Genomic DNA, 57671 nt, shown 5'->3' with positions numbered 1-57671 from the left:
CGAACATCTGCAGGCCGTTGATCACGCTGAGCACCGAGACGAAGAAGACGCTCGGCGACAGCAGCGGCAGCGTGACCTTGAAGAACTGCCTGACGCGTCCGGCGCCGTCGATGGAGGCGGCCTCGTACAGGTGGCTCGGGATCGACTGGAGGCCGGCCATGAAGATGACGGCGTTGTAGCCGATCTGCGTCCAGACGCCGACGAGGACGAGGGCGTACAGGGCGGTGGACGGGTTCGCGATCCAGGACGTGCCCTCGATCCCGACGAGGGAGAGCGCGTAGTTGATCAGGCCGTAGTCGCCGTTGTAGAGCCAGGTCCAGATCATGGCGACGGCCGTCGGCATCGTGACCACCGGGAGGAAGTACAGCGTCCGGTAGAACGACACCAGCTTGAGCCCCTTGGTGTTGAGCAGGGCCGCCACGGCGATGGAGATCGGGATGCCCAGCAGGCTCAGGCCGCCGTACAGGAAGGTGTTGCGCAGCGCCTTGCCGTAGGCCGCGTCGGTGAACAGCTTCTCGTAGTTGCTCAGCCCCACCCACGACGAGTCGCCGAACAGCGTCCACTCGGTGAAGCTGTAGTAGACGGACTGGACGACCGGCCACAGGTAGAAGACGCCGAGCCCGAGCACCAGCGGCGCGATCATCGCGTAGCCCCAGACCCACTCGCGGTCGCGCAGCCTGCGGCGGGTGGCGGGGTGGGCGGCCGCCCGTGCGGGGGCCGCCCTCTCGACCGTGCTCATCTGCCCTGAGCTCACTTCTCCTGCGACAGGGCCGCGTTCATGGTCGCCGCGAACTGCTTGGCGACCGTCTCGACGTCCTGCCCGTCGGAGAACGCCTTGGTGATGGCGTCGGTCTCGGCGGCGGACCAGCCCGCGGTGTTCTTCGACACCGGATACGGCTTGGCGTCGGGGAGCTGGTCGATGAACGCCTGCAGGTGGACGTTCGGCATCGACTTCACCCAGGTCTCCTGCAGGCCCTCGTAGGCGGGGATCACCGCGCCGCTCTCGGCCTGGATCTTGTTGGCCTGCTCGGAGCCGAGGAACTTGAGGAACTCCCACGCCTCCTTGGGGTGCTTGGTCTTGGCGTACACGACGTTGGCCAGGCCGTGGATGACGGTGGCCTTGCCCTTCGGCCCGGCGGGCAGCGGCGCGACGTCGGCGGCGAGCCCCTCGGTCTTGGCGTACTGCGGGGCGTCGTACGAGCCGTCGTACCACATCGCGAGCTTGCCGCTCTTGAACATCTCGATGGGGTCGTTGTCGGTCATCTGCTGGATCGACGGCGACAGCTTCTGGTCGAGGAACTCCTTCCAGAACTTCAGCCCCTCGATCGTGGCGGGGTCGTCGTAACCGGACTTCTTCTTGTCGTCGGAGACGACGTAGCCGCCCGCCTGGAAGATGGTGTTGTAGTACACCTCCTGCGGCCAGGCCATCGCGCCGATGCCGTACACGCCCTTGCCGGGGTCGGTCAGCTTCTTGGCGGCGGCGCGGACGTCGTCCCAGGTCCAGGAGGCGTCGGGGTAGGCGACCTTGGCGGCGTCGAACAGGGCCTTGTTGTACCAGAGGCCGATCGTGTCGAAGTCCTTGGGGATGCCGTACTGCTTGCCGTCGATCGTGTAGAGGTCGACGAGCGACTTGGGGAACTTGCCCATGTCGACCTTGTCCTGAGCGATCTGGTCGGAGATCGGCATGAGCGCGCCTTGTGAGGCGTACAGGCCGATGCGGGGACCGTTCATCCAGAACACGTCGGGCGCGCTGCCGCCGGCGGCGGCCGTCTGCAGCTTGGTCCAGTACTCCTTGTTGGGGGTGAACTGGAGCTTGACCTCGATGGAGGGGTGGGTCCTGGTGAACTCCTCGATGATCTTCTTCATCGCCGCGCCCTGGTTCTTCTCGTCCCAGTACGCGTAGGTCAGCGTCACCTTGCCGTCGGAATCGCCCCCGCCAGACGAGGAGCATCCCGCGAGTCCTGCCACGAGCGCACCGGCGCACACCAGCGCCCACGTCTTACCTGTCATGTCGTCCCCATCTGTCGGGTCTGTGCAGTGACTGGAAGATAGCGCGCATTTATGAATGCAACTAGAGAAAATCGAGCATGATCTTGCAGAAGATGCACGCAAGCGACGGAACCGTGACCGCTCCGTAACAGATTTATCTAAGCCGACTACGAAAAGAGCAGGTGATCGGCATGATCCAGCGCCCACCTGACGGCGCCCAGCGCGATGCAGTCGCTGCCCAGCCCGGAGGCCACCACCTTCGGCGGGTACAGGCAGCACTCGTCCAGGTGCGCCTGGATGGGCCCGACCAGCAGGTCACCGGCCCTCGCCAGGCTGCCGCCGATCACCACCATCTCCGGGTCCAGCGGGTTCACCAGCGTCACCAGGCCCTCGCCCAGGTTCCTGGCGAAGTCACGCACCGCCCGCACCGCCCGCCCGTCGCCCGCCCGCGCCCGCTCCACCGCGAACTCGGCCGCCTGCTGGTGCGAGCGCAGCTCGCCCGGCTCGACCTCCATCGCGTACCCCACGAGGTGCCTGAAGACCTGCCAGTGCTCGCCCGACTGCCGCCCGATCTCCCCGGACGCCGCGTGCGCGCCCCGATGCGGCCGCCCGCCGACGAGCAGGCCCAGCCCCAGCCGGTGACCGGTGAACAGGTACACGACGTCGTCGTGCCCCTGCGCCGCGCCCCGCCAGTGCTCGGCCAGCACCGCGAGGCGCATGTCGTTCTCCACGAGCACCGGCGCCGGCAGCCGGCCGGCCAGCTCGCCCTGCAGGTCGAGGCCCGTCCAGCCGGGCAGGATCACGCTCTTGACGACCCGGCCCGCGCCGTCGACCACGCCCGTGGTGCCCACGCCCACCGCGGCCAGCCGGTCCACGGCGAGCCCCGCGTCGGCCGCGGTCCCGCGGACCAGGGCGGCGACGGCGTCCAGCCGCTCCGGCACCGTCATCGCCTCGTACGCCGGGGCCTCCGCCGCCGCCACGATCGTCCCGTTGAGGTCGGCGACCATCGCGCGCAGCGTGCCCGCGCCGATGCCGACGCCGGCGACGTGCCCCGCCGACGCCCTGAACCTGAACCGCTTCGCCGGACGCCCGCGCTGCCTGTCGCCCTGCTCCTCGTCGCACTCCTCGGCCCAGCCCTCGGCCACCAGCTCGTCCACGATGACCTCGGCCGTCGGCCGCGACACGCGCGCCGCCCTCGCCAGCTCCGACAGGGTGGCGACGCCGGCCTCGCGCAGGATGCGCAGGATGGCCGCCGAGTTGAGCCTGCGCAGGAGGGAGGCGTCGCCGCTCTGCTGTCGCACCGAAACCTCCACCTGGACCGTCTGCCCCTCCATCGTACTTAACAAAGCTTCTTGTGTAATTGGAGCCCGTCGAGCTGCCGCGTGAAGCGGAGCTGTGGGGGCACTTAAGAACTCCTCGATGGACAGTCCCGGAGGCGGGCGGGCACAGTGCGTTAGGTTCGGGTTAGGGGGAAAGGGAGCCATGAAAGCGCTGGTCAAAGAGCGGGCCGAGCCAGGCCTGTGGCTGGTGGACGTGCCGGAGCCCACAGTCGGTCCGGGCGAGGTGCTGATCAAGGTGCTGCGCACCGGCATCTGCGGCACGGACCTGCACATCCGCGCGTACGACGACTGGGCGCGCCACACGCTGCGGCTCCCGCTCATCGTCGGCCACGAGTTCTGCGGCGAGGTCGTCGAGGTCGCGCCCGGCGTCGAGGACGTCTCCGTCGGCGACTTCGTCAGCGGCGAGGGCCACATCGTGTGCGGCAAGTGCCGCAACTGCATGGCGGGCCGCCGCCACCTGTGCCGCAACACCATCGGGCTCGGCGTCAACAGGGACGGCGCGTTCGCCGAGTACGTCACGCTGCCCGCCGCCAACGTCTGGGTGCACCGCGTCCCCGTCCCGCCCGACGTGGCCGCCATCTTCGACCCGTTCGGCAACGCCGTCCACACCGCCCTGTCCTTCCCCCTCGTCGGCGAGGACGTCCTGATCACCGGGGCCGGCCCCATCGGCCTCATGGCCGCCGCCGTCGCCACGCACGTCGGCGCCCGCAACGTCGTCATCACCGACGTCAGCGACGAGCGCCTCGACCTGGCCGGCAAGCTCGGCGTCTCCCTCGCGCTCAACGTCTCCAGGGGCTCGCTCGCCGAGGGCATGCGGCAGCTCGGCATGCGCGAGGGCTTCGACGTCGGCCTGGAGATGTCCGGCAACCCCGCCGCCATGCGGGAGATGATCGCGAACATGACGCACGGCGGGAAGATCGCCATGCTGGGCCTGCCCGCCGAGGAGTTCGCCGTCGACTGGTCCACGGTCGTGACGTCCATGCTGACCATCAAGGGCATCTACGGCAGGGAGATGTTCGAGACCTGGTACAACATGTCCGTCCTGCTGGAGAAGGGCCTCGACCTCACCCCGGTGATCACCGACCGGTTCTCGTACCTCGACTTCGACGCCGCCTTCGACACGGCCGCGAGCGGCCGCACCGGCAAGGTCATCCTGGACTGGAGCGGAGGAGCTCGGCCGGAGAGAGCGAGGAACGAGCCAACGGAGGCCGAAGCGGCCGCGACCATGAACACGGGCGGAGGAGCTCGGCCGGGCAGCGCGAGGAACGAGCCGACGGAGGCCGAAGCGGCCGCGACCATGAACACGGGCGGAGGAGCTCGGCCGGGCAGCGCGAGGAACGAGCCGACGCAGGCCGAAGCGGCCGCGACCATGAACAGGAGCGCTTGATGTTCACCGACATGCGCGAGCAGCTGCGTGCGACGCTCGACGAGATCACCGAGGCCGGCCTGCTGAAGCCGGAACGCGTGATCACCACCCCGCAGGGGTCCCAGGTGAGCGTGGCCGGGCGCGAGGTGCTGAACTTCTGCGCCAACAACTACCTCGGCCTGGCCGACGACCCGCGCGTGGTCGAGGCCGCCAAGGAGGCGCTGGACCGGTGGGGGTTCGGCATGGCCTCCGTCCGGTTCATCTGCGGCACCCAGGAAGTGCACAAGGAGCTGGAGTCGCGCCTGTCCGGCTTCCTCGGCATGGAGGACACCGTCCTCTACAGCTCCTGCTTCGACGCGAACGGCGGCGTCTTCGAGACCCTGCTCGACGCCCAGGACGCGGTGATCTCCGACGCGCTCAACCACGCCAGCATCATCGACGGCATCAGGCTCTCCAAGGCCCAGCGCTTCCGCTACGCCAACCGGGACATGGCCGAGCTGGAGGCCAGGCTCAAGGAGGCGTCCGAGGCCCGGCGCAAGCTGATCGTCACCGACGGCGTGTTCTCCATGGACGGCTACCTCGCGCCGCTGCCCGAGATCTGCGACCTCGCCGACCGGTACGGCGCGATGGTCATGGTGGACGACTCCCACGCCGTCGGCTTCGTCGGCCCCACCGGGCGCGGCACGCCCGAGCTGCACGGGGTCACCGACCGCGTGGACATCATCACGGGCACCCTCGGCAAGGCGCTCGGCGGCGCAAGCGGCGGCTACGTCTCCGCCCGCAAGGAGATCTGCGAGCTGCTGCGCCAGCGCTCCCGCCCCTACCTGTTCTCCAACTCGCTCGCCCCCGTCATCGCGTCCGCCTCGCTGCGCATCCTCGACCTGCTGGAGACGTCCGGCGACGCCCGCGAGCGGCTGCGCGCCAACACCGCCCGCTTCCGTTCGGCGATGACGAAGGCCGGGTTCGACATCCTGCCCGGCGACCACCCGATCGTCCCCGTGATGATCGGCGACGCCGGCGAGGCCGCCGCCATGGCCGAGCGCCTGCTCGACCTCGGCGTCTACGTCATCGGCTTCTCGTACCCGGTCGTGCCGCACGGCCAGGCGAGGATCCGGGTGCAGCTCTCCGCCGCCCACACCACGGAGGACGTCGACCACGCGGTGGCCGCCTTCACCCAGGCCCGCACCGCCACCCCCTGACCGGACGCTCTCGGGCCCGCCCCGGCGGGCCCAAGAGCCCTGCCCCCGTCTCCCCCAAGGACGCCCGCCCGCAACGACGGGCACGGCTCCCTTCCCTCCCCCGAAGGACGCCCGCCCGCGACGGCGGGCACGGCTCGCCGGGTTGAGTATTCTCGCCTGCGTGATAGACACGCGGCGGCTGCGCACGCTGCGCGCGGTGGCCGACCACGGCACGGTCACCGCGGCCGCGGCCGCGCTGCACCTCACCCCGTCGGCCGTGTCCCAGCAGCTCGTCGCTCTGGAGCACGAGGTGGGGCACCGGCTGTTCACGCGCGACGGCCGCGGCGTCAGGCTGACGGCCGTCGGCCGGATCATGCTGGGGCACGCGAACGAGGTGCTGGCCCAGCTCGAACGGGCCGCCGCCGAGGTGGCCGCGTACGCCGACGGCGAGGCGGGCGAGGTGACGGTCGCCTGCTTCTCCACCGCCATCAGCGCCGTGCTGTCCCCCACCATCGCCGCGCTGCGCCGCACCCACCCGGGCCTGCGCGTCCGGGTCCGCGACGCCGAGGGCGACGAGGGCCTCGCCATGCTGCTCGACGGCGAGGCCGACCTGACCGTCGCCGTGGAGTACCGTGGCGCGCCCGACGCCGCCGACCGCCGCCTGTCGCGGCTGCCGCTGTACGCCGAACCGTTCGACCTGGTGCTGCCGCGCGACCATCCTGAGGCGGCCTCGGCGTCGCTGGTGTCGGTCGCCTCCGACACCTGGATCGGCCCCTACCCGGGCAACCCGGTGCACGACGTCATCACGTTCGCCTGCCAGCAGGCGGGCTTCACGCCGGACTTCGCGCACTCGTCCGACGACTTCCGCGCCGTGGTGGCGCTGGTGGCGGCGGGCGCGGGCGTCGCGCTGGTGCCCCGGCTGGCGCTGCGCGACATGACGCTCACGGACGTCGTCGTCCACGAGACGCCCGGTCCCGAACGCCGGGTGTTCGCGGCGGTGCGCCGCGGCGCCGGCGCCCACCCCCTCCTGCGTCCCCTCCTGGCCGGCCTGCGCGCCGCCTCCCCCACGCTCACCACCTCCCCGGAGCAGCCCGCCCACCCCGTGACCACGTAGTCGATCTTGCGGTTAGGTGGACGCATGGGTCAGACACCGCCGTACCGCTCCCTGCTCGGGCTTCCGGGGGTTCCCGCACAGGCGGTGCTCGGTTTCCTCTCGCAGCTCACGCAGCAGGTCGCGCCCGTCGGCATGGTGCTCGTCCTGCAGTCGGCGACGGGGTCGCTGGCGGTGGCGGGGCTCGGCGCGGCGGCGTTCTCGGTCGGCATGGGCATGGGCAGGCCCGTGCAGGGCCGGGTGATCGACCGGCGCGGACCGCGCCCGGTGCTGGCCCTCACGGCGCTCCTGCACGTCGCGGCGCTGGCCGGGCTGATCGCGGGCGCTGCGGCGGCCTGGCCGGTCTGGGTGCTCGTGACGCTCGCGTGGGCGGCGGGGGCGGGGCTGCCGCCGGTGTCGGTGAGCATGCGCCTGGCCTGGGGCCGCAGGACGGACGCCGCGAGCCGCACCGCGGCCTACAGCCTGGTCTACCTGGTGCAGGAGCTGGCCATGCTGGTCGGCCCGCTGCTGTTCGGGCTGGTGATCGCCGTGGCGTCGCCGCCCGCCGCGCTGGGGCTCGTGACGGCCGCCGCCGGAGCCGGGACGCTGGCGTTCTCGCGCGTCCTCAGCGGGGGCGGCGGCCCCGCGACGAGGGACCGCGGCCGCGTCTTCGAGGACCGCGGCATGATCGTGCTGCTGCTGGTCGTGACGCTGCTCGGCGGCACGACGGGGGCGCTGCAGGTGGGCCTGCCCGCGCTCGCCGCCTCGCTGGACGCGCCCGCCGCCACCGGGCCGCTCGTGGCGGGGCTGTCGCTGGGCGGCGTCGCCGGGGCGCTGCTGTACAGCGCGCGCTCCTGGGGGTCGCGTCCCGCGCCCCGGCTGGTGGCGCTGCTGCTCGTGCTCGGCCTGCTGCTGGCCCCGCTCGCGCTGATCGAGGCGCTGCCGCCGTTCTGGGCGGTGCTGTTCGCCGGCGGGGTGCTGCTCAACCCGGCGATGACGACGTCCTCGCTGCTCGTGGACGAGCTGGCCCCGGCGGCGCAGGGCGAGGCGTTCGGGTGGATGTCCACGGCGCTGGGCGTCGGCGCGGCGGCGGGGGCGGGTGCGGCCGGGGTGGCGGGCCAGTGGTACGGGGCGCAGGTGCCCTTCCTGGTGTCGGCCGCCTTCGCCCTGCTCGCGGCGGCCCTCGCCACCGTCCTGCTCGCAAGGAGCAGATGAGCGCGGCCTGGTGACCGTCAGGCGCGGGCGCGGGTGACCGCCTCGGTGAGCGTCAGGCGCGGGCGCGGGTGACCGCCTCGGTGAACCTGGCGTACCTGTCGCGTTCGGCCGCCACCGGGGCGAGGACGTACTCGTCGGCCACCTCGGCGATGGCGGCGCGCAGCGCCCGGCCCGTACGGCGGGCCCTGCGCCTGCCGCCCGCCCAGGCGGCCAGCCGCGACAGCAGGGCGACCAGCACGCCCGCGAGCGCGCCGCCCAGCAGCAGCGCGGTGGGCCAGGGCACGGGGCCGGCCGTGGGCGGCGGCGGCGCGGGCAGCCGCAGGTAGTCCATGGCGAACAGCGCGGCCAGCCACAGCCCGCCCGCCACGGTGACCGCGAACACCAGCCACTGCAGCACGCCCACGGCCCGCCACCAGCGGGGACGCCGCGTCGCGGCGGTCGAGGTCCTCGCGACGGCGCGGTCCACGGCGTCGGCCAGGTCGTCGGCGCCCGCCCTGGCGGCCTGCCGCACGGCCGCCGCCCAGGGCGCGGGCAGCCCGGCGGCCGCGGCCTCGGCGACGTCCCTGACGGCCGTCTCGACCTGTGCCCGCTGCCCGGCGGTGGCGGCCGGCACGGACGTGCGCCCGGTGATCTCGCCGGTGCCGCGCGTGCCGATCCTGAGCCGGCCGAGCGGGTCGGGCCGCAGTTTCCTGACCCATCGGGTGGGAGGCCATCCGGTGGCGGCGACGGCCCGGTGCCTGTGCCCTTTCGCCACGGCCTCGACGACCAGCGGCACCCCGCCGGCCTCGCCGAGCGCCCTGGTGAGCCGCCGCTCGGGCCCGCTTCCCGCGCCAGCGGCCACGTCGAACCTGGTGACCGCGCCCACCGGCCCCCGCACGTCGCCCGCCCCGGTCACGGGCGGGCGGGGCGCCTCGCCCGCGGCGAGACGGTCGGCGGCGGCGGCGACGTCGGCGGACAGCCGCGCCGACCACGCGCGCCGCTCGGCCACCCGGCGGCCCAGCGCCACGCGCAGCTCCTCCATGCCCTCCCCCGTACGCGCCGAAACGGGCAGCACGGGGACGCCCGCGAGACCGTCCTCGGCGAGGAGCCTGCCGAGGTCGTCCAGGCAGCGGCCGACCGTGGAAGGCGGGAGGCGGTCCACCTGGTTGAGCACCACGAGCGTCACGTCGCGGTGCCCGGCCAGGCGGCGCAGGTAGCGCTCGTGCAGCGCCGCGTCGGCGTACTTCTGCGGATCGACCACCCACACCAGCAGGTCGACCAGCTCGACGAGGCGGTCCACCTCCAGCCGGTGGGTGAGCCTGATGGAGTCGTGGTCGGGCAGGTCGAGCAGGACGAGCCCGGACAGCGCGGGGTCGCCGGCGGCGGGGTGGCGCAGCGGGACGTCCAGCCAGTCGAGCAGCGGCCCCGCCGGCTCGCCGGCCCGGCCGGAGCCGTCCCAGACGGCGGCCTGGGCGGTGGAGGTGGTGGGCCTGGTGACGCCGACGGCGGCCAGCTCGCTGCCCGCCAGCGCGTTGTACAGGGACGACTTGCCGCTGCCCGTCGCCCCGGCGAGGGCGGCGACGGTGTGGTCGAGCGAGAGCCCGCGCCTGGCGCCCGCCCGCTCGGCGACGGCCAGCGCGGCCGACACCGCCGGCTCGGGCAGCCGTCCCTCGCCCAGGTCGGCGGCCTCGACCAGGGCGGCGAGCCGGGCGTCGAGCGACGGCCCCTCCTTGCGGCGCAGCAGCTTCACGGGCCCTCCACCGGTGTGTCGCCGGGCGGCGGCCCGCCTTCCCCGGGCAGCCCGGCGCCACCCTCCTGAGACCTCCCGGCGGACGGCGCGGCGCCGCCCTCCCCGGGTCTCGCCGCGGGCAGTTCGGCGCGGTGGGCCGCGACGGAGCGCAGCGCCTCGCGCAGCGCGGCGGCGGTGCCGGGGGGCGGTTCGACGGCCTCCAGGCGGCCGGTGAAGCGGGCCGACTCGTCGTCGAGCAGCGCCCGCACCCGTACGCGCAGGTCCTCGCGGGCCCGTACGGTCAGCGAGCGCACGGCCTGGTCGCCGAAGACGGCTTCGAGCAGCTTCTGCGACAGCACGCTCGTGCCGCCAGCGATGCCCACCTCGATGCCGGTCAGCCCTCCGGTGGAGGCGAACACGCCGAGCATGAGCAGCAGCCCGGCGCCGTTCACGCCGAAGGAGGCCAGCCTGGCGGTGGTGCGCCGCTCGGCGCCCTCCTCGCGTACCAGGTCGAGGACGAACTCCTGCCAGCTGCGCACGGCCGCCTCGGCGCGCCTGCCGACGTCGGGCGAGGCGCGGCCGAGCCGCGCCGCCTCCATCGGGCCGATGCGGTCGAGCAGGTCGGGGCCTCCGGGCGCGGCGCCCCAGCCTTCGAGCGCGCGTTCGGCGGCGCCGTCGGCCGCGCCCCTGATGAGGGACTCCACGCCGCTCTCCAGCGCGTCCCTGAGCTCGGCGGAGGGGACGCGCCCCGTGAAGAAGCCGACCAGGCGGTCGCGCAGCCGGCCGACGCGGCTCTCCAGCGAGCGCATGAGATCGCCGGTGCCGATGAAGTCCTGCCAGCGGGCCAGCACCTCGCCGCGCAGCAGCGAGCCGTCGCGCATGCCCTCGTCGAAGTCGGCCATGCCGCTCGCGTACGCGGCGGTGACGATGGCGCGCAGGCCGTCGAAGGCGGACTGCTGGCGTTCGACGGCGGACGCGAGCGCGGGCACCCGGGTGGCGAGGCTGTCGAGCGCGCCCGACAGCGTCTGGCGCACGACGCGTGACCGTTCGGCGGCGTCGGCGGCCAGCGCGGCGAGCCAGTCGGCGACGGGCCGCACCGACTCGGCGGGCAGCCGCGCCTTCTCGTCAGGCAGCGCGGCCTCGGTGACGGTGAACAGGCGGGTGCCGTCGAGCCCGTTGGCGACGAGGAGGCGTTCCAGGTCGCGGGTGACCGGCTCGACGGCCTCGGACGGCACGCGGTCGAGGACGACGGCCAGCGCGGTGCTGCGTTCGCGCGCCGAGCGCAGGAAGCTCCAGGGCACCTCGTCGGCGTACCTGGCGGCGGTGGTGACGAACAGCCACAGGTCGGCGGCGGCGAGGAGCTGCGCGGCCAGCTCGCGGTTGGAGGTCACCACGGAGTCGATGTCGGGCGCGTCGAGCAGCGCCAGCCCGGCCCCGACCGTCTCGCAGGCGACGACGCGCAGCGCGCCAGGGCCCTCCCCGGTGGCGCGCGAGAGCCCGGGGAGGACGTTCTGCCCCATGAACCAGTCGCGGTCGGCCGGGTTCACGACGAGCGTGGGCACCAGCGTCGTGGGCCGCAGCACGCCGGGTTCGGCCACGTCGGCCCCGACGAGCGAGTTGACCAGCGTGGACTTGCCCGCTCCCGTGGACCCGCCGACGACGGCGAGCAGCGGCGCGTCGATGGCGCGCAGCCGCGGCAGCAGGTAGTCGTCGAGCTGCCCGGCCAGCTCGCGCAGCGCGCGCCGGTCGGCCGCGGTCTCCCCCACCACGAGCGGGAACAGGTCGCGGTCCAGCGGGCGGCGCAGCGACTCCAGCGCGCCGAGCAGGTCCATACCGCCACGCTAGCCCGCCGGCGGCTCCCTGAGCACGTATCCGACGCTGCGCAGGGTGTGGATGAGGCGCGGCTCGACGTCGTCCACCTTGCGCCGCAGGTACGACACGTACGACTCGACCACTCCGGCGTCGCCGCCGAAGTCGTAGTTCCAGACGTGGTCGAGGATCTGCGCCTTCGACAGCGCCCGGCCGGCGTTGACCATGAAGTAGTGCAGCAGCTTGAACTCGGTCGGCGACAGCCGTACCTGCCGGCCCGCCCGCCACACCTCGCGGGCGTCCTCGTCCAGTTCGAGGTCGGCCACCTTCAGCCGGGTCGCGGGCGAGCCCTCACCCCTGGTACGCCGCAGCACGGCCCGGATCCTGGCCTGGACCTCCTCCAGGCTGAACGGCTTGGTCACGTAGTCGTCGCCCACGCGCAGCCCGGCGATCTTGTCCTCGGTGGCGTCGCGCGCGGTCAGGAACAGCACGGGGGCGTCGATGCGCCTGGCCACCTCGAACCCGTCGAGGTCGGGCAGCATCACGTCGAGCACCACGAGGTCCGGCGAGGCGCGGCCGGCCACCTCGACGGCCTCCTCGCCGTCGGCCGCGGTCAGCACGTCGAAGCCGGAGAAACGCAGGCTCGCCGAGAGCAGGTCCCTGATGCTGGGCTCGTCGTCCACCACCATGATCAGCGCCTCGGGATTCGTCACCTTCCCAGACTGGCGCAGCGACCTGAGCGTTGCCTGAACGCCGACTCCAAGCTCACTCCAAGCTCAGTCCAGGGCCGGCGGGAGCTCCACGCGGAACGTGGCGCCGTCGCCCGGCGCGCTGGTGACGGTCACCGTCCCGCCGTGGGCCTGGACGAGCGCCTGCACGATGGCCAGGCCGAGCCCGCTGCCCCTGTCGTCGCCCGACCTGCGGCGCGACCTGGCGGAGTCGGCGCGGTAGAAGCGTTCGAAGACGTGCTCGACCTGTTCCGGAGTGAGCCCGGGGCCCTTGTCGGCGACCTCCACGTACACGACGCCGCCCCCCGCGCCCGCCCTGACGGTGACGGGCGTGCCTGGGTCGGTGTGGACGAGCGCGTTCGACATGAGGTTCGAGACGACCTGGCGCAGCCGCACCTCGTCGCCCGACACGATGAGGGCGGCCCCGCCCGACACCTCCAGCGCGATCGTCCGGTCAGGGGCGAGGATCTTCGCGTCCTGCACGGCGTCGGCGGCCAGCGCCAGCATGTCCACGGGCCGCATCTGCAGCGGCCGCTGCTGGTCCACCCTGGCGAGCAGCAGCAGGTCGTCCACGAGCAGGCTCATCCGGCCCGCCGCCTGCTCGACGCGGCCCATCAGCTCGGCCGGGTCCGCGGACGGGTTCTGCCTGGCGTACTCGGCGAAGCCGCGGATGGACGTGAGCGGGGTGCGCAGCTCGTGCGAGGCGTCGCCGACGAACTGCCGCATGCGGTCCTCGGAGCGCCTGGCCGCCTCCTCCGACGCCGACCGCGCGGCGAAGGCGGCCTCGATCTGGGCGAGCATGCCGTTCAGCGCGGTGGCGAGGCGGCCGACCTCGGTGCGCGGGTCGCCGTCCGGGACGCGCCGGCCCAGCTCGCCGGCGGCGATGGTCTCGGCCGTGCGCTCGATCTCGGCGAGCGGGCGCATGCTGCGCCGGACGATCTGGATGCCGACGACGGCGAGGATCAGCAGGATGCCGCCGCCGCCCAGCAGCTCGATGAGGACCAGCCGCCGGGTGATGGCGTCGACCTCCTCCAGGTCCACGGCCACGACGAGCAGCCGGTCGCGTACGGTCGCCTCCAGCACCCGCCACTCGCCGTCGCCGGAGACCGCGGGCGCGGTGTAGGGGTCGCCGCCGGGCGCCGCCGCCAGCACCGGCCTGGGCTTGGCGTCGACGTCGCGGTCGTTCAGCATCGCGGTGAACCCGCCGTCGGGCTCCTTGACCAGCACGATCGCGTCGGACTCGATGAGCAGCGGCCGGTCGGCGGCCGCCCTGTCCCTCCTGGAGTCGTTCAGCAGCTTCTTGTGCATGCGTACGGACAGCAGGGCGAGCTGGCTGTCGACGCGGTCCATCAGGTAGCCGTGCAGGACCGACACGCTCACCAGGCCCACGAACGTCATGCCGAACCCGAGCAGGGCCAGCATGGAGGCGATGAGCTTGATCCTCAGCGGCATGCCGCGCATCAGGGGCTCGGCGGCTGGCGCAGAACGTACCCGACACCGCGCAGGGTGTGGATGAGCCTCGGGCTGCGGTTGTCGATCTTGCGGCGGAGCACGGACACGTACGACTCGACGATGCCGACCTCGCCGCGGAAGTCGTAGTCCCAGACGTGGTCGAGGATCTGCGGCTTGGACAGCACCCGGCCGGCGTTCGTCATGAAGTAGCGCAGCAGCTTGAACTCGGTGGGCGACAGCGGGACCGCCGTGCCGCCGCGCCACACCTCGTGGCTCTCCTCGTCCAGCTCGATGTCGGCGAACGTCAGCCTGGGCGGCGGCGCCTGCGACTCGCCCGCGGTGCGGCGCAGCACCGCGTGGATCCTGGCGATCACCTCCTCCAGGCTGAACGGCTTGGTCACGTAGTCGTCGCCGCCGAGGGTGAGGCCGCGGATCTTGTCCTCGGTCTCGTCGCGGGCGGTGAGGAACACGACGGGCGTGTGGACGCCGCCGCCGCGCAGCCGCTGGACGATCTCGAACCCGTCGAGGTCGGGCAGCATGACGTCGAGCACGACGAGGTCGGGCCGGTGCCGCTGGACGGCGGCGACCGCGTCGAGCCCGCTCTTCGCGGTGGTCACGTCGAAACCCGCGAACCTGAGGCTCGCGGCGAGGAGTTCGAGGATGTTGGGGTCGTCCTCGACGATCAGCAGGCGTGCTTCCATCACGTCCTAGGATGCCCTCATCGGACGAGTGCTGGGACAATTCCGGCAATATGCCGGGCGATGGCGAGGCTGGAGGTGGCGGCCGGCGAGGGCGCGTTGCGCACCAGCACCACCCGGCCGTGCACGTCCACCACGAAGTCGTCGACCAGCGCGCCGTCACGCGCCACCGCCTGCGCGCGCACCCCGCTCTCGGCGCGTACGAGGTCGCCGGCCGCCAGCTCGGGGACGTACCGGCGGGCCGCCTTGACGAAGGCGCTCCTGGCCAGCGAGCCGTACACCTCCTTGACGCCGGTGCGCCAGTGGGCGCGGGCCATGCGCAGCGTACCGGGCCAGCCGAGGACGCGGGCGGCGTCGCGCACATCGGTGCGGGTGTACCCCTCGTAGGCGAGCGCGAGCACGGCGTTGGGCCCCACCAGCACCTCGCCGTCGACGCGCCTGGTCAGGTGCACGCCGAGGAACGGGTAGCGCGGGTCGGGCACCGGGTAGACGAGACCGCGCACCAGCTCCCTGGCCGATCCGGCCAGCGCGTAGTACTCGCCGCGGAACGGGACGATCCGTACGTCGCCCGGGTGCCCGGCCATCCGGGCGACCGTGTCGGTGCCGAGGCCCGCGCACACCACGAGCCGGTCGAAGACGAACCTCCGCCCGCCCGCCATGACCTCGACGCCCGCCGCGGTCTCCCTGATCGCCCGCACCGGGTGGCCGAGCCGTACGGAGCCGCCCAGTTCGTCCAGGTCGAGCGCGAGCCTGCGGGCGACGGCGGGGAAGTCGGCGATGGCGGTGCGCGGCGAGTGGATCGCGGCCACGCCGACGGCGTGCGGCTCGACCTCGCGCAGCCCGAGGGCGTCCAGCTCGGCGACGTCCGGCACGCCGTTGGCGCGCGCCCGCTCGGCGAGCGCCTTGAGCAGCGGCCGCTCGGCCCTGGTGCTCGCCACGACGAGCTTGCCCACCTCCTGGTACGGCAGCCCGTGCCCGGCGCAGTACTCCTTGAGCAGCGCCACGCCCTCCCGGCAGAGCCTGGCCTTGAGCGAGCCGGGCGGGTAGTAGATCCCGGCGTGGACGACGCCGCTGTTGTGCCCCGTCTGGTGGGCGCCCGCGCGGTCCTCCTTCTCCAGCACGGTCACCTCGGCGCCCCGCGTGACGGCCAGCTCGCGGGCCACCGCCAGGCCGACGATGCCCGCCCCCACGACCCCGATCTTCTCCGTCTTGTCGGTCACGACTTAAGTGTGCCTACTTTGCTGCGAACCATCCGGCGACCTGAACAATGTGGCCAAACCGCCGCCTAAGCCCAGAATCGAACATGAGTACGATGGGAGGCATGTACGTCCCGCCGGAGTGGCCCGCCGAGGTCCGCCCGCCGAGCGTCCCCGACTGGGAGACGTCCGCCGTGGCCTGGCTGCTCGACGCCGTGCCGCCCGACTACCGCGCCTACGAGGTGCTGCGGCGGCATCCCGTCGCGCTGGCCAGGATGGCCCGCCAGCACGTCCAGTCGGCCGTGGAGGCCGCCCGCGCCGGCTACCGGGGCGCCGCGGTCGAGCTCAAGGGCCACCTGCCGCCGCACGCCGTCGAGGCCGTGCTCGACGCCTACCGGCAGGAGGGGCCGCGCCTGGTGCGGCTCTCCCGCGCCATCGCCGTGGTGGAACGGGCGCTGCGCGGCGACATGTTCACCATGCGGATGTGAGCGGGCCCGGCTCAGCGGGTGCGGCGCGCGAGAAAGGTGATCATGCCGGTCGCGCCCGCCGCCGCGGCCAGCCAGACCAGCACGTCCCTGCCCGACAGCCCCTCCCTGGGCGTCTGCTTCGCGACCGGCCGCGTGGACGGCGTCGCCGTCACGGTGCGCACCGCCTTCGCCTGGCGGTCGCGCGCCGGGATCGGCACCCGGTAGACCGGGCTGTTCGCGCCTTCAGAACCGGTCAGCAGGTAGCGGCCGTCCCGCGTGTACGCGATCGACTCCGCCTGCTTCAACTCCGGCATCGACACCCTGGCGATCATCTCGCCGGACGGCCGGTACAGCGTGGCCGAGATGTACGTCCGCACCACGTACGACGACCCGTCGGGGGCGTAGGCGGCGTCGGTGGCCATGATGGGCGCGGCGGCCACGCGGCGCAGCACGTTCGTGCGGTCCGCGCGCAGCTTCTTCGGCGCCGCGTACACCGACCCCGCGAACTGCTTCGACACCACGTACAGGCGGCCGGTGCCGGGGTGCACCATGATGCCCTCCGCGTTGCGCGGGCCGTCGGCGTAGCGCAGCCGGTAGCGCGTGGCCGTCAGGGTGGCGTCGCGCAGCGTCTCCGGCTCGTCCACCCGGTACACCGAGACGTCGGGCCAGGAGTCCTGGTTGTCGCCGATGTCGGCGAACCACAGCACGCCGCGTCCCGTGGCAGGGTCCTTCACGGCCGCCATGGCCTCCCAGTCGCGCGCCTCGGCCCCGCGCAGGCGGAACGTCGCCTTCGTCCGGCCGTCGGAGCCGACCGCGTAGAAGACGGGCGCGGCCGAGCTGTCGTTGTGGGTGTAGTAGACGCCGTCACGCGTCGGCGACGGCGCGAGCCCGCTGGACTCGGTGATGCGCGGATCCTTGAACGTGAACACCTTCTGCGGGCCCTCGTCGGCCAGCGCGGGCGCCGCGGGCAGCGCGCACCCCAGCGCCAGCCCGCCCATCACACGAAGCAGCACATCCCCCACTCCGCCATCATGCCCCACCGGCGGCCCCCTCTCCCCTCCATCGCGCATGTGAGGAAGAAGGGGACCGCGGCGCGCAGGAGGGCGGCGGAGATCATGAAGCCACCGTCTGGCCTGGAGTGCGCTCCAGGTCCTTAGGGTTGAGTCATGGACTACGTCAACCTCGGACGCAGCGGGCTCCAGGTGAGCCCGCTCTGCCTCGGCACCATGAACTTCGGTCCGGTGACCTCGGAGGAAGACTCCTTCGCGATCATGGACAGGGCTCACGAGCTGGGCATCAACTTCTTCGACACGGCGAACGTCTACGGCTGGAAGAAGGGCGAAGGCGTCACCGAGCAGATCCTCGGCCGCTGGTTCGCCCAGGGCGGCGGCCGCCGGGAGAAGACCGTCGTCGCGACCAAGCTGTACGGCTCCATGGGCGACTGGCCGAACGAGGACAAGCTGTCGGCGCTGAACATCCGGCGCGCCTGCGACGCGTCGCTCAAGCGCCTGCAGACCGACTACATCGACATCTACCAGGCGCACCACATCGACAGGAACACCCCGTTCGACGAGTTCTGGGAGGCGATGGAGGTCCTGCGCGCGCAGGGCAAGATCCTCTACGTCGGCTCGTCGAACTTCGCCGGCTGGCACATCGCCAAGGCGCAGGAGACCGCCGCGCGCCGGGGCACGTTCGGCCTGGTCAGCGAGCAGAGCCACTACAACCTGCTCACCCGCGCGGTGGAGCTGGAGGTGCTGCCCGCCTGCGAGGACTACGGCCTCGGCGTCATCCCGTGGAGCCCGCTCGCCGGCGGCCTGCTCGGCGGCGTGCTGCGCAAGATGGACAAGGGCCGCTCCGCCGCCGACCACATGGTCAAGGAGCTGGAGAAGCACCGCGACAAGATCGAGCGGTACGAGAAGTTCTGCGACGAACTGGGCGAGGACCCCGCCTACGTGGCCCTGGCCTGGCTGCTCAGGCGGCCCGCCGTCACCGCGCCGATCATCGGCCCGCGTACGGTCGAGCAGCTCGAAGGCAGCATGCGCACCCTGGAGATCGACCTCGACGAGCAGGCGCTCGCCACTCTCGACGAGATCTTCCCCGGGCACCGCACCGCGCCGGAGGACTACGCCTGGTGAACCGGCCGTCGGCCAACCGGCCGGCGCGCGGGTGAACCGGCCGACGGCCAACCGGCCAGCGCGCGGGTGAACCGGCCGACGGTCAGCTGACCAGCGCGCCCACCACGACGATGAGCAGCAGCAGGCCGAGCACCACGGGCAGGAGCCAAGAGCGAGGACGGTCCACGACCTGGAGCCTAACCCCGCTCGGCGGGTGCGAGCGCCCATTCGGCCAGTGACTCGTACCTCACCCGGGGCCCCGGGTGGCTGCGCACGAGCCGTACCGTCTCCGCCCGCCAGGGCGAGCCGCTGAAGCCCGACAGCGACTCGGCCAGCGGGCGGAGGTCGGTCTCCGTCTTGGCGCGGGCCAGCGTCAGGTGCGGGTGGAAGCGCTTCTCGTCGGTCTGGTCGGCGCCGGCGCGGCGCGCCCCGGCCCGTACGGAGCCGGCGAGGGGCGTGATGGTGTCGCCGGCGACGCCGGCCCAGAAGACCTTGGCCCGTCGCAGCGACGAGAACGCGCCGAACCCGCTGAAGGCGAGGTCGAGCGCGGTGTGGCGGCGGACGGCCCTGGCCAGCCTGGTCTCCAGCTCCGGCAGCACCCCTTCTGGCACCTCACCGAAGAAGCCGAGCGTGATGTGCCAGGTGGACCGGTCGGGCCAGCGCAGCCCCGGCACCTGCCCGACGTGCGGCGCGATCGCGCGTTCGATCTCGTCCAGCACCTCGTCGGGCGGCACCAGGGCCGCGAAGAGCCTCATGTCATCTCATTGTGCCCCGCCCGGGGCGCGGCGTCTCAGGCCATCGCCGGGACGGCGCGGTGGACGCGGGCGCTGATCACCCTGGTCACGAGCACCGCGAGCCCCGTGCCGACCAGCACGAGCGCGCCCGACAGCACCACGCCGGCCCGCGGACCGCCGAGGTCGGACAGCCAGCCGATCAGCGGGGCTCCGATGGGCGCGCCGCCGGTGAAGACCAGCATGTAGATGCCCATGACCCGGCCGCGCATGTCGGGGGACGTGGCCAGCTGCACGCTGGCGTTCGCCGCCGTGTTGATCGTGATCAGCGCGATGCCCGTGGGGACGAGCAGCAGCAGGTACACCGGGTAGAACGGCGCCAGCCCCGTCGCGATCTGGAAGAGCCCGAACCCGATCGCCCCGGCGAACAGCACCTTACGCGTCAGCCTGGCCCGCCGCGCGGCCAGCAGCGCCCCGCCGAGCGCGCCGACGGCGAACATGCTGGACGCCAGCCCGAACGACGACGCCCCCGCGCCGAACACCTGCCGGGCCATGAGCGCGATCGACATCGAGAACGACTGCGAGAACATCGACACGAACGCGATCAGCAGCACCGGCATCAGCAGTTCCTCGCGGCTGAGCACGTACCGCAGGCCCTCGCGGAGCTGGCCCTTCGCCCTGGGCACCGGCTCCGACAGGTTGAGCTCCGACGCGCGCATGCACACCAGGCTGGAGATCACGGCGCCGAAGGTGAGCGCGTTGATGAGGAAGAGGGGGCCCGTGCCGCCCAGCACGTAGATCAGCACACCGGCCAGGGCCGGGCCGACCACGCGGGCGAGGTTGAAGATCGAGCTGTTCAGCGCGATGGCGTTCGGCAGGTCGCGGCGGCCGACCATCTCGACGACGAACGCCTGCCGGGTCGGCACCTCGACGCACGAGATGACGCCGAGCAGGAACGCCATGACGTACACGTGCCAGACCTGCGCCTGGCCGGTCATCGTGAGCAGGCCGATCGTCAGCGCCAGCAGGGCCATCAGCGACTGCGCCGTGACGAGGATGGGCCGCTTGGGGTAGCGGTCGGCGAGCACGCCGCCGAACATCCCGAACAGCAGCATCGGCAGGAACTGCAGCGCGGTGGCCGTGCCGAGCGCCCCCGCGCTGCCGTGGGTCAGGTCGAGCACCAGCCAGTCCTGGGCGGTGCGCTGCAACCAGGTGCCGACGTTCGAGACCGCCCCGCCGGCGGCGAACATGCGGTAGTTGCGGATACGGAGCGACCGGAACATTCCGGTCCTGGGTTGCTCCGGCTCTATATCCTGCTGAGCTTCTCCAAGATCGGAGCCGCCTGCCGGAGTATCGACCGTTCCTCGGGTGAGAGCTCCTTCAGCCGCTGCGTCAGCCACGCCTCCTTGCGGCGTCGCTCCTCCTTCAGCAACTTCTGGGCGGCCTCGGTCACGGTCACGGTCACCTGCCGCCTGTCGGTCGGGTGCGGGGTGCGGGCGACCAGACCGCGTTCCTCCAGCGCGGCGATCACGCGCGTCATCGAGGGCGGTTGCACCTTCTCGAGCTCGGCCAGCTCGCCTGGGGTTATCCCGGCATGCCGCTCCACCGCGGCGAGCGTCGCGAACTGGGTGGGCGTCAGCGAGTGCGCCGCCGCCTGTCGTCGTAGTCGCCTGGTCAGCCGCGCCAGCGACACGCGCAGGGCTGAAGCCAGGCCTGCGTCGGAGCGCAGATCCATCTTGGGCTGAGTGTTGGTTAGCATGAGTCATTACCTTTGCTAACTATAAGGGACGGCGCGGTATTTCCCAACCGCACGGGGTTTCCGTACGCGCGAGGCCGTCCCGCCGGGGTGCGGAACGGCCTCGGACGGGGGAGCTCAGAGCCCGAAGACGATCTTGATCGGGCCGAGCGCGAAGTACACGACGAACAGCAGCGACACCAGCCACAGCAGCGGGTGCACGTCCTTGGCCCGGCCGCGCACCACCTTGATGAGCACGTAGCTGATGAAACCGGCGCCGATGCCGTTGGAGACCGAGTACGTGAACGGCATGACCACGATGGTGAGGAACGCGGGGATCGCCGCCTCGTAGTCGCTGAAGTCGATGTCACGCACCGACGTCATCATGAGGAAGCCCACCACGACCAGCGCGGGCGCCGCCGCCTCGTACGGCACCACCTTCACGAGCGGCGTGAACACGATCGCGACCAGGAAGAGCAGACCGGTGACCACGCTGGCCAGACCCGTCCGCGCGCCCTCCCCGACGCCCGCCGCCGACTCGATGTAGGTGGTGTTCGACGACACGGAACCGGCGCCGCCCGCCGCCGCGCCGATCGAGTCGACCAGGAGGATCTGCTTGGTGCGCGGCAGGGCGCCGGTCTCGTCCACCAGGCCCGCCTGGCGGCCGACGCCCACCACCGTGCCCATCGTGTCGAAGAAGTCCGTGATGAGCAGCGTGAACACGAACAGCAGCACGAGCAGCACCGAGCCGTGCGTGAACGCCCCGATCGGGTCGAACTCCTTGAACAGCCGGAACGGGTTCTCGATGGCGAAGATCTGGTCCGGCATGGACGGCTGGTTCATCATCCAGCCGCTGGGGTTCTCCGGCCCGCCCTGACCTGGCCTGATCAGGGCCTCGACGATCACGGCGAGCACGGTCGTGACGACGATGCCGATGAGGATCGCCGCCTTCGCCTTCCTCGCCACCAGCGCCGCCGTCAGCAGCAGGCCCACCACGAACACGAGGATCGGCCAGGACGTCAGGTTGCCGCCGATGCCCAACTCCAGCGGGGTGCCCGCGCCCTTGCGGACGAAGCCGGCGTCCGCGAAGCCGATCAGTGCGATGAACAAGCCGATGCCCACGCTGATCGCGGTCTTCAACTGGGAGGGGATGGCGTTGAACACCGCCACCCTGAACCCGGTCAGCACGAGGACGGCGATGATCACGCCTTCCACGAAGACCAGGCCCATCGCCTCCTCCCAGCTCATCTTGGGAGCGATGTTGAAGGCGACGAAGGCGTTCAACCCGAGCCCCGCCGCCATCGCGAACGGCACCTTGCCGATCACTCCCATGAGGATGGTCAGGACACCCGCGACCAGCGCCGTGCCCGCCGCGACCAGGGGGATGTTCGGCGCGGACCCGTCGCCGATGTACTGCAGGTCGCTGTCCTGGGCGGTGGCGATGATCAGGGGGTTCAGCACGACGATGTACGCCATCGTGAAGAACGTCGCGAACCCGCCCCGTACCTCACGCGCGACGGTCGAACCTCGTGCAGAGATTGCGAAGAATCTGTCTATTGCATTAGGAGTGTCACTCACGCGGCGAACTGTGGCAGTAGTCCTTGATCTGCGCAAATGCCGGTAATCGGATCGAGACCCGATTGGAAGCTAGGGTGGACCCGTGAAGCAGCAGTGGCACCCCGACCCGGAGCCGATCAAGACCAACGACACCGCCGCCATCGCGATCGGCACCGCCGCCTGGGCGATCGCCCTGGTGCTCCTGCTGATCCTCCGACCGGCCCCCGAACACCAGTGGTGGATCTGGACCTGCGTCACCGGCATCGCCTTCGGCCTCTTCGGCCTCTGGTTCGTCAACCGCCCCGCCCGCCGCTGACCAGCCCGTTCCCGCCGGATTCCGTCCTGATACACCCAGGAGGCAGTCGGACGGAGCCTCGCCCGTCGGCTTCCACGGCCGCGACGGCCTGGCCGACCTGGTGGGAACCAGCGAGGAAGGCGGCGGCTTCAGCGGGCTCGTCCTGACCTACGTCGTCCGCGGCGAGGCGCGGGTCGACGAGATCGCGGCAGAGGCCCATCGGCGCCACCATCCTCAAGCCCGGCCCGCGCCGAGGTCCAGCACCGAGCTCGGCCGCGTGGGGAACAGATGCAGGACCGCCCGGTGAACCTCCGCGAACGTCACGCTCTCGTACCGCTCCGCGAGGGCCGCCGCCTCCTCGCCGTACCCGGCGGTGGAAGGCGGCCGTCCGAGCAGGAGGCCGTCATGCGCGGGTGGGCCTCCCCGGCTCCCCGGGCCTTCGCAGGTGGTCGGCGATGGTCTGCGCGCACGCCGCCGGCTCGGCCCGCGTGGTGTCCACCTCCAGGTCGTAGACGACCCCTCGGTGCACCAGTTCCGCCTGCGCCGCGGCCATCCCCCGTACGCGGTCGGCCCGCGCCGCCTCGCGTCGCGCGGCGACCGCCGCGTCACACCTGACCGCGACCCACAGGACGTCCAGCCCGGCGAGGGCGCTCCGCCACCGCTGCTGGGAGGCCGCTCCGCCGAGGAAGACGTCGTCGATGACGATCCGCGCCCCCGCGCGGGCCATCGCGGCGATCCCCTCCATCCACGCCGCCTCCAGCGCCCGGAACTCCGCCCCGACGCTCACCCCGCCGTCCGGGGCGAACTCGATGCCGTCGTCGGAGGTCTGCATGGACGGGGGCATCGCCTCGATGAGCGAGTCGACCCCGAAGGTGAGCCATGGCTGCGGCAGGACGGCCTGTAGCTTCCGGGCGAGTTCGGACTTTCCCGCACTCGACCCGCCATTAAGCACAATCACCTGAGATGTCACCGCGCCACAGTAGAGCCTCCCCTGCGGGACGCGGCAACGGATCCACCCGGACGATCGAGCGCGGTCAGCTGAGCCACGGCCCAGGGCCGCCTGATGGGCCCGGTGTGCGGGTCGCCACGTCCCCTTGATCGAGCAGACTGGCTCGTTCGATCAAGGGGACGTGGCGGCAGGCGCGGACGGGCAGATCTCCCGGTACGGGAGCGCCGGGACGAAACCGGCCCACTCCTGGGCCGTCAGCGACGATCCGGCCTTGGCGCACACCGCCGCGACCACCGCCGGCGCGGCCACCGGGAACCGTCTGATCGTGGCGTTCCTGTCCACGGTGAGCACCTCCGCCCCGTCGGGTGTGAAGGCCACCGACAGCAGTTCGCCGTTCACGGGGTCGAGGCCGCCGCCGGTGTCGGCGGAGCGGCCCAGCCCGCCGCCGGACACCGGGTCGAACAGCAGCACCCTGCCCCTCTCCTGCGTCAGCACGATGAGGTCCTCGACGGGCGAGTACGCGCCGCTCCCCCCGGAGATCTCGCGCGCCGGGACGCCGACGACAGTCCTGCTCCCGATGTCCCAGCGGGTGACGCGCCCCCGCCCGTCGAGCGTGATCAACTCCCTGCCCGAGTGGGTGAACCACACCATGCCGCCTTCGGCGTCGGCGCCCTGGTCCCCGAAGGGCCCGCCCAGCCCCCCGCCGGTGGCCGCGTCCAGGAGCCGCAGGTCCCGTCCGACGACGGCCATGCGCCGGCCGTCCGGGGTGAAGGCCACCTCCGAGGGCCGGGCCGCCACCTGCCACAGCCTGCGGCCCGAGCGCCAGTCCCACAGCTCGACGCTGGAACCCCGCTTCAGCGCGAGCCGCGTGCCGTCGGGGCTGAAGAACGGCAGGAGGCCTCCACCTGCGGCGAAGGAGCCCAGGTCCTTCCCCGTGGCCAGGTCGGTGACCGTGACCCTGCCACCCGCCACGGCCGCCAGTCGGCCGTCACCGCTGATGTCGAAGGCGCCGGGGGGATCGGGGGCCGGGATCGTGGCGATGGCCTTCCCCATGGGCGTGGCCCCGGCCGCGGCGACCGGGTGGACCGTGGCCGAGCCCTCGGTGCCGGTGACCACCAGGTACCGGCCGTCCTTGCTGAACGCCGCCGCGTCCACGGGATCGCGCTCCTCCCGCGGCGCCATCAGGTCGCCGACGTCCACCGAGAAGACCTGGTCGCCCAGGAGATACCGGAACGTCGAACCGTCGAAGGCTCCGACCGGCGTCACCCCCAGTTCGCCGTCGCCCAGGACCTTGACCTTGGTGAGCAGCTGGAAGTCGGCCATCTCCCAGAACTGGACGTCCTGCCGCGACAGCGTCGCCAGCAGCCGGCCGTTCCCGCTGAAGATCGCTTCACCTCGGTTGTAGGTGCCCTTGCCGACCACCTCCGACCAGCCCTCCTTGACGTTGGTCACCGTCAGTCCCTCGTCGCGGTCCACGGCGTGCCAGGTGCGGTCGGGGCTGACCACGCCGGTCCTGCCCTGCGGCGTCGCCGCGACCACACGTCCCCCGGAGCTGATGAGCACCTCGGCACCCTCGTTCTTCCTGACGGCCGCGATCCATCCCGTCTCCTTGTAGGCGATGCGACGGTACGCCGAAGAGGCGACGACCTTCCCCGTACGGGTGTCCCAGGCTCCGGCGTGCGTGGCGTTCGCGCCGACGAGCGTGCGGCCCGAGGGCGACAGTGCGATCTCCGTCAGCCGGCCGCCGTCCAGCTTGACGGGCACCGACGCCGTCCGTCTGCCCGTTCTGACGTCCCACAGCCGCACCTGGCCGTCACCGGCGCTCACCAGCGTGCGCCCGTCGTCACTCAGGTCCGCCAGGTCCGATCCGTACGGGTCGCGGAACATGGCCCGCTCGCGCTGGGCCAGCGAGGCGTTCAGCGCCGCCCTGGCCTGCGGGGTGGCCTTCAGCCGCCAGGCCGCCACGCTGAGCAGCATGCCGAGGCGCGGATCCGTCCGCCTGATCGTGCCGGCGAGCGCGGCCAGGCGGATCGACTCCGACATGTTCAGCCGCGCCGCCAGCAACTCGGCCCGGGAGTCGGCGATCGCGCCCTGGCGCACGGCCAGCCCGCCCGCGGCCAGCGCGACGACCAGCAGGCCCGCCAGGCTCAGCGACACCAGCCTGGTTCGCCTGGCCCTGCGCCTGGTCAGCCGCGCCGACGACTCCAGGAAGTCGCGCTCGGCCGGGGAGAGCGTGATGTGCCGGCGCGAGGCGGCCGCCCACTGCAGCGCGTGCTCCAGCGTGGCGGCCTGGAACAGGTCGCCGTCCTTGCGCCCGCCCGCCGCCCACCGCTTGGCGGCGGTCAGGATCCGCCCGTGCACGGCCAGCCCGTCGCGGTCGGCGTCGATCCAGCGGCGCAGGCGCGGCCAGGCCAGCGGCAGCGCGGGATGGGCCAGCCGGATCTCCTCGCCGTCCCTGCCCAGCAGGTACGCGAACACCTCCAGGATCCTGGTGATCGCTGCCCTCTCCGCCGGCGGCCTTCCCTCCACCAGCTCGGACAGGTGGGCGTGCCGGGGGGTCAGCTCGTCGCGCTCGCCCACCGCGACCAGCCGCAGGAACACCTCCGGCACGAGCTCGCGCTCCGCCGGGCCGAGCAGCTCGTACGAATCCTCCGCCAGCGTGCCGAGCGCCGGGTCGTCGTCGGCCCCGGCCATCTGGGCGGCAGCCGAGTCCCCCCGGGCGAGCAGCCCCCTGGTGTCGATCCTGCCGTCACCGCTGACCAGCGCGAGCAGGAGCTGCCGCGCGGACGGGCGCTCGCGCGGGTCCTTCATGAGCGCCGCGCCGACCAGCGAACGCAGGGGCTCGGGCAGCACGTCGAGGTCAGGGCTGGACGCAAGGACCCGGTGCATCACCCCGCCCAGGCTCTCCGCCTGGAACGGGTCGGCCCCGGTGGCCGCGAACAGCATGATGCCGCCCCAGGCGAACACGTCGGCGGGCGCGCCCGCCCGATGCCCGCTGAACACCTCGGGCGCCATGTACGTGGGGGTGCCCGTCACCAGTCCCGTCGCGGTCAGCGACATCTCGGCGGTCCTCGCGATGCCGAAGTCGATGACCCGCGGCCCGTCAGGGCCGAGCAGCACGTTGTCGGGTTTGAGGTCGCGGTGCACCACGCCGGCCTCGTGGATCGCGGTCAGCGCGGTGGCCACGGCGGTCGCCAGCCGGTGCAGGTCGCCGCCGTGGAACCTGCGCCCGTCCGCGACCGCGCTGCGCAGGCTGGGGCCGGGCACGTACTCGCTGACCAGGTACGGCCTGGGCCCCTCCAGGTGCGCCTCGATCACCCGTGCCGTGCAGAACGAGGAGACCCGTTGCGCCGCCGCGGCCTCCTTGGCCAGCTGCGCCGCCTGGTCGCCGTGCAGGACCTTGATGGCCACGCGGGCGCCGTCCTCGGCGTAGCCCTCGTAGACCACGCCCTGCCCGCCGGCGCCCAGCCGGCCCGCGAGCCAGTACTCTCCCAGCCGCTGGGGGTCGCCGGCAACGAGAACGTCCATGGAGATCTTGGATGCCGCGATCAACCAGAAAGTTCTGGCCGGAAACAGTGCCTTTTCGCACATTCACGCGATGTTGACGATGCCGAGGGTGATGATCCTAGGATCACGCCCCATGATCCTCTCTGTCGCGCTCAGTGCCTCCCTCGCCCTGACCGGTTCGCCCGCTCACGCCGCCACCAAGCCGGTGACGTTCCAGGGCTTCACCATCCAGGTCCCCATCCAGTGGCACGCCAAGAAGGAGGGCGTCAACCTGCGCGTCATCACGGGCGTCTGCTCGCCTCAGGCCGCCGAGTGCCAGAGCTTCCTGCTGGGCGGCCCCCAGGCGGTCAAGTACGCCTCCGAGGGCGGCCCGTACCGGCCTGACCAGCCGTACCACCCGAGCAGCGGCGTGACCGAGTGCGTGCCGGTGAAGAAGTACAACAGCGGGCAGGCCACGCGCGTCAGGACCTCGAAGGCGGTGTTCGGCGCCGGGCAGCGGGCCCGGTTCACCGAGTGGAAGGTGTCCTGCGACGGCAGCGAGCTGAACGTCGCCTCGTACACCCAGCGCGTCTGGTACGTGAAGGCCAAGAAGGTGATCGTCGTCGACCACTGGAAGACGCCGGGCCTCGGCGGGATCCTCGCCAAGGCCGTATGGAGCTAGCCGTGTCGACCCGCCCGCACGAACCGCCCTCCACCTGGAAGACGGTTCGTGCCGGGGCAGCGGGGCGGTGGCGGCCGGTCAGGTGAGGTCGGCCTCCGCCAGGAGGAGGGGGACGGACTCAGGGTCGCGCAGGAGGGCGGCGACGGCGAGGCGGTCGTTCCACTGGCCGGTGGCCCACGCGAGCCCCCGGGCCAGGCCGTCGACCCCCGTGCAGTGCACCATGCCCTCGAAGAACCGCCACGCGCACGCCGCGCCGTCGACGAGCAGCTTCTCGTGCTCCACGTACGTCTCGGGCGCGGTGGGCAGCAGCGAACGCACCTGGGGCGGCACCTGGCGCACCTCGCCCTGCGTGGTCACCTCGCCGGCCGCCACCTCACCGGCCAGCGGCAGGTCGAGCAGCTCGGACAGCGACTCGGCCAGGTCGTACGGCGCCAGCACCAGCGGCCGGTCGGTGACGAGCTGGAGCAGGTCGGGCGCCTCGACCACGACGACGTCCTCGGCGGGCGCGACGACGATGTCGCCGCCGAGCACCGCGCGCACCCGGGCGGGCGGCGCCACCCTGGACGGCTCGACGGCGGCCAGCGCCACCCACAGCGCCCGCAGCTGCGCCCTGTCGACCTCGACGGACTCGTCGGCCATCAGGTCGAGCAGCTCCTCGGGGCCGCCGTGGGAGGCGAGCAGGTCGGCGAGCGTGGTGCGCACGCCGAGCATGGCCAGCGCCATCTCGTCGAGCCCGGCGGGGGCGTCGGCGTACAGGCCGTGGAGCAGCGGGTCGGCGCCGGGCAGGCGCAGCTCGGTGGGCTTGCGCCCGTCGAGCACGGGGTGGTTGGCCAGCCACCACGCGGTGTACGACGGCACCTCGACGCCCTCGACGCGCAGGGGGTGGAGCGCGGCCCGCAGCGGCGGGGTGGTGAGCAGCCGCAGCGCGGCGGGCCAGTCGGCCACCAGCTCCAGGTCGCGGACGGCGGTGAACTCGCCGATCAGGGGCGGCACGTCGAGGTCGGGCAGCAGGTCGAGGACGTGGTCGATCCACTCGTCCTCGCCGTCGAGGTCGTGGTCGCAGTCGTCGCGGTCGAGCAGCACGTCGGAGTCGTGGGCCACGGCGAACCCGTCGAGGACGCCGGCGGCCTCCAGCACGCGGGCGCCGTAGGCCTCCTCCAGCTCGCGGGCGGCGACGCCGAGGTGGGTGCCGGGTTCGAGCAGCCCGGCGAGCGCGCCGTCGGCCAGCATGAGCTCGCCCGCCGGGTAGAGCTCGCCGTCGGTGCCGCGCAGCGCCAGCTCGCCCAGCCAGGGCGCCTCGCCTGGCGCGAGCCCGGCCGCCTGGACGAGGGACAGCACGGCGCCGGCCACGGGCTCGGGGTCGGGGCTGTCGAGCGACTGGGAGACGGCGGCCTTGGTGAGGGGGTCTTCGAGGATGGTGCGCGGCGTGGCGGTGGCGGCGCCGAGCCTGAGCAGCGCCGGGTGGGCCGCGTCGGGGTGGACGATGCGCAGCCCGAGGGGCGTGAGGTCGATCGACGCCGCGCCGCCCTCCAGGATGAGCGTGCCGCGCGGGCCGCGGACGAGCCGCCCGTCGGCGAGGGGCACGGGCAGGGCGCCGAGCGACTCGGGATCGTCGGCGGGCAGCACGTCGTACAGCGCCCGCCACCAGGACGGCTCGCGCCCTTCGACGACCTCGCCGGACAGCAGGTCGACGACCTCGGCCAGCTCGACCCTGCGCACGCCGAGCGCCGCCATGGCGGGGTGGCGCGCGGGCCAGCCCGCGGGAAGCAGCCCGGGGACGATGTCGGCGATGAACGCCAGCATGTCGCCGGAGCCGGGCACCACGGCCGCCTCGCGGCCGGTGACGACCCAGCCGTCGCCCTCGGGCTCGCGGGCGGGGTGCTCGACCCGCCACTCGGCGTCGGGCTCGTACACCTCGGCGTCGGCGAACGACGGGGTCTGGACGGCGGGCGCGGGCGCGGACAGGGCGGGCAGCAGCGGCGTGTCGGGCAGCCGCCGGAGGACGGCGCGCCTGACGCGGGCGTCGAGCTCGCCCTTGCCCATGAGCGAGGGCACCAGGTCGAGCAGCTTCGGCGTGCGCGGCAGCTCGCGCAGCAGCCGGACGTAGGCGTCGGCCACCCGCTCGACGAGGAAGTCGGTGAGCGGGCCCTTGGCGACGTGCCGCCTGTCGGTGGCCATCGGGAACGAGGCGATGAGCAGCGCGGGCAGGTCGACGGGCTCGTCGCTGGGCGTGGGCGCGTGGACGACGGGCGGCACCGCGGCGGGCAGCGGCCCGGGCTCGCCGGTGCCGGTGAGGGGAACCGCCCAGCGCACGGACCAGAACGGGCGGGCCCGCTCCTCGGTGGGGCGGTCGTGGAAGAGCTCGGCCACCTGCTCGGGGGTGAACTCGCCGGGGTCGGACACGACGTGCCAGCCGTCGGCGGCGACGGTGCGCACGGAGCCGTCGAGCTCGATCTCGATGGCGGTCAGCGCCGGCATGCCGAGCGGCAGCGCCGGGCTGGTCTCGGCGAGCATCTGACGGACCGCGGCGACCGCGGCGGCGTCGCGCAGCGGGAGCCGTACGACGGTGTCGAACCCCTCGGGCACGTCGAGCGGCGGCGCGTCGAACGGCAGGCGCAGCAGCGGGACGTGGCCGGACCGGTCGGCGAGCTCGCCCGCGAGCGCCGGGACCTCGGAGACCAGGGCGGCCGTCTCCTCGCGCGACCAGCGGACGGCTCCCGCCCCGCGTGAGCCGATGGCGGGGGCGTCGCAGACCGAGACGACCGCCGCGAAGCCGACGCCGAACCGGCCGGCCGCGCCCGCCTCGTCACGCTTGCCGGAGACGCGCAGCGTGGACAGGCCCTCGACACCGACCGCGTCGAGGGGGGCGCCGGTGTTGGCGGCGGTCAGGACGTCGCCGTCGAGGGTCAGCCGCAGCACCCCGGGCACGCCCGCGCGCAGCGCCGCGTCGGCGGCGTTCTGGGCGAGCTCGACGATGAGCCTGTCGCGGTAACCACCGAGCGCGAAGTCCTCCTCGGCGTTGGCGTCTTCACGGAAGCGGGCGGGCGAGGCCGTCCACGCGGCGAGGACGGCGGCTCGCATCCGGTCGGTGCCAAAGGTGTCGCTCATCTATCACGATCCTGATCTGAGTGTTGGGGGCCACCGTAGGCTAGCGGTCTCCACCGACAGTCATGGTCAGGATCGACCGGGCTCCTCGGGGCCTTCGTCGTCGGCCGGCGCGGTGTCGCCGGCCGCCGCGGTCTCCTCGACGATCAGGTCGAAGCCCAGGTCGTCGAGGATGGGGATGGCCTGCTCCACCGGCGGGGGCAGCACCGCCGCCTCGGAGTGGGCGCCGCAGCCGTGGTCGGCGGCGACGACCCTGCCGTCGTCGGGCGCGTACTCGTTAGCGCACACCCCGAACATCTGCCGCAGGCCGCCCGCCAGCGGCCAGTAGAAGCCGCAGGTGGCGCACTGCGCGGGAGCGGCGTGTGCGATCGGAGTGTTCGGCCCGTGCTCGCCGGAGTGCCAGCGACTGGCAGCCCGGTCCCTGCCGATGGCCGAGAGCACACGGGCTCGGCCCAGGCCGTACTCGAAAATCATCTGACGATCGACGTCGTCGTCGGTCTCGGTGAAACCCGGCGCCAGCCGGTCGTCGTCGTCGGGCGTGGGCAGCAGGTCGCCCACGCCGAGGTCGCCGGGGCGCAGCCGCTCCCTCCACGGCAGCCACTCCGGCGCGAGCAGCGCGCCCGTGCCGGGCAGCAGCACGGCCTCGCTCACCGTGACCTTCTTCGCCCTGGACGCGCGGGTGACCGTGACGGCCCAGCGCCAGCCGCGGTAGGCGCGGTCGAGGCAGGCGAAGTAGTGGGTGACGATCCGGTCGCCTTCGCTCTCGTAGCCGAGGTGCTCGCCGGGCTCGCCCGGCCGCGCGAGCTCCTCGGCGGCGGCGCGCGCCAGATCGACCGCGGCGACACAGGCCTGGTCGGGAGCGGAGACGCGGGCCCTGGTACGGCTCATCGGGCCGCCTCCGCCGAAAGGTGCTGTTCGCTCACACTTCATTCTCACCCATGCCGGGGACCTGGCGGGCCCACAACGGGAGATCTCCGGCTGAGAACGGCGACGAATCGGGTAAGACTGGTAGGCGTGGAGGGCGGCTGGGACCAGGCGCGGCAGATCTCGCGCCGTTTGGGCCACGCGCTGAGCGGCGCGGGGCGGTCCACGGCGCGCGCCACGAGGGCCGCCGTGCGCGCCTCGAAGGCCACCGCGGCGGGCACGGCCCGCGCGGGCCTGGCGACGGCGCGGGGCGCGCGCAAGGTCGGGCTGGCCACCCGGCGCCTGACGCACGCCGACGGCGCCGACCGCACGGGGCTCGGCCGGCTGATCGAGCTGTCGGCCGCCAACAGCGCCTGCGACGCGCTGGTGACCATCGCGCTGGCGAGCACCGTGTTCTTCGGCGTCCCCGTGGGCGAGGCGCGCGGCTCCGTCGCGCTGTACCTGGTCGTCACGATGCTGCCGTTCGCGCTGCTCGCGCCGTTCGTCGGGCCGATTCTCGACAGGTTCAGGTCGGGCCGCAGGTACGTCATGGCGGGCACGCTGTTCGGCCGCGGCCTGCTGTGCTTCGCGATGGCGGCGGCGGTCGGCCCCGGCGACCTGCCCACGTTGTTCGTGGGGGCGCTCGGCGTGCTGGTGCTGTCGAAGGCGTACAACGTGTCGCGGGCGGCGATCATGCCGAGCGTGCTGCCCGCCGACATCACACTGGTCTCGGCGAACGCCCGGGTGGCGCTGTTCACGCTGGTGTCGGCGGGCCTGGCCGTCCCGGTGGCGGCGGGGCTGACGGCGTGGCTGGGCAGCGCGGCGACCCTGCGGGTGGCGATGGTGGCGTTCCTGCTCATCGGCGTGGTCGCGGTGCGGCTGCCCCGGCACATCGACTCCCCCGACCTGGAGGAGGAGGGCGCGGCGCCGCGCTGGCGCACCCTGCTGAAGGTGGGGCCCGCCGTCGCCGAGGCGGTCTGGGCGAACCTGGCGATCAGGGTGTTCTCCGGGTTCCTGCTGTTCTTCCTGCTGTTCCTCGTCCAGGACGAGCAGGTGCCGTGGCTGGCCGGGACCGACCCGTTGATCGACGTCACGAGGACGATCGCGCTGCTCGCCGCGGCGGCCGGGCTGGGCGGCCTGGTGGGCGCGGCGGTGGCGAACTGGACGCGCAACCACAGTCCGCAGGTGATCGTCCTCGTCATGCTGGGCGTGACGAGCGTGACCGCCGTGGTGACGGCGCTCCTGTTCGGCGTGTGGACGGCGCTGGCCGTCTCGCTCGTCACGGCGTTCGCCCAGGAGCTGGGCAAGCTGGCGCTCGACGCGATCGTCCAGCGGGAGATCGGCGAGGAGGTGCGCTCGTCCACGTTCGGCGTGGTGGAGGCGGTGCTGCAGCTCGCCTGGGTGCTGGGCGGCCTGGTGGGCCTGACGATGTCGCTGACGGAGAGCAGCACCGCCGGTCTCGTCACGCTGGGCGCCGCGCTGACCGCGGCGCTCGCCTGGCTGCTCGTGAGCAGGCGCGGGCGGCTGCGCGCGGCCGAGGCGCGGGCGGCGGGCCGGCACCTGGCGGACGACGACTCAGGAGCGGGGCACGAGGGCGCCGACCGGGCCGGTGAGCGTACCGAGGTCATCGACAGGACCAAGCCGCTCACCAACCCGCACGGCTGAACGGGCGGGACGCGGTCAGGCGTCGAGGTCGTCGGCCACGGCCCTGAGCACCTGCGCGATCTTCTTGGCGTGGGCCGCGTCGGGGTGCTTGCCGCGCTGGTACGACGTGGAGACGCCGTCGAGCAGCTTGATCAGGTCTTCGACGATGACCACCATCTCGTCCGGCTTCTTCCGCTTGGCCTTGGGCTTCTTGGCCAGCGTCGGCGGCTGGTCCAGCACGCGGACGGACAGCGCCTGCTGCCCCCTGCGGCCTTCCGCCACGCCGAACTCGACTTTCTGTCCGGGCTTGAGCGGGGCGGCCCCTGCGGGGAGCGCGGAGGAATGCACGAAGACCTCACCGCCGTCGTCGCGGGTGAGGAAGCCGAAACCCTTGTCGGCGTCGTACCACTTGACCTTGCCACTCGGCACAGGAGGACCTCGTTCAACCAGTCGTCAAAGGGTGAATGGATGTAGGTTATGCCCCGCGAAGCGCCGGGGCGACCGGGAAAATCCCCGGCATTTAGCGCAGTTCTCCCGGAGAGCGCCATCCGGCGAACCAGGCGGCGAATTCCGTGAGGTCGCCCAACGTCACATCCGCGCCGTGATCACGCAGTTCGCCCACCGTGTACGGGCCCGTCGCGACCGTGACGCTCACGGCGCCACCCGCGCGGGCGGCCTCGATGTCCGCCACATGGTCACCAACATAGGCGGCGGCGCCGAACCTGGCGAGCGCCGTGCCCTTGGCGGCGCCGAAGACCGACCCGACGACCTCGTCCACCTGGAGTCCGAGCAGTTCGACGGTGCTGGTGGCGTCGCGCAGGTTCTTGCCCGTCACGACGATCACCCTGCCGCCGCCCGCGCGTACGGCGGCGATGGCCTCGTGCGCGCCCTCCATCGCGGTGTGCGCGGGCAGCGCGACCTCGGGATAGACCATCCTGAACAGCGTGGCGGCGGCCGGCACGTCCTCGGCGGGCAGCCAGTTGGCCAGCTCGTGCTCCAGCGGCGGGCCGAGCCTGCTGACGACGGCTTCGCTGTCGATGGGGACGCCGAGACGGGCCGACAGCTCGTCGTAGGCGGCGGCGATGCCGGACCGCGTGTCGGCCAATGTCATGTCGAGGTCGAAACCTACTGAAGTCCCCACATGAAGAAGGATGCCAAAAAGATCCTCCTTACGGGTAACGGGGCTTGTTGTGGCACGCGGGGTAATGAGGGAAGAAAGGAATTACTTATCGGAGACCGGCTCCCGCGGAGTGATCCATGCCACCCACCGCCCACCGCGGCCACCGCGCGTCCGGCCGCCGCGTCGGCGGGAGGCGGGGCGGGGGCCAGCAGGGCAGGCGATCAGAAACGACTACTCTCCTTACGGAGGTATCAGAGCAGATATGACCAGATCGACGCGCGAGCGGATCGTCGATGAGGCCCTGCGGCTGTTCGCAGAGCGGGGCTACTCCGCCACCTCGGTGGCCGAGATCGAGGCCGCTTCCGGGCTCTCCCCCGGCGCCGGGGGGCTCTACCGGCACTTCAGGTCGAAGTACGAGGTGCTCGCCGCGGCGATCAACGAGCACGCCACGCGCACCAAGAGCCAGGTGGCCGAGAGCATGGCGACGCTCGCCACCATGGAGTCGTCCGTGGACCTGGAGGAGCGGCTGTCGCACCTGTGCCGGGCGGGCCTGGCCAAGGTGCGCGAGGAGTCGAAGCTGACCCGGGTCTTCTTCCGCGACCTGAGCCAGTTCCCCGAACTGGTCGCCGTGGTGCGGCAGGGCCTGCTCCAGCCCATGTTCGACGCCATCACGACCTGGTTCCGCACGCAGCCGGAGTACCGCGACGCCGAGGTGGACTGGACGGGCGTCGGCGTGGTGCTGGGCGGCGCCGTGGTGCACTACCGGCTGTTCCAGGAGACGGTGGGCGAGGCGCCGGCGCACGCCGGGAAGGACCAGTTCGTGGCCGCCTGGGTACGCCTGGCCATGGGCCTGCTGCCCAGCCCCGCCCCGGTGGGCTGACCCCCCGCCCCGCGCCCGCGGGCCCGCGGGCCCGGTGAGGTCGGCCCCGAGCAGGGGCGACATACCATGGCATCGATGGAGTTCACGGAGTGGATCAGGGGGCGCACCGACGCACAGCTGCGGGCGCTCGTCTCCGCGCGTCCCGAGCTGATCACTCCGGTGCCCGCGCATCTGGAGGGCCTGGCGGGGCGTGCGGCCAGCCCGTCGGCGGTCGCGAGGGCGCTCGACCGGCTCGACCGCTTCACCCTCGCCGTCGTCGAGACGCTGGCCGTCCGCGAGACGCCGGCGTCCAAGGAGGAGCTGCGCGCGCTCGTCGGCGCGGCGCTGGCGGAGGGCGGGCCCGAGCCCGCGCTGTCGTCCGCGCTCGACCGGCTGCGCGACCTCGCCCTCGTGTACGGCCCCGACGACGCGCTCGACCTGGGCCCCGGCGTGCGCAAGGTGCTCGACGACCCGGCGGGCCTCGGGCCGAGGGCGGTCGAGGCGTTCCGCCACCACCCGCCCGAGCAGCTCGACGAGATGGCCGACGACGTCGCTCCCGGCACCGAAGGGCCGGGCAAGGAGCGGCTGGCGGCGGCGCTGTCCGAGCCGGGCCCGCTGGTCGCGGAGGTCTCGGCCGAGGCCAGGGGCGCGCTCGACCAGCTCGCCTGGGGGCCGCCCACCGGCCGGGTGCCGAACGCCAGGCGCGAGGTCCGGGTGGCGTCGGCCCGCTCGCCCATCGAGGAGCTGCTGGCCCGGGGGCTGCTGGCGGCCACGGGCGAGGAGAGCGTCACGCTGCCCCGGGAGGTGGGGCTGTACCTGCGCGGCGGCCGGGTCCACCGCGACCTGCGGGCCACCCCGCCCCCGCTGGAGGGCGCCGGCCGCGACCGGGCGCTGGCGGGCCGCACGGCGGCCGGGCAGGCGTTCACGTTCGTCAGGGCGGTCGAGGAGCTGTGCGAGCGGTGGAGCGTCGACCCGCCGGGCGTGCTGCGCACCGGCGGGCTCGGGGTGCGCGACCTGAAGCGCGCGGCGGGCGAGCTCGACGTGCCCGAGTGGGTGGCCGCGCTGGTGATCGAGGTGGCGCACGCGGCGGGGCTGGTCGCGGCGGGGGGCGGCGTCGACGGCGAGTGGCTGCCGACGCAGGGCTACGACCTGTGGCGGGTCAGGTCCACGGCGGAACGCTGGGTGGCGCTGGCGGCGGCCTGGCTGCACACCGACCGCGTGCCCGGCCTCGTCGGAGAGCGCGACGACCGCGACAGGCCGCTCAACGCGCTCCACGCCGACCTGCGCCGCGCCTCCGCGCCGGGCGTCCGCACCGCCACGCTGGGCGTGCTGGCGGCCGCCCCGGGGCTCGCCCCGTCGCGGGAGTCGGTGCTGGCCAGGCTGGAGTGGGAGCAGCCGCGCCGCAGGGGGCCGCTGCGCGAGCAGCTCACCGAGTTCGCGTTGCGGGAGGCCGAGCAGCTCGGCGTCACGGGCCTCGGCGCCATGTCGGCGCACGGGCGGGCGCTGCTGGAGGGCGGCGACGCCGCCGCCGCGCTGGCCCCGCTGCTGCCGGAGCCCGTCGACCACGTGCTGCTCCAGGCCGACCTCACGGCGGTCGCACCCGGCCCGCTGACCAGCGAGCTCAACAGGTGGATGGCGCTCAGCGCCGACGTCGAGTCCAAGGGCGGCGCCACGGTCTACCGGTTCAGCGAGACCTCGGTCAGGCGGGCGCTCGACGCGGGCCACGGCGCGGAGGAGCTGCTCGGCGTGCTCGCGCGGCACTCGGCCACGCCGGTGCCGCAGACGCTGTCGTACCTGGTCACCGACGTCGCCAGGCGGCACGGCAGGATCCGGGTGGGCACGGCCAGCGCGTACGTCAGGTGCGACGACCCCGCGCTGCTCGACCAGATCACCGCCGACCGCAGGGCCGCCACGCTGCGGCTGCGCAGGCTCGCGCCCACGGTGCTCGCCTCGCGCTCGTCGCGCGCCGCGCTGGTCGACTCGCTGCGGGCCATGGGGTACGCCCCCGTGGCCGAGTCGCTGGACGGCGACGTGCTCATCTCCCAGCTCGACAGCAGGCGTACGGAGGGCGCGGCCCCGGTGCGCGGCACGTCCACGGCGAACGGGCTCGACCCGGAGGTGGCGGCGGCGGCCGTGCGCGCGCTGCGGGCGGGCGACGCGGCGCACCTGGCCAGGCGCGAGCCGGTGGACGCGCCCGACGGGCGGCTGCCGCGCGGGCCCGCGACGGCCACGATCAGCGCGCTGCAGGACGCCATCAGGCAGGGCGTGCGGGTGTGGATCGGCTACCTCGACTCGCAGGGCAACGCCACCTCCCGCATCCTGGAGCCGGCCAGGATGGAGGGCGGCTACCTGACGGCGTACGACGAGACGAGGGCGGCCGTGCACCGCTTCGCGCTCCACCGCATCACAGGCGTCGCCGGGCTCTGAGCCGGACCCCGAGCCGGCGTCTCCGAGCCGGTGTCTCCGAGCCGGGCTCTGAGCCGGTGTCAGGCGCCGGCGAGCGCGCGCAGGCCGGCCGCCGCGTCGTCGGCGGGCCCGGCGTCCTGGAGGAGGCGGGAGGCGAGGCGCACGACCTCGGCCGGGGTGGGCAGGGCCCGCGCACGGTCCCTCGCGACGGCGATCTCCTCGGGCGTCCTGCGGGCGGTGCGGTCGAGGGCGTGGACGCACAGGTCGAACAGGTCTCCGGGGTCGGGCGCCGACCAGGCGTGCTCCACCTCGGCCGCCGGCGAGGGGGCGCCGTGGCGGGTGATGACGAGGTAGGAGCCGACCTCGGCCAGCGCGCGGGCGAGGTCGAGCAGCCGGGGGCCGTCGGTGCTCTCGGCGGTCCAGTCGTGCAGGAGGTAGGCCCTGCCGGGGGCGTACTCGGTGCGGGAGAGCAGGTCGGCGAGGGTGCGGCCCGGGGAGAGCACGGTGATCGTGCTCTCCGCGAGCGACATGCGGGACAGCAGGGCGATGGCGCCGAGCCGCCTGCCGGTCTCCTCCTCGCCGACGAGGACGAGCAGGTGGCGGACGGACAGGCGATGGACGGCCTCGGGGAAGCAGGCGGGCTCCAGGTAGGAGCGGAGGAGGGTGTCGGCCGTCCGCCGGTCCAGGTCGCCGGTGACGGGGGAGGTCACCGGTCGCAGGCGGTCGTCGACGGTCATGACGCCACGGGTCGGTGCCGTCGCGTCAAGGTGTGGTGCGCCCGGTGCAGGCGTCTCGGTCACGTAGTCCCCTCGGCCATTGTCAGCTTGATTTCTGCGGAAAACAGGGCGTCCGGCGCATTGCGCCGAAGTGCTTTCCCCGGTTTATACGCGGCCCGCGCCGCGATGGTTCCGTACCACTCGGAACAGGCATGTCACCAGGTCCGCGTACCAAATCCCCTGCCGATGCGGAGCAGGCGGGACAGAAAACACCAAAGCTATAGAAGTAGACTTATGTCTATTTACGAGGCATCACAACATCTTCCACAAGGGCAGTCAAGTCGGCCATGGGGTTGACTCCTGTCCGCACCGCGCATCATCTGTTGATGTGAGCGAGCACACGCTGGGCCGGCTGGCCGAGGAGGCATGGAACCGTTTCGACGACCACGACGCCGTCTTCTCCGCGGGCGTCTGGCACCGCGCCCACGCCCTGGCCGCGCGGGCCCGGCGGATGTGCGGCGGCCTCGCCGAGGCCGGGATCGGACCGGGCGACCGGGTCGTCGTGGCCCTGCCGAACGTCCCCGAGCTGCCGCTCGCCCTCCAGGCCGTCTGGTCGGCCGGGGCCGTCGCGACGCCGGTCGTGCCCGGCGCGGGCGACCCGCGGCACGTCCTCACCGACCGCCTGCGGCACGTCCTCGCCGACAGCGGCGCCCGCGCCGTCGTCACCTCGCCCGGCCTTGAACCGACCGTACGGGCCGCCGCCGGGGACGTCCCCGTCTTCGCGGGGACGTCGGAGCTGGAACGCGGGCCAGAACGCGGCCCCGTGCGCCGCGACCCCGGCGACCTGGCCGTGCTCGCCTACACGAGCGGCACCACCGGCCCGGCCAAGGGCGTCATGCTCGGCCACGGCGCGCTCTGGCACGTCGCCCGCGACGCCTGCGCGCTGTCCCGCCAGGACGGGGTGGACCGCGGCCTCGTCCCCGTGCCGCTCACCCACGCGTACGGGATGGCCGTCTGGCTCGCCGGGCTGCACGCCCCCGCGCCCCGGCAGACCGTGCTCATGGACGGCTTCGAGCCCGAGGGGTTCCTGCGGCTGGCGGCGGAGCTGCGGGCCGGGTTCGGCGCGGTGACCCCCGCCATGATCCGCACGCTGCTGGCCGAGCCGCTCGAGGACCACCCGCTGCCCGACCTGGCGTACCTGACCTGCGGCGCCGAGCCGCTGGGCAGGCGGACGATCGCGGAGTTCGAGCGCAGGATGCCGGGCGTGGTGGTGCTGGAGGGCTACGGCATGACCGAGACCGGCGCCGTGACCTCCTTCAACCCGCCGGGACGGCGCCGGGTGGGCAGCGTGGGGCTGCCGCTGGCCGGGCACGCCGTCACCGTGCGCGACGCCGACGGCGCCCCTGTGGAGCCCGGCGACCTGGGCGAGATCTGCGTCTCCGGCGACCGGCTCATGCTCGGCTACTGGGCCGGCGGCCGGCCGGGCCCCGGCGACGCCGCGCTCGTGGACGGCGAGCTGCGCACCGGCGACGTCGGCTGCGTGGACGACGACGGCTACCTGTACGTGGTCGACAGGAAGCGGGACGCGATCGTCAGGGGCGGCTTCACCGTGTTCCCGCGCGAGGTGGAGGACGCGCTCGACGCGCATCCCGACGTGGTCATGTCGGGCGTCGTGGGCCGTCCCGACCCGGCGGTGGGCCAGGAGGTGGTGGCGTTCGTCCAGCTCAGGACGGGAGCCGCGGCGACGGCGGGCGAGCTCGCGGCGTGGGCCGCGGAGCGCGTCGGCCGGGTGCGCCGCCCGCGCGAGGTCGTGCTCGCCGACGCCCTGCCGCTGACGCCCGCGCTGAAGCTGGACCGCGCGGCCCTGCGCGCCCGCCTCGCCTAGGACCTGCCCCGCGCGAGGCCCGCTCGCTGGGGATTGATGACCGGTTCGGGGACTGTTCCTGCCTTCGCGCGTGTTGGATAAGGGTCAACCGTAGGAAGGGATGTCCGTGAACGACGGCCCGCTCATCGTCCAGTCCGACAAAACACTGCTGCTCGAGGTCGACCACGAGAAGGCCGGCGAGTGCCGGAAGGCCATCGCGCCGTTCGCCGAGCTTGAGCGCGCTCCCGAGCACGTCCACACCTACCGGGTCACGCCGCTCGCGCTGTGGAACGCGCGCGCCGCCGGGCACGACGCCGAGCAGGTCGTCGACGCGCTGATCAGCTTCAGCCGCTACCCGGTGCCGCACGCGCTGCTCGTGGACGTCGCCGAGACGATGGCCCGCTACGGCCGGCTGCGCCTGGAGAAGGACCCCGTCCACGGCCTGGTGCTCACCTCCACCGACCGGGCGGTGCTGGAGGAGGTGCTGCGCTCGAGGAAGATCCAGCCGATGCTGGGCGAGCGCCTGGGCCCCGACTCGGTGATCGTCCACCCGAGCGACCGCGGCAACGTCAAGCAGGCGCTGCTCAAACTGGGCTGGCCCGCCGAGGACCTCGCCGGCTACGTCGACGGCGAGCGCCACCCGATCGACCTGCTGCAGGACGGCTGGGCGCTGCGCCCGTACCAGCAGGAGGCGGCCGACGCCTTCTGGAACGGCGGTTCCGGCGTCGTCGTGCTGCCGTGCGGCGCCGGCAAGACCATCGTGGGCGCGGCCGCCATGGCGCACGCCCGCGCCACCACGCTCATCCTGGTGACGAACACGGTCTCCGCCCACCAGTGGAAGACCGAGCTGATCAAGCGCACGTCGCTGACGGAGGACGAGATCGGCGAGTACTCGGGCAGCAAGAAGGAGATCCGCCCGGTCACGATCGCCACGTACCAGGTGATGACGACCAGGCGGAAGGGCGTCTACAGCCACCTGGAGCTGTTCGACGCGCGCGACTGGGGCCTCATCGTCTACGACGAGGTGCACCTGCTGCCCGCGCCGATCTTCAGGATGACGGCCGACCTGCAGGCGCGCCGCCGCATCGGCCTGACGGCGACGCTGGTGCGCGAGGACGGCCGCGAGGGCGACGTGTTCTCCCTGATCGGCCCGAAGCGCTACGACGCGCCGTGGAAGGAGATGGAGAACCAGGGCTGGATCGCGCCCGCCGACTGCGTCGAGGTGCGGGTCACGCTGACCGACGAGGAGCGGCTGGCGTACGCGATGGCCGAGTCGGAGGAGCGCTACCGGTTCTGCGCGACGACGCCGTCCAAGACGTACGTGACCGAGGCGCTGGTGCGCCGTCACCTGGGCGAGCAGGTGCTGGTGATCGGCCAGTACATCGACCAGCTCGACGAGCTGGGCGAGCACCTGAACGCGCCGGTCATCAAGGGCGACACCCGCATCAAGGAGCGCGAGCGGCTGTTCCAGGCGTTCCGCGACAAGGAGCTGCAGGTGCTGGTGGTGTCGAAGGTCGCGAACTTCTCGATCGACCTGCCGGAGGCGTCGGTGGCGATCCAGGTGTCGGGGACGTTCGGCTCGCGGCAGGAGGAGGCGCAGCGGCTGGGCCGGGTGCTGCGGCCGAAGAGCGACGGCGGCGGCGCGCGCTTCTACACGATCGTCAGCAGGGACACCGTCGATCAGGAGTTCGCGGCGCACCGGCAGCGCTTCCTGGCCGAGCAGGGGTACGCCTACCAGATCGTGGACGCCGACGACGTGCTGGGCGGCGTCTGACGCCGACCGCGACCGCCTGGCCGCTCGCCCACCGAGCGGCCAGGCGTCAAGGTTGTCTCACGTCCACGAGACTCCGCGGGCCGTCGACATGCCAACCACCCCCCTCACTTGCGTACTATCACGCCGCATGCGACATACCCCCATGATCCAGCAAACGCACCTGAAATGCCCGAATTTTTCGGTATTACCAGGTTGGTCGCATTGTCGGGGAAATGCCAGCCTTTATGACTGGACGAGCATGCCTCCGAAGAACAGCACGCCCTCCGCGACTACCCAGCAGGCCACGCCCGCCCCGATCACGAAGCCGAACGCGGGCCCCTCGCGCCTGAACCAGGCGGCCAGCGTGCAGACCGCCGCCGCGACGGCGAACGGCACCGACGCGGCGGAGACCGCGCCGTAACGCTCGGAGCACGACGACGGCGACCCGCCGCCCGCGCAGAACGCCTCCACCCCCCACCCCCCGAACACGGAGAGCCCCCACAGCGCGGCCAGTAACAGGCTGGCGACCGTGGGAAGCAGGGGCGAGAATCCGAGCCGCACCTTCCCGTCGTACCCGCGTGGCGGCCGGTAAATGCTTTGGAAGCGTTGCTGAACGACCACTAAACTGGCGGATTCGCTGCCTGTTATCACCTCCGATCACTCGACCCGGGAGGCGCTTCCGCATGCCCGCACACCAGCTCGCTCCAGACATAACCGACGACCCCACCGACGTCCTCACGGCCGAACAGGCCCACCTGGCGGCGTCCAGGGCCGCGCTCAAGGCCATGCGCGCCCACGCCCAGTCCCTGTCGGCCGACGCCGCCGGCGACTGGGTCTCCCAGCAGATCCTCCAGGCGCTGCTCGACCAGCGCGTGGCCGCGCTCGCCGACCACCCCGACACCCCGCTGTTCTTCGGCCGCCTCGACCGCGCCGGGGGCGACGACCTGCCCGGCACCATCTACGTCGGCCGCAGGCACGTCCACGACACCGCCAGCCGCCCCCTCGTCATCGACTGGCGGGCGCCCGTCTCGCGGGCCTTCTACCAGGCCAGCCCCGCCGACCCCATGGGCGTCGTACGCCGCCGCCGCTTCGGCTACCACGGCGGCGCGCTCACCGCGTACGAGGACGAGCCGCTGGGCGAAGGCGTCGAGATCGGCCCCTCGAAGATCCTCACCGAGGAGATCGAGCGCCCGCGCACCGGCCCGATGCGCGACATCGTCGCCACCATCCAGCCCGACCAGGACGAGATCGTCCGCTCCGCGCTGACCCAGACCGTGTGCGTCCAGGGCGCGCCGGGCACCGGGAAGACCGCCGTGGGCCTGCACCGGGCCGCGTACCTGCTGTTCACCCACCGCGAGCGGCTGGCCAGGGCCGGCGTCATGATCGTCGGCCCGAACCGCGCGTTCCTGTCCTACATCTCCTCGGTGCTGCCCGCGCTCGGCGAGGTCAAGGTCGACCAGACCACCGTGCCGGGCCTGCTCGGCGAGCACGCCGCGCCGGAGGACCCGGCGGTGGCGGCGGTCAAGGGCGACGCCAGGATGGCCGCGGTGCTGGAGCGCGCGCTCTGGCTGCACATCGTGAAGCCGGACGAGGGCCTGGTCTTCACCAAGGGCGCCTACCGCTACCGGGTCGCCGACCACGAGGTGCGCGAGATCGTGGCGTCGCTGCGCGGCACGACCCGCTACCTGCCGGGACGCGCCGCGCTGGCGCAGCGGCTGGCCCACCTGGTGCTCGTCAGGATGGAGCAGCGCGGCGAGTCGCCCGACGACCGCGTGCAGGACGCGGTGGCCCGGTCGAAGCCGGTGAAGGCCCTGGTGGACAAGGTCTGGCCGAAGCTGACGGCGGAGCAGGTGCTCTTCCGCCTGCTGTCCGACGCCGGCTTCCTGGCGAGCGCCGCCAGGTCCGGCCTGTCGGCCGAGGAGCAGGACATGCTGCTCTGGCCCAAGCCGTACCGGAGCTGGAAGTCCGCGAAGTGGTCGGCCGCCGACGCGGCGCTCCTCGACGAGCTGCGCGACCTGATGGAACGCACGCCGTCGCTGGGCCACCTGGTCGTGGACGAGGCCCAGGACCTGTCCGAGATGCAGTTGCGCGCGCTCGGCCGCCGCTGCCGCAACGGCTCGGCCACCGTGCTCGGCGACCTGGCCCAGGGCACCACCCCCTGGTCCACCCGCTCCTGGCAGGAGGTGCTCAGGCACCTGGGCCAGGAGGAGGGCGAGGTGACCGAGCTGACGCTCGGCTTCCGCGTGCCGCGCGAGGTCCTCGACTTCGCCGCCCGCCTGCTGCCCGACGTCGCGCCCGGCCTGGCCGCGCCGAGGTCGCTGCGCCCCGGCCAGGGCTCGCTGTCGGTACGTCCCGGCGGCTCCGTCCTCCAGGCCGCCGAGGAGGCGCTGGCCAGGGAGGGCTCGATCGGCGTCATCGTGCCCGACGCTTTGGTGCCGCGCGTCTCCGAGGAGCTCGCGGGCCTCCCCCACACCGTGCTCGGCCCCGACTCGGCCGAGGAGGAGCACCGCCTGCTGGTCGTCCCCGCCACCCTGGCCAAAGGCCTGGAGTACGACCACGTCGTGGTCGTCGAGCCCGCCGACATCGTGGCGGCGGAGCCGAGGGGCCTGGCCCGCCTGTACGTGGTGCTCACCCGCGCGGTCACCTCGCTGACCGTCCTGCACGACAAGCCGCTGCCCGAGCAGCTCGCCTCCTGACGCGCCGGAGTCGCGCGGGGAAAGATCCGGGCGCGCTTCTAGGATGGGCGCGAAAGGACCTGGAAAGCACTAGGAGGAGGGACGCCGTGCCGGCACCGCTGCCACACGACCATCTGCCATCGGTCCCCGAGCTCACCGTCACCAGCGACGACATCCAGCACGGGGAGAGGCTGAACGACCTCCACGTCTTCAACGACTGGGGCATGACGGGCCAGAACGTGTCGCCGCACCTGCGGTGGTCCGGCGCGCCCATGGGCACCCGGGGCTACGCCGTCACCTGCTTCGACCCCGACGCGCCCACGGGCAGCGGCTTCTGGCACTGGGTGCTGTTCGACATCCCGGCGGACGTGACGGAGCTGCCCGCGGGCGCCGGCACGGCTCCGGAGTTCAAGGGGCTGCCGCCGGGCGCGGTGCACGCGCGCAACGACTACGGCACGAAGGACTACGGCGGCGCCGCTCCCCCGCCCGGGGCGCCGCACCGCTACGTCTTCACCGTCCACGCGCTGGGCGTGGACAAGCTGGGGGTCGGCGGCGACGCCAGCCCCGCGGTGGTGGGCTTCAACATCACCGCGAACACGCTGGCGCGCGGCTCGATCGTCGCCCACTTCGGGGTCTGACCGCCGCGCGCCGCCGCCGACACGCCGAAGGGCGGCCCGGGTCACGAGAACCGGGCCGCCCTTCCGTGTCATACAGGGCGAGCAGGACTCAGAAGTCCATGTCGCCGCCGCCGGGCATGCCACCGGGAGCGGCCGGGGTCTTCTCCGGCTTCTCGGCGATGACGGCCTCGGTGGTCAGGAACAGCGCCGCGATCGAGGCGGCGTTCTGCAGCGCGGAACGCGTCACCTTCGCCGGGTCGATGATCCCGTTGTCGAACATGTTGACGTACTCGCCGGTGGCGGCGTTCAGGCCCTCACCCGGGGTCAGGTTGCGAACCTTCTCCACCACGACGCCGCCCTCGAGGCCGGCGTTGACGGCGATCTGCTTCAGCGGCTCCTCGAGGGCCTTGCGCACGATCTGCGCGCCGGTGGCCTCGTCGCCGTTGAGCTCCAGCTTGTCGAACGCCTTGGCGCCCGCCTGCAGCAGCGCCACGCCACCGCCGGGGACGATGCCCTCCTCGACGGCCGCCTTCGCGTTGCGCACGGCGTCCTCGATGCGGTGCTTGCGCTCCTTGAGCTCGACCTCGGTGGCCGCGCCGGCCTTGATGACGGCCACGCCGCCGGCCAGCTTGGCGAGGCGCTCCTGGAGCTTCTCGCGGTCGTAGTCGGAGTCGGTGCGCTCGATCTCGGCGCGGATCTCGTTGACGCGGCCCGCGATGGCCTCGGCGTCACCGGCGCCGTCGACGATCGTGGTCTCGTCCTTGGTCACCACGACCTTGCGGGCGCGGCCGAGCAGGTCGAGGGTGGCGTTCTCGAGCTTGAGACCGACCTCCTCGGCGATGACCTGGCCACCGGTGAGGATGGCGATGTCGTTCAGCATGGCCTTGCGGCGGTCGCCGAAGCCCGGCGCCTTGACGGCGACGGAGCGGAACAGGCCGCGGATCTTGTTGACGACCAGGGTGGCCAGGGCCTCGCCCTCGATGTCCTCAGCGATGATCAGCAGCGGCTTGCCGGACTGCACGACCTTGTCGAGCAGCGGGAGCAGGTCCTTGTTGGCCGAGACCTTGCTGTTGACGATCAGGATGTACGGGTCCTCGAGCACGGCCTCCATGCGGTCGGAGTCGGTGACGAAGTACATCGAGGTCATGCCCTTGTCGAAGCGCATGCCCTCGGTGAGCTCGAGCTCCAGGCCGAAGGTGTTGCTCTCCTCGACGGTGATGACGCCTTCCTTGCCGACCTTGTCCATCGCCTCGGCGATGAGCGCCCCGATCTCGGGGTCGGCGGCGGAGATGGAGGCGGTGGAGGCGATCTGCTCCTTGGTCTCCACGTCCTTGGCCAGCTTGGAGAGCTCCTCGCTCACGCGCTCGACCGCGGCCTCGATGCCCTTCTTCAGGGCCATCGGGTTCGCGCCGGCGGCGACGTTACGCAGACCCTCGCGCACCAGCGCCTGGGCGAGCACGGTGGCCGTGGTGGTGCCGTCGCCCGCGACGTCGTCGGTCTTCTTGGCGACTTCCTTGACCAGCTCGGCGCCGATCTTCTCCCACGGGTCCTCGAGCTCGATCTCCTTGGCGATCGAGACACCGTCGTTGGTGATGGTGGGGGCGCCCCACTTCTTCTCCAGAACGACGTTGCGGCCCTTCGGGCCCAAGGTCACCTTGACGGCGTCGGCGAGCTGGTTCATACCGCGCTCGAGACCGCGCCGGGCGTCCTCGTCAAACGCGATCATCTTGGCTGCCATAAGGCTAGACCTCCCAGATGCAGGGTGGCTGTCGTGGACCGAGCCGACGCCCGCGACGGCAAGGGCCCGCATCTCCGTTCGGCAGACCCCGTCGTCTCGATCCGAGTCGTTGGCACTCTGCAGGACAGAGTGCCAACGAACTGTTTAGCACTCTACCCGGTCGAGTGCAAGCGAAGCGCTACCTGCCCGGCCTTTCGGCCCAGGTCAGCCCCGAATCCGAGAGGTACGGCGAGTCTGGCGAGGAACTCGCCGTATCCCGGTCGGCGATGATGGACGGCAGGGACGCGCGCACTGCGCCGACGCGCGACCTGCCCTGTGGATGACGGCGACGAATCAGACCGTACGGACCGACTCCGCCTGCGGGCCCTTCTGGCCCTGCGTGATCTCGAACTCGACCCGCTGGCCTTGCTCGAGGGCTCGATACCCGTCCATCAGGATCGCCGAGTAATGGACGAATACATCCTTACCACCGTCTACCGCGATGAAGCCGTAGCCCTTGTCCGCGTTGAACCACTTGACGGTGCCCTGCGCCACTTCCGACTCCTCTTACTGGGCTAACAGATCTCGCCCATTCCTCCGCGAGACCCGTAATCGCCGTGACTTATGGGGAAAACAGCCAGACGATCGTCCTCGACCATACCTGTGGCAAGGGGTTTGGCAACAGAGTCAATCAGCAAACTACCTATTTCCCACGAGCAGATTCGTTCAATGTTGAATTGGCCGAAAATGGAGAAGGCGCCCACAAGGGGCGCCTTCCACGGACGGGGAGCGGGCCGTCAGCCGCCCGCGACCGCCGGGATGATGGAGATCTGGGTGCCCTCGGGGGCCGGAGTGTCCAGGCCCTGAGCAAAACGGACGTCCTCTTCGCCCACGTAAACGTTGACAAAACGCCGAATCTTGCCCGATTCATCCAGAATGCGCGCGCCGATCCCCGGGTAGTCGGAGTCGAGCTTGGCCAGAACCTCACGAAGAGTGGCGCCTTCGCCACTCACTTCCGCGCTGCCGCCGGTGTAGGTGCGCAGGATGGTGGGAATCCGCACAGAAACGCTCATGGGTTTACGTCGCCTTTCCTGATTGTCAGACAGTCGCGCGGAACGCGTCGAGCGAGGGCCGGATCACGGCCGTGGGGGCGGCGTCCGCCGCGATGACGTCGAGCGTCTTGAGCCCGTCGCCGGTGTTGAGCACCACGGTCTCGGCCTCGGGGTCGAGACGCCCCGACTCGGCCAGCTTCTTCAGCACGCCCACGGTGACACCGCCCGCGGTCTCGGCGAAGACGCCCTCGGTGGACGCGAGCAGCCTGATCGCCTCGACGATCTCGGCGTCGGTGACGTCCTCGACCGCGCCGCCCGTGCGGCGCGCGATGTCGAGCACGTACGGGCCGTCGGCGGGGTTGCCGATGGCCAGCGACTTGGCGATGGTGTCGGGCTTGACCGGCTGGACGACCTCGTGGCCCGCCTTGAACGCGGTGGAGACCGGCGAGCAGCCCGCGGCCTGCGCCCCGAAGATCTTGTACGGGGTGTCCTCGACCAGGCCCAGCGCCACCAGCTCCTTGAAGCCCTTGTCGATCTTCGTGAGCTGGGAGCCGGAGGCGATGGGGATGACGATCTGCTCGGGCAGCCGCCAGCCGAGCTGCTCCGCGATCTCGTACGCGAGCGTCTTGGAGCCCTCGGCGTAGTAGGGCCGCAGGTTCACGTTGACGAAGCCCCACTTGTCGCCGAGCGGGTCGCCGATCAGCTCCGAGCAGAACCTGTTGACCTCGTCGTACGTGCCGTCGATGCCGATGAGCCTGCCGCCGAACACCCGGGCCATGGCGATCTTCGCCTGCTCCAGGTCGGCGGGGATGAACACGCACGCCTCCAGCCCGGCCCGCGCGGCGGCGGCCGTGACCGCGCCCGCCAGGTTGCCGGTGGAGGAGCAGGACAGCGTGTGGAAGCCGAAGTTGCGCGCCGCCTCGACCGCCATGGCCACCACGCGGTCCTTGAAGGAGTGGGTGGGGTTGCCCGAGTCGTCCTTGACGTGAAGGGACTTGAAGCCGAGCGCCCGGCCGAGGTTGCCGGCCTTGACGAGCCTCGTCCAGCCCGGGTTCATGTTGGGCTTGGTGGCCACGTCGGCGGGGACGGGCAGCAGCGAACGGTAGCGCCAGATGCTGGCCGGGCCCGACTCGATCTGCTCGCGGGTGACGTGGCCGAACTCGTAGGCCGCCTCCAGCGGCCCGAAACACTCGACACACGCGAAGCTGGGCCCGAGGGGGTAGCGCGCGCCGCACTCACGGCAGGACAGAGCGACGGCAGGACCAAAGTCAAGCGACATGAAGCGAGGCCTTCCCTCATCTTCGCCCGCGGCCACCTTGACCGCAGACCGGAATTGGCACCCTGTCCCGGTCGGCCTCGCCTGGTCGCGAGCACAAGCCGGGAGGGTTGCCGGGGCTTCGCAGGGCCGGTCCCTCCACCCCTCTGGATGAGCAATGTTCAGTTGTCGAGAAGGACTCTACCTGCAGAAGGCCGGAGAACAACCACCCGTCTCACCATCCGGGACAGCCCGTCTCACCGGTAGTCGTCTCCCAGCGCCGCCTGCACGTACTTGCGGGCCTGGTGGATGCGCGACTTGGCGGTGCCGAGCGGGATGCCGAGCTGCTCGGCCACCTCGTTGTAGTCGAGCTGGACGATGTCGCGCAGCACCAGCGCCTGCGCCAGGTCGGGCTTGTCGGCCTCCAGCGCCTCCATGGCGTCGAGCAGGTCGAGCCGCGACCCCGCGATGACGCTCACCCTCCGCGCGTCCGGCTTCTGCATGGGCAGCTCGTCGGAGCTCTGCTCGGCCGCCCTGCGCTTCAGCGAACGGTACGTGGTGCGCGCGCAGTTGGCCGTGACGATGTGCAGCCAGGTGCTGAACCTGGCGCGGCCCTCGAACCTCTTGATGTTGCGCGCCACGGCCAGCAGGGTGTCCTGGGAGGCCTCCTCCGCGTCCTGGTGGTACGGCAGGATGCGGGAGCAGTGGCGCAGCACGTCGGGCTCTATTCTCCGCAGGAGCTCGCCGAGCGCGCGATGGTCTCCGGCTGCGGCGGAGCGGGCCAGTTCCTCGGTTAGCTCATCAAGCGCCATGCCTGGGATCCTATGGTCGGAGGGAGCTTCCATGAACAGCGTCCTGGTGGCCTCGAACAGAGGGCCCGTCTCCTTCACCGTCTCCGAGGACGGCGAGCTGACGATGAAGCGCGGCGGCGGCGGCCTGGTGTCCGGCCTGTCCGGCGTGGCCAAGGAGCACGGCGTCGTCTGGGTGTGCGCCGCGCTGTCCGACGGCGACCGCATCGCGGTGCGGCGGGCACCCGGCGGCCGGCTCGACCACGCGGGCTACGCCACGGGCGCGCTGCGGATGCTCGACATCCCTCCCGCGACGTTCCACCGCGCCTACAACGCGGTGGCCAACTCCACCCTGTGGTTCGTCAACCACCTGCTCTACGACACCCCGAACGCGCCGAGCTTCGGCACGAGGTTCGCGCGCGAATGGGAGTCGTACCGCGACTACAACGGGGCGTTCGCGCTGGCGCTCGCCGAGGAGGCCGGCCCGCACGCGCGGGTGATGGTGCAGGACTACCACCTCACCCTGACCCCGGCGATGCTCAGGGCCGAGCGGCCCGACCTGCGCGTGGCGCACTTCAGCCACACGCCGTGGGCGCCGCCCGAGTACTTCTCGCTGCTGCCCGACGAGGTGGCGCGGGAGGTCCTGGAGGGCATCCTCGGCGCCGACCACGCGGGCTTCCTGACCGACAGGTGGGCGCGGGCGTTCATGGACTGCTGCGAGTCGGTGCTCGGCGCGCGGGTGGACCGCCGCCTGCGCACCGTCGTCCACGAGGGCCGCGCCACCAGGATCGGCGTCCACAGCCTGGGGGTCGACGGCCACGCCCTGTGGGAGCGGGCCTGCGAGCCCGACGTCGAGTCGCACATGGCCGCGCTCAGGCAGCAGGTGGGCGACCGCAGGCTGATCGTCCGCATCGACCGCACAGAGCTGTCGAAGAACATCGTGCGCGGCCTCATGGCCTACGGCGAGTTCCTCGCCGCGCACCCCGAGTGGCACGGCCGCGTGGTGCACCTGGCCTTCGCCTACCCGAGCAGGCACGACCTGCCGGAGTACCGCGAGTACACCGCGTCGGTGCAGCGCTGGGCCAAGGAGATCGAGGACGAGTACGCCACCGAGGACTGGGACCCTCTGATCCTCAACGTCAACGACGACTACCCGCGCTCGCTGGCGGCTTACCGGATGGCCGACGTGCTGCTGGTGAACCCGATCCGCGACGGCATGAACCTGGTGGCGAAGGAGGGCCCGATCCTGTCCCCGCGCTGCGCGCTGGTGCTGTCGCGGGAGGCCGGCGCGGCGGCCGAGCTGGGGCCGCACGCGCTGCTGGTCAACCCGTACGACGTCACCGGCACCGCCGCCGCCCTGCACCGGGCGCTGGTCATGCCGGAGGACGAGCGCAGGCGGCGCGGCGAGAGGCTGCGCGAGGCGGCCACCGCCCTGCCGCCCGACAGGTGGCTCGCCGCCCAGCTCGACGCGCTCGGCTAGCACGTCACATCCAGTCGGCGTACTTGAGGGTGTCCGGCAGTCCCGGCGTGTTCCACTGGTCCACGACGAGGATCTTCGACTTCGGCAGGTACCACTCGCGCTGCGTGAAGCGCGCCTTCACCGCGCCGTTCGAGTAGCTGACGCAGGTGGACTTCCACTCGCGGTAGGCCGCCTTGTGCCCGGGGCCGACCTGGCGCAGGCCCCTGGTGCCCTTCGGGCCGATGACCTCACCCCACTTGTGGTTGAACGGGCACATCTGCACGTCGGTGGCGGGGTAGTACGGCTTCTCGCCCGTGTAGGGAGAGAACGCCTCGTTGCCGACCTTGATGGCCTTCGGCCCGAGGATCCAGAAGCTGTCGCACTCCGACCCGCCGTAGCCGTCCTCGGGGTGCGCGCACTTGCCCGTCACCACGCGGACCCAGTCGGTGCCGCCACCGTGCACGACCCACTGGATCGGGATGTAGAGGGTCAGGCCGTTGCGGAGCTTCAGCTGCTGGGCGGGGGCGGCGGACGCGGGGACGGACGCGGCGGTGGACATACCGACGAGCGCCGCCGCGGCCACGGCCGCGACGGCGAGGAATCGCTTGCTCATGCGGCGAACGTATCGGCCACCACTTGCAGACCAGTCGCTAACGACTGAAAGCCGATGAGAGTTCCCGCAGGAGGGCGATCACGCCTTCCGGGCCGTCGACCACGATGTCGGCCCGCTCGGCCAGGGCGGTGACCTCGGCGGAGCCGCTGCAGACCGTCACGCCGGGCAGCCCCGACGCGCGCACGGCGTCGAAGGCGGCCAGGTCGCCCAGGTCGTCGCCGGCGAACAGCACCGACCGCGCGTCGCGCTCGGCCAGGAACATGCTGAGTGCGTGGCCCTTGTCCATGCCGGGCGGGCGCAGCTCCAGCACCATGCGGCCGGGCTCGACCACCAGGCCGTGCTTCTCCGCCAGCTTGGCGAGCGGGTCGCGCAGGACGGCCAGCGCCGCCTCGGGATCGGGGCTGCGCCGCGTGTGGACGGCGACCGCCCGCCCCTTGTCCTCGACGGTGACGCCGTCGAGGCCGAGGGAGTCGAGCAGCAGCGGCAGGTCGGCGCGGGCCCTGGGGACGCCCGCCGGGGGCGGGGGCGCGGAGACCCGGCCGCCCTCCCAGCGCTCGAAACCGTAGTGGCCGAGCACGACCAGGCCGGGCACCGCCTCCAGCCCTCGTCCGAGCTCCAGCGCCGTCGCGACGGGGCGTCCCGTCACGATGGCCACGGCCATGACGTGCCCGCCCAGCTCGGCGAGCACGGCGGGCGCGTCCGGGTGGATGACGGCGGAGGCGGGGTCTGCGACGATCGGCGAGAGGGTCCCGTCGAAGTCGAGCCCGATCACGGCGCCCGCCGGGTCGGTCAGTATCGCTTCCATTCCGGGGATGTTCTTCACGCGCGTGCCCTACCCAGCACGTCAGGGGCGCATGCCAAGCCGTCGCGCGGCCCGGTCGCGCCGGCGCGCGGACCGTAACCTGCGCAGCCGCTTGACCAGCATCGGGTCGTGCTCCAGCGCCTCGGGACGGTCGATCAGCTCGCCGAGAAGCTGGTAGTAGCGCGTGGCGGAGAACCCGAAGGCCTCCTTGATGGCCTGTTCCTTGGCGCCCGCGTGCCGCCACCAGTGGCGTTCGAAGGCGAGGAGCTCGAGATCGCGTTCTGTCAGGGGTTGGCGGGACGATTCCTGGGCAGCACTATCACCGCCGAGCGGTGCTCCCATGGTGTCCTCCTCAAAGGGGGCGTGGGGCGGTCACGCCACACGCATGCGGCCCGCAGCCAATCGTAATGTGCCAAGTGCGGGTGTTCACGGCGTAATGAGAGACGTACAGTCACGAGATGTGACCTCGTTCATCACCCTCCTCACCGACTACGGGCTGGAGGACGGGTTCGTCGCCGCCTGCCACGGCGTCATCGCCGGGATCGCGCCCGAGGCCCGCGTGATCGACGTGTGTCACCTCGTCCCGCCGGGCGACGTGCGGCGTGGCGCGGCGATTCTCTCGCAGACCATTCCGTACCTGCCCGCAGGGGTGCACATCGGCGCGGTCGATCCCGGGGCGGGCACGTCGCGCAGGGCCGTGGCGGTCACGGCGGGGGCACGGGTGTTCGTCGGGCCCGACAACGGGCTGCTGTCGTGGGCGGTACGCGCGGCGGGCGGCGCGGCGGCGGCGTACGAGATCCGCGACGAGGCGCACTTCCTGCGGCCGGTCTCCCCCACCTTCCCGGGGCGCGACGTGTTCGCGCCGGTCGCGGCGCGGCTGGCGCTCGGGCTGGACCCCGCCGAGCTGGGCCCGCAGGTGCCGCTGGACCGTCTGGTCACCCTGCCGGAGCCGACGTCGCTCATGCGCGACGGCGCCGTGGAGGGCGAGGTGGTGTCCGTCGACCGCTTCGGCAACACGCAGTTGTCGATCGCCGTGGGCGACCTGCGGGCGCTGGGCGTGCGCGTGGGCGACAACCTGGGCGTCTGGATGGGGCGGCGGCAGCTCACGCTGCCGTACAGGGAGACGTTCGCGGCGGTGCCGCCGGGCGAGCTGGTGGCGTTCGCCGACTCCGCGGGGCTGATCGCGATCGGCGTCAACTGCGGGGACGCGGCGCAGCGGCTGGGGCTCCCGCCGGGCGCGCACGTCCGGGTCTCCCCCAGCCGCTGAGGCCGCCCAATAGGGCAGCAAGGCCGACGAAAGCCGCTTAAACCTTATTACTCACCGTATCGGACTGTTTACCGAAGCGTCGGACCCGGCCGCTGACGACATGTCAGAATGCACGGACAGATCGGACGACCCCCTCCCCTCCCGTCGAGGTCGGCGTGTTCCAGCTGTCCCGCTCACCGTTCCCCGCCAGGGCCGCCCGCCCGGCCGCCCTCCTCGTGCTCGCCACGCTGCTCGCCGTACCGCTCCCCGACCTGGCAGGCGCCCCCGCCCGCGCCGATGACGTCGGCAGGGCCGCCCGCGCCGGGCAGTGGCAGATCGGCCCGCTGCGGCTGCGCGAGGCGTGGCGGGTCACCAGAGGCGAGGGCGCCCTCGTCGCCGTCCTCGACACCGGCGTGGACGCCCGCCACCCCGACCTCGCCGGCGCCGTCATCGAGGGCCCCGACCTGACCGGCACCGACGAGCGCCCCGACCAGTGGGGGCACCACGGCACCGGGATGGCGAGCCTCATCGCCGGGCGCGGCCACGGCGAGGGCGCCGCCTCCGGCGTGGTCGGCGTGGCGCCCGCGGCCCGCGTGCTGTCCGTCAGGGTCACGCTGGAGAGCGGCGACCCGCTGCGCGAGACGCGCCGCTCCTCGGGCGACGCCCTGGCCAAGGGCATCAGGTACGCCGCCGACCAGGGCGCCGACGTCATCAGCATGTCGCTCGGCGGCCGCGGCGGCGCGCCGGAGGGCTCGCCCGCCGAGGAGGAGGCCGTCAGGTACGCGCTGGCCCGCGGGGCGGTGCTCGTGGCCTCGTCCGGGAACGACGGCGCCACCACGAACAGGAGGAACTTCCCCGCCGCCTACCCCGGCGTCATGGCGGTCGGCGCGGTGGACAGGCGGCTGCGCGTCGCCCGCTTCTCCAACCGCCAGCCCTACCTGTCGGTGGTCGCGCCCGGCACCGGCGTCGTCACCGCCGACGGCGCGGACGGGTACGTGGTCGGCGACGGCACCAGCTCGGCCACGGCCGTGGTCGCGGGCATCGCCGCGCTCGTCAGGTCCGCCCATCCCGGGCTGTCGCCGCGGCACGTCCGCGAGGCCGTCGAGCGGGGCGTCAGGCGGCGGCCGCCGGGCGGTCACAGCCCCGCGTACGGGCACGGCGTGGTGGACGCGCTGCTCGCGCTGCGCGCGGCCGACGGGCTGGCCGCCCCCGCCGCGCCGTCCGGCGCCTCGGCGCCGCGCCCCCAGGGGGGGCTGCCGCCGGCGCGCACGGCGGTGCTGGCGGGCATGCTGCTGCTCGTGGCCGGGATGGCGCTCCGAGTCGTGCTGCGCAGGGACCAGCCGTGAGACGCCTCGGACGCGGGAAAGGCCCCGTGCGGACGGTCGTCCGCTCGGGGCCCTCTCGTGCCGTCGGTCAGCCGGCGTGCACCACGTCGTGCGTCTCGGCGAAGTGGCAGGCGCTCTCGTGGCCGGTGCCCGGCCGGATCTGCAGCAGCGGCTCCTGCTCGGCGCAGATCTCCTGCGCCTTCCAGCACCGGGTGCGGAAGCGGCAGCCGGTCGGCGGGTTGGCCGGCGAGGGCGGATCGCCCTGCAGGATGATCCGCTCGCGCTGCTCGCGCCCCTCGGGGTCGGGCACCGGCACCGCCGACAGCAGAGCCTGCGTGTACGGGTGCGCCGGCTTGTCGTAGATGTCGTTGTCCTTGCCGAGCTCCACGAACTTGCCGAGGTACATCACGCCGACCCGGTCGGAGATGTGGCGGACCACCGACAGGTCGTGGGCGATGAAGATGTAGGCCAGGTCGAACTCGTTCTGCAGCCGCTCCAGCAGGTTGATCACCTGGGCCTGGATCGACACGTCCAGCGCCGACACCGGCTCGTCGCAGACGATGATCTCCGGCTGGAGCGCGAGGCCGCGGGCGATGCCGATGCGCTGCCGCTGGCCGCCCGAGAACTGGTGCGGGTAGCGGTTGATGTGGTCGGGGTTGAGCCCGACGACCTCCAGCAGCTCCTGCACCTTCTTGCGCCGGTCGCCCTTCGGGGCGACCTCGGTGTGGATCTCGAACGGCTCCCCGATGATGTCGCCGACCGTCATGCGCGGGTTCAGCGACGTGTACGGGTCCTGCATCACCATCTGGATGTTGCGCCGCATCCGCTTGAGCTCGGAGCCCCTGGCCTTGGCGATGTCCTTGCCGTTGATCGTCACCGAGCCCGAGGTGGGCCGCTCCAGCGCCATCAGCACCTTGGCCAGCGTGGACTTGCCACACCCCGACTCGCCCACGATGCCCAGCGTCTCGCCCTTGCGCAGGTCGAAGGAGACGCCGTCGACGGCCTTGATCGCGCCGATCTGGCGCTTGAACACGATGCCCTGCGTCAGGGGGAAGTGCTTGACCAGGTCGCGGACCTCAAGGACGCGCTCACTGCTGCTCACCGTCGAGGACCTCCCTCCAGTAGTGACAGGCGCTGCTGCGCGTGCCGCTGATCTCGTAGAGCGGGGGTGCGCTGGTCACGCAGTTGTCCTGCCGGTACGGGCACCGGGGATGGAACGCGCAGCCTGTGGGCAGGTCGAGCAGGTTGGGCGGCAGGCCCTTGATGGCGTACAGCTCCTGGCCCTTGAGGTCCACCCTGGGGATGGACTCCAGCAGGCCCTTCGTGTACGGGTGGGCGGGCGCCCGGTAGATGTCGTGCACCGGGGCGTTCTCCACGATCCGTCCCGCGTACATGACCGCGATCTTGTCGGCGACGTCGGCGACGACGCCCAGGTCGTGGGTGATCAGGATCATGCCCATCTGGCTCTCGCGCTGCAGCTCGGCCAGCAGGTCCATGATCTGCGCCTGGACGGTCACGTCGAGCGCGGTGGTCGGCTCGTCCGCGATCAGCACCTCCGGGTCCAGCGCGATCGACATCGCGATCATGATGCGCTGGCGCATGCCGCCGGAGAACTGGTGCGGATAGTCGTGGACGCGCTGCTTCGCCGCCGGGATGCGGACCTTGTCCATCAGCTCGACGGCCTTCTTCATGGCGTCGGACTTGGACATGCCGCGGTGCACCCGGAACATCTCGCTGATCTGCCAGCCCACGGTGAACACCGGGTTGAGCGCGGAGAGCGCGTCCTGGAAGACCATCGCGATGCGCTGGCCGCGCACCTGGGTCCGCGCGTCGTCCGACAGCTTGAGCAGGTCGGTGCCCTTGAAACGGATCTCCCCCTGGGGGATGACCGCGGGCGGCATGTCCAGGATGCCCATGATGGCCTGGGCGGTGACGGACTTGCCGGAACCCGACTCGCCGAGCACGGC

At 72.4% G+C, this 57671-nt stretch carries 50 protein-coding genes and 1 riboswitch (2 of these 51 cut by a window edge); of the genes, 18 read left to right on the top strand and 32 right to left on the bottom strand.

The features are described from left to right. The 3 genes from BMX74_RS00475 to BMX74_RS00465 all read right to left on the bottom strand — a co-directional run. Positions 1–739, bottom strand: the 5' portion of a protein-coding gene (locus BMX74_RS00475; protein WP_055507733.1) for a carbohydrate ABC transporter permease. 200 nt of this gene lie to the left of the window's left edge; the window shows 739 of its 939 coding nt (coding positions 1–739); its start codon is at positions 737–739; the stop codon falls past the left edge of the window. An 11-nt stretch (positions 740–750) separates the two neighbouring features. After that, positions 751–2010, bottom strand: a complete 1260-nt coding sequence (locus BMX74_RS00470; RefSeq protein WP_055507731.1) for an ABC transporter substrate-binding protein — start codon at positions 2008–2010, stop codon at positions 751–753. Positions 2011–2156: 146 nt separating this feature from the next. After that, positions 2157–3290, bottom strand: coding sequence for an ROK family transcriptional regulator (locus BMX74_RS00465; protein ID WP_055508573.1), 1134 nt, complete (start codon positions 3288–3290; stop codon positions 2157–2159). 181 nt (positions 3291–3471) lie between these two features. On the opposite strand from BMX74_RS00465, the gene tdh reads away from it, so the two are divergent. The 4 genes from tdh to BMX74_RS00445 all read left to right on the top strand — a co-directional run bounded on the left by tdh (position 3472) and on the right by BMX74_RS00445 (position 8178). Continuing rightward, positions 3472–4716, top strand: a complete 1245-nt coding sequence (gene tdh, locus BMX74_RS00460) for an L-threonine 3-dehydrogenase (protein WP_256256710.1) — start codon at positions 3472–3474, stop codon at positions 4714–4716. Continuing rightward, positions 4716–5894 (top strand): glycine C-acetyltransferase, encoded by a 1179-nt coding sequence (locus BMX74_RS00455; RefSeq protein ID WP_055507729.1) that lies wholly within the window; start codon positions 4716–4718, stop codon positions 5892–5894. The genes tdh and BMX74_RS00455 overlap by 1 nt, the downstream gene beginning before the upstream one ends. A 160-nt stretch (positions 5895–6054) precedes the next feature. After that, positions 6055–6987 (top strand): LysR family transcriptional regulator, encoded by a 933-nt coding sequence (locus BMX74_RS00450; RefSeq protein ID WP_055507727.1) that lies wholly within the window; start codon positions 6055–6057, stop codon positions 6985–6987. A 24-nt stretch (positions 6988–7011) separates the two neighbouring features. Then, positions 7012–8178, top strand: a complete 1167-nt coding sequence (locus BMX74_RS00445) for an MFS transporter (RefSeq protein WP_091097440.1) — start codon at positions 7012–7014, stop codon at positions 8176–8178. Positions 8179–8230: 52 nt separating this feature from the next. Here the strand turns inward: BMX74_RS00445 and BMX74_RS46245 are convergent, their stop codons facing one another. From BMX74_RS46245 to lhgO, 6 genes are all read right to left on the bottom strand, one after another. After that, entirely contained in the window at positions 8231–9907 is a 1677-nt protein-coding gene (locus BMX74_RS46245) for a GTPase (RefSeq protein ID WP_055507723.1), read from the bottom strand. After that, positions 9904–11718, bottom strand: coding sequence for a GTPase domain-containing protein (locus BMX74_RS00435; RefSeq protein WP_256256709.1), 1815 nt, complete (start codon positions 11716–11718; stop codon positions 9904–9906). Before BMX74_RS00435 ends, BMX74_RS46245 begins: the two co-directional genes overlap by 4 nt. Positions 11719–11727: 9 nt before the next feature. Next, a complete protein-coding gene (locus tag BMX74_RS00430; protein ID WP_091098013.1) occupies positions 11728–12384 on the bottom strand; it encodes a response regulator transcription factor in 657 nt (218 codons plus the stop codon). Positions 12385–12471: 87 nt separating this feature from the next. Beyond that, complete coding sequence (locus BMX74_RS00425) at positions 12472–13875, bottom strand: sensor histidine kinase (RefSeq protein ID WP_236715061.1); 1404 nt, start codon at positions 13873–13875, stop codon at positions 12472–12474. Positions 13876–13883: 8 nt separating this feature from the next. Further along, positions 13884–14576, bottom strand: a complete 693-nt coding sequence (locus BMX74_RS00420; protein WP_055507717.1) for a response regulator transcription factor — start codon at positions 14574–14576, stop codon at positions 13884–13886. Between the two features lie 17 nt (positions 14577–14593). Then, complete coding sequence (lhgO, locus tag BMX74_RS00415; RefSeq protein ID WP_091097438.1) at positions 14594–15793, bottom strand: L-2-hydroxyglutarate oxidase; 1200 nt, start codon at positions 15791–15793, stop codon at positions 14594–14596. 92 nt (positions 15794–15885) lie between these two features. Here lhgO and BMX74_RS00410 point away from each other — a divergent pair, with 92 nt between their 5' ends. Beyond that, entirely contained in the window at positions 15886–16257 is a 372-nt protein-coding gene (locus BMX74_RS00410) for a hypothetical protein (protein WP_055507713.1), read from the top strand. Positions 16258–16268: 11 nt separating this feature from the next. Here the strand turns inward: BMX74_RS00410 and BMX74_RS00405 are convergent, their stop codons facing one another. After that, on the bottom strand, positions 16269–17249 hold the full coding sequence (locus BMX74_RS00405) for a hypothetical protein (RefSeq protein WP_256256708.1): 981 nt from the start codon (positions 17247–17249) through the stop codon (positions 16269–16271). A gap of 153 nt (positions 17250–17402) precedes the next feature. Between BMX74_RS00405 and BMX74_RS00400 the strand changes: the two genes are divergently transcribed. Further along, positions 17403–18371, top strand: a complete 969-nt coding sequence (locus BMX74_RS00400) for an aldo/keto reductase (protein WP_091097433.1) — start codon at positions 17403–17405, stop codon at positions 18369–18371. Positions 18372–18547: 176 nt separating this feature from the next. Here BMX74_RS00400 and thpR read toward each other — a convergent pair whose 3' ends face one another. The 4 genes from thpR to BMX74_RS00380 all read right to left on the bottom strand — a co-directional run bounded on the left by thpR (position 18548) and on the right by BMX74_RS00380 (position 22394). Then, positions 18548–19105 carry an RNA 2',3'-cyclic phosphodiesterase gene (thpR, locus tag BMX74_RS00395; RefSeq protein ID WP_055507707.1) on the bottom strand — a complete coding sequence of 186 codons (558 nt, stop codon included), beginning with the start codon at positions 19103–19105 and terminating at the stop codon, positions 18548–18550. Between the two features lie 35 nt (positions 19106–19140). Then, positions 19141–20364: an MFS transporter gene (locus BMX74_RS00390; RefSeq protein WP_055507706.1), complete on the bottom strand. Its 1224-nt coding sequence runs from the start codon at positions 20362–20364 to the stop codon at positions 19141–19143. Between the two features lie 23 nt (positions 20365–20387). Beyond that, the gene (locus BMX74_RS00385; RefSeq protein WP_055507704.1) at positions 20388–20840 is read right to left on the bottom strand and encodes a MarR family winged helix-turn-helix transcriptional regulator; all 453 of its coding nucleotides are present in this window, start codon (positions 20838–20840) and stop codon (positions 20388–20390) included. Positions 20841–20954: 114 nt separating this feature from the next. Beyond that, positions 20955–22394: an NCS2 family permease gene (locus tag BMX74_RS00380; RefSeq protein WP_305728603.1), complete on the bottom strand. Its 1440-nt coding sequence runs from the start codon at positions 22392–22394 to the stop codon at positions 20955–20957. Positions 22395–22476: 82 nt separating this feature from the next. Here BMX74_RS00380 and BMX74_RS00375 point away from each other — a divergent pair, with 82 nt between their 5' ends. Next, positions 22477–22689, top strand: coding sequence for a DUF2530 domain-containing protein (locus BMX74_RS00375; protein ID WP_055507700.1), 213 nt, complete (start codon positions 22477–22479; stop codon positions 22687–22689). A 382-nt stretch (positions 22690–23071) separates the two neighbouring features. Here BMX74_RS00375 and cpt read toward each other — a convergent pair whose 3' ends face one another. Both cpt and BMX74_RS00355 read right to left on the bottom strand, forming a co-directional pair. After that, complete coding sequence (gene cpt, locus BMX74_RS00360; protein WP_091097429.1) at positions 23072–23626, bottom strand: chloramphenicol phosphotransferase CPT; 555 nt, start codon at positions 23624–23626, stop codon at positions 23072–23074. A 162-nt stretch (positions 23627–23788) separates the two neighbouring features. Next, the gene (locus BMX74_RS00355; RefSeq protein ID WP_177227130.1) at positions 23789–27145 is read right to left on the bottom strand and encodes a serine/threonine-protein kinase; all 3357 of its coding nucleotides are present in this window, start codon (positions 27143–27145) and stop codon (positions 23789–23791) included. 112 nt (positions 27146–27257) lie between these two features. Here BMX74_RS00355 and BMX74_RS00350 point away from each other — a divergent pair, with 112 nt between their 5' ends. Continuing rightward, positions 27258–27785, top strand: coding sequence for a hypothetical protein (locus BMX74_RS00350; protein WP_091097424.1), 528 nt, complete (start codon positions 27258–27260; stop codon positions 27783–27785). A gap of 78 nt (positions 27786–27863) precedes the next feature. On the opposite strand, the gene BMX74_RS00345 is transcribed toward BMX74_RS00350, so the two are convergent. Both BMX74_RS00345 and BMX74_RS00340 read right to left on the bottom strand, forming a co-directional pair. After that, complete coding sequence (locus BMX74_RS00345) at positions 27864–30893, bottom strand: sacsin N-terminal ATP-binding-like domain-containing protein (protein WP_091097421.1); 3030 nt, start codon at positions 30891–30893, stop codon at positions 27864–27866. Between the two features lie 66 nt (positions 30894–30959). Then, a complete protein-coding gene (locus BMX74_RS00340; RefSeq protein WP_055507689.1) occupies positions 30960–31778 on the bottom strand; it encodes a DUF3027 domain-containing protein in 819 nt (272 codons plus the stop codon). Positions 31779–31904: 126 nt separating this feature from the next. Between BMX74_RS00340 and BMX74_RS00335 the strand changes: the two genes are divergently transcribed. Beyond that, on the top strand, positions 31905–33458 hold the full coding sequence (locus BMX74_RS00335) for an MFS transporter (RefSeq protein WP_091097420.1): 1554 nt from the start codon (positions 31905–31907) through the stop codon (positions 33456–33458). Positions 33459–33473: 15 nt separating this feature from the next. On the opposite strand, the gene BMX74_RS00330 is transcribed toward BMX74_RS00335, so the two are convergent. Both BMX74_RS00330 and BMX74_RS00325 read right to left on the bottom strand, forming a co-directional pair. Next, positions 33474–33866: a cold-shock protein gene (locus BMX74_RS00330; protein WP_055507687.1), complete on the bottom strand. Its 393-nt coding sequence runs from the start codon at positions 33864–33866 to the stop codon at positions 33474–33476. Between the two features lie 91 nt (positions 33867–33957). Next, positions 33958–34578: an HAD family hydrolase gene (locus tag BMX74_RS00325; protein WP_055507685.1), complete on the bottom strand. Its 621-nt coding sequence runs from the start codon at positions 34576–34578 to the stop codon at positions 33958–33960. A gap of 241 nt (positions 34579–34819) precedes the next feature. On the opposite strand from BMX74_RS00325, the gene BMX74_RS00320 reads away from it, so the two are divergent. Both BMX74_RS00320 and BMX74_RS00315 read left to right on the top strand, forming a co-directional pair. Then, positions 34820–35437 carry a TetR/AcrR family transcriptional regulator gene (locus BMX74_RS00320; protein ID WP_055507683.1) on the top strand — a complete coding sequence of 206 codons (618 nt, stop codon included), beginning with the start codon at positions 34820–34822 and terminating at the stop codon, positions 35435–35437. Between the two features lie 75 nt (positions 35438–35512). Continuing rightward, complete coding sequence (locus BMX74_RS00315) at positions 35513–37843, top strand: helicase C-terminal domain-containing protein (protein ID WP_091097417.1); 2331 nt, start codon at positions 35513–35515, stop codon at positions 37841–37843. A gap of 59 nt (positions 37844–37902) precedes the next feature. Here BMX74_RS00315 and BMX74_RS00310 read toward each other — a convergent pair whose 3' ends face one another. Next, the gene (locus tag BMX74_RS00310; protein ID WP_091097415.1) at positions 37903–38559 is read right to left on the bottom strand and encodes a hypothetical protein; all 657 of its coding nucleotides are present in this window, start codon (positions 38557–38559) and stop codon (positions 37903–37905) included. 367 nt (positions 38560–38926) lie between these two features. On the opposite strand from BMX74_RS00310, the gene BMX74_RS00305 reads away from it, so the two are divergent. Both BMX74_RS00305 and BMX74_RS00300 read left to right on the top strand, forming a co-directional pair. Then, entirely contained in the window at positions 38927–40423 is a 1497-nt protein-coding gene (locus BMX74_RS00305) for a class I adenylate-forming enzyme family protein (RefSeq protein WP_143078503.1), read from the top strand. A gap of 100 nt (positions 40424–40523) precedes the next feature. Then, complete coding sequence (locus BMX74_RS00300) at positions 40524–42176, top strand: DNA repair helicase XPB (RefSeq protein ID WP_091097411.1); 1653 nt, start codon at positions 40524–40526, stop codon at positions 42174–42176. Positions 42177–42398: 222 nt separating this feature from the next. Here BMX74_RS00300 and BMX74_RS00295 read toward each other — a convergent pair whose 3' ends face one another. Further along, positions 42399–42716: a hypothetical protein gene (locus BMX74_RS00295; RefSeq protein ID WP_055507673.1), complete on the bottom strand. Its 318-nt coding sequence runs from the start codon at positions 42714–42716 to the stop codon at positions 42399–42401. 122 nt (positions 42717–42838) lie between these two features. Here BMX74_RS00295 and BMX74_RS00290 point away from each other — a divergent pair, with 122 nt between their 5' ends. Both BMX74_RS00290 and BMX74_RS00285 read left to right on the top strand, forming a co-directional pair. Beyond that, positions 42839–44851: a HelD family protein gene (locus tag BMX74_RS00290; RefSeq protein WP_055507671.1), complete on the top strand. Its 2013-nt coding sequence runs from the start codon at positions 42839–42841 to the stop codon at positions 44849–44851. Positions 44852–44937: 86 nt separating this feature from the next. Then, complete coding sequence (locus BMX74_RS00285) at positions 44938–45468, top strand: YbhB/YbcL family Raf kinase inhibitor-like protein (RefSeq protein ID WP_055507669.1); 531 nt, start codon at positions 44938–44940, stop codon at positions 45466–45468. 88 nt (positions 45469–45556) lie between these two features. Here BMX74_RS00285 and groL read toward each other — a convergent pair whose 3' ends face one another. The 5 genes from groL to BMX74_RS00260 form a co-directional block, all read right to left on the bottom strand. Beyond that, positions 45557–47185, bottom strand: a complete 1629-nt coding sequence (groL, locus tag BMX74_RS00280) for a chaperonin GroEL (protein ID WP_055507667.1) — start codon at positions 47183–47185, stop codon at positions 45557–45559. A 333-nt stretch (positions 47186–47518) separates the two neighbouring features. Further along, entirely contained in the window at positions 47519–47719 is a 201-nt protein-coding gene (locus BMX74_RS00275) for a cold-shock protein (protein ID WP_055507665.1), read from the bottom strand. Positions 47720–47961: 242 nt separating this feature from the next. Then, on the bottom strand, positions 47962–48237 hold the full coding sequence (locus BMX74_RS00270) for a MoaD/ThiS family protein (protein ID WP_055507663.1): 276 nt from the start codon (positions 48235–48237) through the stop codon (positions 47962–47964). Between the two features lie 25 nt (positions 48238–48262). Beyond that, positions 48263–49495 carry a threonine synthase gene (thrC, locus tag BMX74_RS00265; RefSeq protein ID WP_055507661.1) on the bottom strand — a complete coding sequence of 411 codons (1233 nt, stop codon included), beginning with the start codon at positions 49493–49495 and terminating at the stop codon, positions 48263–48265. 13 nt (positions 49496–49508) lie between these two features. Beyond that, a riboswitch (SAM riboswitch) is annotated at positions 49509–49649 on the bottom strand. 79 nt (positions 49650–49728) lie between these two features. Further along, positions 49729–50283: an RNA polymerase sigma factor gene (locus BMX74_RS00260; protein WP_055507659.1), complete on the bottom strand. Its 555-nt coding sequence runs from the start codon at positions 50281–50283 to the stop codon at positions 49729–49731. A gap of 31 nt (positions 50284–50314) precedes the next feature. Here BMX74_RS00260 and BMX74_RS00255 point away from each other — a divergent pair, with 31 nt between their 5' ends. Then, entirely contained in the window at positions 50315–51739 is a 1425-nt protein-coding gene (locus tag BMX74_RS00255) for an alpha,alpha-trehalose-phosphate synthase (UDP-forming) (protein ID WP_055507657.1), read from the top strand. 4 nt (positions 51740–51743) lie between these two features. On the opposite strand, the gene BMX74_RS00250 is transcribed toward BMX74_RS00255, so the two are convergent. Genes BMX74_RS00250 through BMX74_RS00240 form a run of 3 tightly spaced genes read right to left on the bottom strand, consistent with a single transcriptional unit; the run spans position 51744 to position 53475 of the window. Then, complete coding sequence (locus BMX74_RS00250; RefSeq protein WP_055507655.1) at positions 51744–52331, bottom strand: hypothetical protein; 588 nt, start codon at positions 52329–52331, stop codon at positions 51744–51746. Positions 52332–52368: 37 nt separating this feature from the next. Next, positions 52369–53136 (bottom strand): trehalose-phosphatase, encoded by a 768-nt coding sequence (gene otsB, locus BMX74_RS00245; protein WP_055507652.1) that lies wholly within the window; start codon positions 53134–53136, stop codon positions 52369–52371. Between the two features lie 39 nt (positions 53137–53175). Then, a complete protein-coding gene (locus BMX74_RS00240) occupies positions 53176–53475 on the bottom strand; it encodes a DUF3263 domain-containing protein (RefSeq protein ID WP_055507650.1) in 300 nt (99 codons plus the stop codon). A gap of 118 nt (positions 53476–53593) precedes the next feature. Between BMX74_RS00240 and BMX74_RS00235 the strand changes: the two genes are divergently transcribed. Both BMX74_RS00235 and BMX74_RS00230 read left to right on the top strand, forming a co-directional pair. Further along, on the top strand, positions 53594–54400 hold the full coding sequence (locus BMX74_RS00235) for an SAM hydrolase/SAM-dependent halogenase family protein (RefSeq protein ID WP_236715057.1): 807 nt from the start codon (positions 53594–53596) through the stop codon (positions 54398–54400). A 155-nt stretch (positions 54401–54555) separates the two neighbouring features. Beyond that, complete coding sequence (locus BMX74_RS00230) at positions 54556–55725, top strand: S8 family peptidase (protein WP_177227128.1); 1170 nt, start codon at positions 54556–54558, stop codon at positions 55723–55725. A gap of 67 nt (positions 55726–55792) precedes the next feature. Here BMX74_RS00230 and BMX74_RS00225 read toward each other — a convergent pair whose 3' ends face one another. Both BMX74_RS00225 and BMX74_RS00220 read right to left on the bottom strand, forming a co-directional pair. After that, positions 55793–56806, bottom strand: coding sequence for an ABC transporter ATP-binding protein (locus BMX74_RS00225; RefSeq protein ID WP_091097405.1), 1014 nt, complete (start codon positions 56804–56806; stop codon positions 55793–55795). Continuing rightward, on the bottom strand, positions 56793–57671 hold the 3' portion of the coding sequence (locus BMX74_RS00220) for an ABC transporter ATP-binding protein (RefSeq protein ID WP_055507642.1). It continues 159 nt past the right edge of the window; 879 of the gene's 1038 nt are visible here — the last part of the coding sequence; its start codon lies beyond the right edge, outside the window; it ends in the stop codon at positions 56793–56795. Before BMX74_RS00220 ends, BMX74_RS00225 begins: the two co-directional genes overlap by 14 nt.

This window comes from Nonomuraea pusilla (genome assembly GCF_900109355.1).
In the GTDB taxonomy this organism is placed as follows: Bacteria; Actinomycetota; Actinomycetes; order Streptosporangiales; family Streptosporangiaceae; genus Nonomuraea; species Nonomuraea pusilla.
The sequence above is the reverse complement of the archived record's forward strand: the minus strand, read 5'-3'. Positions and strand labels throughout refer to the sequence as shown.

Excerpts from the sequence above, each read along its gene's own strand:
- BMX74_RS00470 (WP_055507731.1), bottom strand. The coding sequence starts at position 2,010 with ATGACAGGTAAGACGTGGGCGCTGGTGTGCGCCGGTGCGCTCGTGGCA.
- tdh (WP_256256710.1), top strand. The coding sequence starts at position 3,472 with ATGAAAGCGCTGGTCAAAGAGCGGGCCGAGCCAGGCCTGTGGCTGGTG.
- BMX74_RS00455 (WP_055507729.1), top strand. The coding sequence starts at position 4,716 with ATGTTCACCGACATGCGCGAGCAGCTGCGTGCGACGCTCGACGAGATC.
- BMX74_RS00445 (WP_091097440.1), top strand. The coding sequence starts at position 7,012 with ATGGGTCAGACACCGCCGTACCGCTCCCTGCTCGGGCTTCCGGGGGTT.
- BMX74_RS00435 (WP_256256709.1), bottom strand. The coding sequence starts at position 11,718 with ATGGACCTGCTCGGCGCGCTGGAGTCGCTGCGCCGCCCGCTGGACCGC.
- BMX74_RS00430 (WP_091098013.1), bottom strand. The coding sequence starts at position 12,384 with ATGGTGGTGGACGACGAGCCCAGCATCAGGGACCTGCTCTCGGCGAGC.
- BMX74_RS00425 (WP_236715061.1), bottom strand. The coding sequence starts at position 13,875 with ATGCCGCTGAGGATCAAGCTCATCGCCTCCATGCTGGCCCTGCTCGGG.
- BMX74_RS00420 (WP_055507717.1), bottom strand. The coding sequence starts at position 14,576 with ATGGAAGCACGCCTGCTGATCGTCGAGGACGACCCCAACATCCTCGAA.
- BMX74_RS00410 (WP_055507713.1), top strand. The coding sequence starts at position 15,886 with ATGGGAGGCATGTACGTCCCGCCGGAGTGGCCCGCCGAGGTCCGCCCG.
- BMX74_RS00400 (WP_091097433.1), top strand. The coding sequence starts at position 17,403 with ATGGACTACGTCAACCTCGGACGCAGCGGGCTCCAGGTGAGCCCGCTC.
- thpR (WP_055507707.1), bottom strand. The coding sequence starts at position 19,105 with ATGAGGCTCTTCGCGGCCCTGGTGCCGCCCGACGAGGTGCTGGACGAG.
- BMX74_RS00390 (WP_055507706.1), bottom strand. The coding sequence starts at position 20,364 with ATGTTCCGGTCGCTCCGTATCCGCAACTACCGCATGTTCGCCGCCGGC.
- BMX74_RS00385 (WP_055507704.1), bottom strand. The coding sequence starts at position 20,840 with ATGCTAACCAACACTCAGCCCAAGATGGATCTGCGCTCCGACGCAGGC.
- BMX74_RS00355 (WP_177227130.1), bottom strand. The coding sequence starts at position 27,145 with ATGGACGTTCTCGTTGCCGGCGACCCCCAGCGGCTGGGAGAGTACTGG.
- BMX74_RS00350 (WP_091097424.1), top strand. The coding sequence starts at position 27,258 with ATGATCCTCTCTGTCGCGCTCAGTGCCTCCCTCGCCCTGACCGGTTCG.
- BMX74_RS00345 (WP_091097421.1), bottom strand. The coding sequence starts at position 30,893 with ATGAGCGACACCTTTGGCACCGACCGGATGCGAGCCGCCGTCCTCGCC.
- BMX74_RS00340 (WP_055507689.1), bottom strand. The coding sequence starts at position 31,778 with ATGAGCCGTACCAGGGCCCGCGTCTCCGCTCCCGACCAGGCCTGTGTC.
- BMX74_RS00320 (WP_055507683.1), top strand. The coding sequence starts at position 34,820 with ATGACCAGATCGACGCGCGAGCGGATCGTCGATGAGGCCCTGCGGCTG.
- BMX74_RS00315 (WP_091097417.1), top strand. The coding sequence starts at position 35,513 with ATGGAGTTCACGGAGTGGATCAGGGGGCGCACCGACGCACAGCTGCGG.
- BMX74_RS00310 (WP_091097415.1), bottom strand. The coding sequence starts at position 38,559 with ATGACCGTCGACGACCGCCTGCGACCGGTGACCTCCCCCGTCACCGGC.
- BMX74_RS00300 (WP_091097411.1), top strand. The coding sequence starts at position 40,524 with ATGTCCGTGAACGACGGCCCGCTCATCGTCCAGTCCGACAAAACACTG.
- BMX74_RS00290 (WP_055507671.1), top strand. The coding sequence starts at position 42,839 with ATGCCCGCACACCAGCTCGCTCCAGACATAACCGACGACCCCACCGAC.
- groL (WP_055507667.1), bottom strand. The coding sequence starts at position 47,185 with ATGGCAGCCAAGATGATCGCGTTTGACGAGGACGCCCGGCGCGGTCTC.
- BMX74_RS00270 (WP_055507663.1), bottom strand. The coding sequence starts at position 48,237 with ATGAGCGTTTCTGTGCGGATTCCCACCATCCTGCGCACCTACACCGGC.
- thrC (WP_055507661.1), bottom strand. The coding sequence starts at position 49,495 with ATGTCGCTTGACTTTGGTCCTGCCGTCGCTCTGTCCTGCCGTGAGTGC.
- BMX74_RS00260 (WP_055507659.1), bottom strand. The coding sequence starts at position 50,283 with ATGGCGCTTGATGAGCTAACCGAGGAACTGGCCCGCTCCGCCGCAGCC.
- BMX74_RS00255 (WP_055507657.1), top strand. The coding sequence starts at position 50,315 with ATGAACAGCGTCCTGGTGGCCTCGAACAGAGGGCCCGTCTCCTTCACC.
- BMX74_RS00250 (WP_055507655.1), bottom strand. The coding sequence starts at position 52,331 with ATGAGCAAGCGATTCCTCGCCGTCGCGGCCGTGGCCGCGGCGGCGCTC.
- otsB (WP_055507652.1), bottom strand. The coding sequence starts at position 53,136 with ATGGAAGCGATACTGACCGACCCGGCGGGCGCCGTGATCGGGCTCGAC.
- BMX74_RS00240 (WP_055507650.1), bottom strand. The coding sequence starts at position 53,475 with ATGGGAGCACCGCTCGGCGGTGATAGTGCTGCCCAGGAATCGTCCCGC.